Here is a 57,671-nt window from a genome sequence, read left to right as displayed (position 1 = left end):
GTTCGCCGCCGAGCCGCAGCCCTCGCTTGCCGAAGAACTGGGCAATGGCCGCTTTCTGCTGTTTCGCGTAGGCGACTGCATTTCGATGCACAACATCCACGGCGCGATTTACGACGCGCTGCGGCTCGCGAAGGACTTCTGATCCATGAATCCGACCTGGCTGATTACCGCGCTGCTGTGGCTGTCGATGGCGGGGCTGGCGTTCGCGGTCGCCAAGCGCGCCTCATACTGGCGGGTGGGACGCGCAGCGGCGTCTTCGTCCACTGGCATCGACAAGCTGTTCAGCATTCCGAAGCGATATTTTGTCGACTTGCATCACGTGGTTGCGCGCGATCCGTATATCGCCAAAACGCACGTCGCGACGGCGGGCGGCGCGATTGCGGCGCTTGCGCTCGTGTTCATCAACTATGGGCTGGCCATCTACTCGCCGTGGCTCGACAAGCTGATCTTTCTCGCGGCGTTGGCGATGCTGATCGGCGTGGTGTTCGTGTGGCGTCGCCGTCATGCGAAGCAGGTGCCCGCGCGGCTCTCGCGCGGTCCGTGGAATGCGCTGCCGTGGCTGCTCGGTTCGTTCGCGCTGGGCGTGGCGTTGTTCACACTGATCCCTGCCAGCGCGATGTCGGGCGGCTTCGCAGTGTTGTGCGCCGCGCTGATCGCCGTGGGTGCCTTCGCGATGACGTTCGGCGCGGCGAAAGGCGGCCCGATGAAGCACGCGGTGGCGGGCTTGCTGCACCTCGCGTTTCATCCGCGTCAGGAGCGCTTTGCCGCGACGCGTGAAAGCTGGACGGGCAATGGCACCGCCACGCCGCCCACCGCGCTGAAACTCGCCGATGTCGAGCAGCAGCAGGAATATGGCGTTGCGAAAGCGGTGGAGTTTCGCTGGAATCAATTGCTGAGTTTCGACGCCTGCGTGCAGTGCGGTAAATGCGAGGCCGCGTGTCCCGCGTTCGCAGCCGGTCAGCCGCTTAATCCGAAGAAGCTGATTCAGGATCTCGTGGTCGGCATGGCGGGCGGAACGGATGCCGCGTATGCGGGCAGCCCGACGCCTGGCATTCCTGTGGGACAACATCGTGGCACGCCGGAGGGGCCGATTGTTTCCGGCTTGATCGAGGCGCAGACGCTGTGGTCGTGCACCACGTGCCGCGCCTGCGTGCAGGAGTGCCCGATGCTGATCGAGCACGTCGATGCGATCGTCGATATGCGCCGCAATCAGACGCTCGTGCATGGCACGGTGCCAGGCAAAGGCCCGGAAGTGCTCGCGAATCTGCGCGAAACGGGGACGGCGGGCGGCTACGACAAGGCGGCGCGTTATGACTGGTCGGTGGATCTGAATGCACCGATTGCGCAGCCGGGCAAGCGTGTCGACGTGCTGCTCGTTGCGGGCGAAGGCGCGTTCGATATGCGTTATCAACGCACGCTGCGCGCGCTCGTCAAAGTGCTGAACAAGGCGGGTTTGAATTACGCCGTGCTCGGCGCGCAGGAAGCGGATACCGGCGACGTCGCGCGCCGTCTCGGTGACGAAGCCACGTTCCAGCACATGGCGCAGCAGATGATGCGCACGCTCGCGACGTTGAGTTTCGCGCGCATCGTCACTGCCGATCCGCATGTGATGCACAGCCTGCGCAATGAGTATCGCGCATTGGGCGCGCGCTACGAGGTGCTGCATCACACGACCTTGCTCGCGGAACTGGCGGCGAGCGGACGCATCGCGCCGAAGGCCGCCGAAGCGCTGCGCGACAAGCGCACCACCTATCACGATCCCTGCTACTTGGGCCGCTACAACGGCGAGATCGACGCGCCGCGCAAGCTGCTCAAGACCATCGGCATTCAGGTCGTGGAAATGGAGCGCAACGGCATGCGTGGACGGTGTTGCGGCGGTGGCGGCGGCGCGCCGCTGACCGATATTCCGGGCAAGCAGCGCATTCCCGATATCCGCATGGCCGACGCGCGCGCCGTGGGCGCGGAAGTGGTCGCCGTGGCGTGCCCGAACTGCACGGCGATGCTCGAAGGCGTCGTGGGGCCGCGCGCCGAAGTGCTCGACGTGGCCGAGCTTGTGGCTGCTTCGCTGGAGTGAATCGATGAATGCAATGACGAATGCAATCAAGCGGATCGATCCGCGCCGCCCTTTTATCGTGACGGCAGCGGGGCTGCGTCGGATCACGCTCGGCGAGACCGGCGGTGCGAATACCGATGATGTGCAATGGAGCGCGCATCGCGCTCACGGCAGCGCAACGAAACCGCGCAGGACGATCAGTGATCCGAAGCAAATGATGTTGGTCGTGGCGCATACGGAACGCGGCGCGCTCGACGATCACGCATGCCAGGCCATCGCCGCCGCAGCGCTGCTCGCAGACGGGCAGACCGAGGTCGCGTTGCTGGTGTTCGGTGAACTCAAGGACGACGCGGCCGCACTGGGCGTGGACAAGCTGATCGAATTGCCCGATTACGATCGCCGAACCTTTGCGCCGGAAAGCGAATTGCGCGCGTTGCAGGCGTGCGCGGCGGCGCTCGCGCCGCGCCACGTGCTGCTGCCCGACAACGCAAGCGGCGACGGCGATCTCGGCCGCCGTTATGCCGCCTCGACGGGCGCGAGCGTCGCCACGCACGTGGTGGAGATCGACGCAAAACAGGTTGGCGTCTACGAGCAGGCGAGGCGTGCATTTGCCACGCGCGCTTTGCCCGACGTGATCCTGCTCGCGCCGAACGCGGTGGAGGCCAAGCTGCCTTTCATCGGCGCGGGCGAGCGCCTGGCCGGTGATTTCATTCGCCCGGCGAGCGAACTCGCGCAACCGTATCGCGACCTCGGCATCGAGGAAATCGACGCGGCGCAGGTCGCGCTGGAGGAGGCCGACTTTATCGTCTCGGCGGGCAATGGCGTGAGCGACGTCGCGTCGTTCGAGCGGCTCGCGAGCGTGTTCGGCGCGGCGATCGGCGCGAGCCGCGTGGCCGTCGACAACGGCCATTTCACGCGCGACAAACAGGTGGGCGCGACCGGCAAGACCGTGGAAGCGAGCGTGTATATCGCGTTCGGTATTTCGGGCGCCGTGCAGCATTTGCAGGGCATCAAGGATTGCCGCCATGTGATCGCCGTGAATCTCGACGGCAGCGCGCCCATTGCCAAACGCGCGAATCTCACTGTGGTCGGCGACGCGCAAGCGACGATCGCCGCCCTGATCGAACAGGTGCAAACGGCGCGCGGCGCATCACGCGCGACGTCGAACGAAACACGCGCCGACGCGCGCGAACGTCTTCCCGCAGGAGTGGCCGCATGAACGCACAACGGCGAATCGAACGCATTGCGGTGCTCGTTTCCAAGGGACGCCATCCCGTGAGCGGCACGCCGCGCTACAGCCGCAACGATGCGCTCGCGCTGGAACTCGGCCGCAAGCTCGCGGAACAGCACCGCGCGAAGCTCGACGTGATCCATGCGGGCGATCCGCATGATCCCGCCTTGAACGACTATCTCGCGCTCGGTGCGCGCGAGGTGGAAGTGCTCGCGTGCGGCGAGCACGACGACGCGGCGCGCGCACTGGCCGAACGCGTGCGCGGCTACGACCTCGTGCTGACCGGCACGCGCGCGGAAGGCGCGCACGACTCCGGCATGTTGCCGTATGGCGTGGCAGCGGCGCTCGCGTTGCCGATTGTCGGCGGCGCGGTCGATATCGATATCGATATCGATGCCGCGAGCGGCAGCGCAATCGTGCGCCAGTTCTTGCCGAAGGGCCTGCGCCGCCGCGTGCAAACGACGCTGCCCGCAGTGATCGCCGTGCATCCGCTCGCCAACGCGCAGCCGCGCTATGCGTATGCACGTCTGCGCGCGGGCGCGATCCGGCCTGCGGTCTTCGGGCGCTTCAAGTCTGACGAATCCGGCGCGTGGCGCGTGGGACCGGTGGAGCGCAAACCGGTGAAATTCGCCGCCGCTGAAAAGCGCTCGGGACACGCGCGCATGCTCTCCGCCACCACGACCGAAAGCCGCGGCGGCAACGTCGTAATTGAAGGGAGTTCGGTCGAAAAAGCACAAGTGATACTCGCGTATTTGCGCGAGCATCAACTCATCGATTATTGAATTTGCCGGTCTGTCGGCAAGAACCCGGATGCAAAATACGGAGCACACGATGAACGTATCGGCAGACATTCGCGCACTGCTGGCGCGCCGCGAAGAAGGTTACAGCCTCGAAGCGCCGTTTTACCGTAACGAAGAAATTTTCGCCCTCGACATGGAGGCGATTTTCCGTCAACACTGGATTCAGGTGGCCGTGGAGCCGGAAGTGCCGGAGCCCGGCGACTATGTGACCGTGGAACTGGGCGGCGACTCGATCCTGATCGTGCGCGACGACGACATGCAGGTACGCGCGTTCCATAACGTCTGCCGCCATCGCGGCGCGCGCCTGTGCAACGAGCAGAAGGGCACGGTGGGCAATATCGTCTGCCCGTATCACAGCTGGACCTATAACCTCACGGGCGAGCTGATGTTCGCCGAGCACATGGGCGAGCAGTTCGACCGCTGCAAGCACAGCCTGAAGCCGGTCCACGTGCAAAACCTGGCAGGCCTGATCTTCGTGTGTCTCGCCGACGAACCGCCGGCCGATTTCGCCATGATGCGCGCGGCGATGGAGCCGTATCTGCTGCCGCACGATCTGCCGTCGTGCAAGGTGGCCGCGCAGATCGACATCATCGAAAAAGGCAATTGGAAGCTCGTGATGGAAAACAATCGCGAGTGCTATCACTGCGTCGCGAACCATCCCGAACTCACCATTTCGCTTTACGAATATGGTTTCGGCTATCAGCGCACGGAGGCGAATGCCGACGGCATGGATGCGTTCGAACGCACCTGCACCGAACGCGCGCAGCAGTGGGAAAAGATGAATCTGCCTTCGGTGGAAATCGAAAAACTGCTCGACGTCACGGGCTTTCGCACGCAGCGTCTGCCGCTCGACCGCAGTGGCGAATCGCAGACGCTCGACGCAAAAGTGGCGTCGAAAAAACTGCTCGGCGAATTCCGCAATGCCGATCTGGGCGGCCTGTCGTTCTGGACGCAGCCGAATTCCTGGCATCACTTCATGAGCGATCACATCGTGTCGTTCTCGGTGATTCCGTTGTCGGCCGGCGAGACGCTCGTGCGCACGCGCTGGCTCGTGCATCAGGATGCGCGCGAAGGCGTCGACTACGACGTGGCGAATCTCACGGCGGTCTGGAACGCGACCAACGACCAGGACCGCACGCTCGTCGAGTATTCGCAGCGCGGCGTGGCGAGCAGCGCGTATGAACCGGGTCCGTATTCGCCGTACACCGAAGGTCTGGTGGAGAAGTTCACGGCCTGGTATCTGAGCCGTCTTGCCGAGAATATCGGCGCATAACGTAGAACGCGTGTGACGCGGAGAGTCTGACATGATGCGAGATGCGGCCCAATTCGATCCCACCGACAGCCGGGTGACGCGCCCGGCGTTCTGGGGCGCGCTGCCCGAACGCTGGACGAGCGACGTCGAGGAAACCCTCGTGTGCTGCCATGTGCGTCAGGAAACGCACGACGTGAAGAGTTTTTTTCTGCGCTCGCCGCAAGGGCGCACGTTCTCGTTCGAGCCTGGCCAGTTCGTGACGCTCGAACTCGAGATCGACGGCGAGGCCGTGAATCGCTGCTATACGATTTCGTCGTCGCCCGCGCGGCCGCATACGATTTCCATTACCGTGAAGCGCGTGCCGGGCGGCAAGGTGTCGAACTGGCTGCACGACAATCTGCAACCCGGCGCCACGCTGCGCGTGCTCGGGCCCGCAGGCGAATTCACGTGCGCGCGGCATCCCGCGAATAAGTTTCTGTTTCTCTCGGCCGGCTCGGGCGTAACGCCGCTGATGTCGATGAGCCGCGCGCATCACGATCTCGCCGAGGATCGCGATATCGTCTTCGCCCATAGCGCCCGCACGCCCGACGATATTATCTTCGCGCGCGAACTCGAATTGATTGCATCGAGTCACGCGCATTTCCGCACGGCATTTATTTGCGAACGCGTGGGCGCGCGCACCGATTGGCATGGCGTGACGGGTTTTCTCTCGCTGCCGCTGCTTAAATTGATTGCGCCTGATTTCATGGAGCGCGAGATATTCTGTTGCGGACCGGCGCCGTATATGCAGGCCGTTCGCAATCTGCTGGATGAAGCGGGCTTCTCGCGCGAGCGCTATCACGAAGAGAGTTTCTCGTTCGAGACGCTCACGGCGAGCGAGCCGGAAACCGGCACGCACGAACTCGCGCAAGCGGCCACGCAAACCTTTGCCGACGCCACCACGTACACGATCACCTTCGCCAAAAGCCGGCGCGAGATTGCCTGCAACTCGCAGCAAACCGTGCTCGAAGCGGCGCGCCAGGCCGGCGTGCGGCTCGCGTCGTCGTGCGCGCAAGGCATGTGCGGAACCTGCAAGGTCAAGCTCGTTTCCGGGCAGGTGGAAATGAAACATAGCGGCGGGATTCGTCAGCGTGAAATCGATCAGGGCATGGCGCTGCTGTGCTGTTCGAAGCCGCTTTCGGATCTCGTCGTCGATAAGTAAAAGCAGGGGGAAAAGCGCACGTCGCTGCACGACAAGATCGCGTCGGAAATCGACGATATCGGCAAATTGTGGCGGGGGAATCTGGAGGTGCACGGGGCGCGTTGCCCGGTTACAGGAGATCGACCTTGAAGCTGCCAGGAAAATATGTGTGGGCCGGCGTGCTGTCGGCGATGGTGGGCCTTAGCGCCCCTGCGTGGGCCGACGGCAAGCCGACGCTGAAAATCGGCTACGTCGAAGGCTGGGACGATAGCGTGGCGACATCGAACGTCGCGGCGCGCATTATCGAAAAGCGCTTCGGTTATCAGGTGCAACTCGTGCCCGTCGCGGCCGGCATCATGTGGCAAGGCGTGGCGCGCGGCGACCTCGACGCGACGCTTTCCGCGTGGCTGCCGGTCACGCAGGGCGCGTATTGGGCGCAGTTCAAGGACAAGGTCGTGGATCTCGGCACGAACTTTCCCGGCGCGAAAATCGGTCTCGTCGTGCCCGATTATGTCGGCGCAAAGAGTATCGACGATCTCAATGCGCAAAAGAGCGCGTTCGGCGGCCGCATCGTGGGTATCGATGCGGGCGCTGGCGTGATGACCAAGACCGATCAGGCGGTCAAGCAATACGATCTGAGCTATACGGTCATGCCGAGTTCGGGCAGCGGGATGACCGCGGAACTCGCGCGTTCGGTGAATGCGAAAAAGCCGGTGATCGTCACGGGCTGGACGCCGCACTGGATGTTTGCGAAATACAAGCTGCGTTTCCTCGACGATCCGAAGAATGTGTACGGCGCGGCGGAGCATGTCGATAACGTCGCGAATCCCGAACTGGAAACCAAGGCGCCGCAAGTCGTATCGTTCCTGAAGAAGTTTCAGTGGAAGCCGGGCGAAATCGACAGCGTGATGCTCGCAATTCAAGGCGGCGAGAAACCCGACGCCGCCGCCGATACGTGGATCGCCGCGCACGGCGACCGTGTGAATACCTGGGTGGCGGCGCAGTAATGGCCGGCGCGCCGGGCGTCGCACACTACGTGCGCCCGGCGCTACACATTCCATCGTTCGTCTTTCGATTAGCTCAGTTTTTCCGGCGGGTTTTCGCCCACACAGCGCCCCTTTCCGGTGCGCGCGCGGTGCCGATTGCAGCGTGCGTTGAATGGCCGTGTCGCTTTTGAATAAGCGTCTGTCGCAAATCGCCATCCCGGCAGGGTTTTTTCTGGCAACCATGTAGATACCGTGTGCGGCGCGTGCGGCACGAGGAGACGGAATCGATGAAATCCCCCAAGATCGTAGTCGAAGGACTCAGTAAGGTCTTCGGACCCAATCCGAAGGTCGCGCGCGATTTGCTCATGAGCGGCGCGACCAAGGACGACATGTTCGCCAAAACCGGTTATGTGCTCGGCGTGAACAAGGCGTCGTTCTCGGTGCAGGAAGGCGAGATCTTCGTGCTGATGGGCCTGTCCGGTTCCGGCAAGTCGACGCTGATTCGCCTGATCAACCGCCTGGTGGAACCGACGGCGGGCAAGGTCGTGATCGACGGCCGCGATATTGCCGCGGTGAAGCGCGGCGAGCTGGTTTCGCTGCGCCGCACCGACATGAGCATGGTGTTCCAGTCGTTCGCGCTGATGCCGCAACGCACGGTGCTGTCGAATGCCGCGTTCGGTCTCGAAGTGGCCGGCGTGGGACGCAAGGAGCGCGAGCAACGCGCGCTCGCGGTGCTGGAGCAGGTGGGGCTGGCCGCCTTCGCGCAGAAGCTGCCCGCCGAACTGTCGGGCGGCATGCAGCAGCGCGTGGGCCTCGCGCGCGCGCTGGCCGTGAACCCCTCGCTGATGATCATGGACGAGGCGTTCTCCGCGCTCGATCCGCTCAAACGCAAGGAAATGCAGAACGTGCTGCTGCAATTGCAGAAGGAGCAGCAGCGCACCATCATGTTCGTCTCGCACGATCTGGAGGAGGCGCTGCGCATCGGCACCCGCATCGCGATCATGGAAGGCGGACGCATCGTGCAGATCGGCACGCCTCAGGAAATCATCAGTAATCCTGCCGATGAATATGTGCGCGCATTTTTCGACGGCGTGGATACGAGCCGCTATCTGACTGCTGGCGATCTCATGCAGCGCGAAGCCGTCCCGCTCATCCGCACGCTCGATCAGCAGAGTGTGGCGGCCTCGTTGAACGGCAGCGCCGACTATGCGTTCGTGCTCGACGCGCAGCGCCGTATCAGCGGCTTCGTCACGCGCGACGCCATCGGCGTGGCCCAGCCGTCGCTGCGCAAGGTCGAATGTATTTCGCGCGCGGCGCCGCTCGAACAGGTCGTCTCGCGCGTGTGCGCGAACACCACCGCGCTGCCCGTGGTCGACGACGACGGCCGCTACTGCGGCTCCATCGATCAGGCCGCCGTCCTGAAGGTCATCACGCGTAACAGGAGTGCTCATGTCTGAGATGATTCCCCTTGGCCGCTGGGTCGATCAGTCGGTTCACTATCTGCTCGATCACGACGCGAACAGTTTCGATGCTGTAGGCAAGGCGATCGAGAGCTTCGCCGCGTTCATCGAGCACGGCTTGCAGGCCATTCCGATGTGGGCGCTGATGGCGTTTTTCATCGCTGTCGGGTTGTGGCGCGTGGGCTGGCGTTTCGCGATCTTCGCCACGGCTTCGCTATTGCTGATCTACGCGACCGGCTTCTGGGATCAGACCGTCGTCACGCTCGGGCTGACCTTGTCGTCCACGCTGATCAGTCTCGTGGTTGGGATTCCGCTCGGTATCTGGACCGCGAAGAACAAGCTCGTGCAAACCATCGTGCGGCCGATTCTCGACCTCATGCAGACGATGCCCGCTTTCGTTTATCTGATTCCCGCCGCGATGCTGTTCGGTCTGGGCCGCGTGCCGGGCATTCTTTCCACGGTGATTTTCGCCATGCCGCCCGCCGTGCGGCTCACGAGTCTCGGCATCAAGCACGTGAATCGCGAGATCGTGGAGGCGGGACAGGCGTTCGGCTGCACGCCGTGGCAATTGCTTTATAAGGTGCAGTTTCCGAATGCGCTGCCGTCGATCATGCAGGGCGTGAACCAGACCATCATGATGGCGCTGTCGATGGTGATCATCGCCTCGATGGTGGGCGCGGGCGGGCTGGGCAATGACGTGCTCGCGAGCATTCAGCGCCTCGATATCGGCCTCGGTTTCGAAAGCGGATTGTCGGTCGTGCTGCTCGCGATCATTCTCGACCGCATTACCGAAAGCTTTGGCCGCGCGCCCGGCGCCGCAAAAGCCCCGCTGTTTTCCGGCATCAAGCAACTGTTTCGGCCTCGGCCGATGATCGTCGAGGCTTGAACGGCGGCCCGCGCCCGGCATGTGCCGCGCGCGGGCCGCTTGCCCGGCTCGCCGGAATGCCGCGCGAAGCCGGCTTTTCCTTTCCCGTCGCGGGCGCGGAGTACCGACGCAAGCGCGCCCTGCAGGAGCGCAATGTCATGTCCGGCCTCGCCGCGACCGCCATGCCCACCGTGTCACTGGCGGCTGAATCGACGCTTGAGCATTTCGGTTTCCTGACCTTATCGAACTTTTCGATGATCGCGTTTTCGAGCGCGGTCGAAGTCTTGCGCATGGCCAATTACGTTGGCGGCGGCGATTACTATCGATGGTCCGTCTATACGCTTGACGGCGAGCCCGCGCGGGCGAGCAACGGCATCGCGGTGCGGCCCGCGCAGCGTCTCGATCTGGATAATCTGCCCGACGTTCTGATCGTCTGCGGCGGCGTTCGCATTCAGGAAGCCGTGGACGAGCGCGTGCGCGCCGTGCTTGCCGCTGTCGCTGCGCGTGGTATTCCGCTCGGCGGCATCTGCACGGGCGCGTATGCGCTGATCACGAGCGGCTTGCTCGACGGTTATCGCTGCGCCGTGCATTGGGAAAATCTCTCGACGTTTTACGAGTCGTTTCCCGATGTCCAATTCGCCGACGAACTCTTCGTGGTCGATCGCGACCGGCTGACGTGCACCGGCGGCACCGCGCCGCTCGATCTCATGCTCGACCTGGTGGGCGCGCGTCTCGGGCGTCAAACGGCGGCCAAGGTATCCGAGCAATTCATCCTCGAACGCATTCGCGGCTCGACCGACCTGCAGCCGATTCCTGTCGATGCGCGCGTGGGATTTTCGCGCGCGGAACTCGTGGAAGTGGTGCGGCTCATGGAAGCGAATATCAAGGAGCCGCTATCGCTCGAAGAACTCGCGCGACTCGTGCGGCTATCGCAGCGGCATTTGCAACGCATGTTCAAGGCCTATTTGAACGTGTCGCCGACGCACTATTATTTGAATCTGCGATTGAAGCGCGCGAGAGAATTACTGCGCACGACCGACACGTCGATTGCGCGCGTGACGGCGATTTGCGGTTTCAATTCGCCGTGCCATTTCAGCAAGGCGTATCGCGTGCAATTCGGTCACGCGCCGAGCCACGAACGGCGTGCAGTGGAATGACGATAGGGCCTTCCTGGTAGGGGCCTTGCTAGCGGGCGTTAGTGCAGCGAGGCGCCCGGTTGCGCCTCGTTTGTCAGCGGGGATTCGGTGCGAAAGAACGCATCGAGATCGGGGAATTGCGTCGGTTCCTGACCGCTGCGCTGCTCGCGGAACATATTTGGCGGCACGCCGAATTGCTTGCGGAATTCGCGCCCGAGATGCGAGGCGTCCGAGAAGCCGCAACTCGAAGCAATATCGGCCACGGTGCGGTCCGAACTCGTGAGCAGCCACGCAGCGGTGCGCAGACGCAGTGCATTCGCGAACGTGCGCGGGCTCTTGCCCGTTTCCGATTTGAAAAGGCGTTCGAGTTGCCGCGCGGAGAGATTGAGCTTGCAGGCCAGTTCTTCGAGCGGCACGTTGCGTCCCACCTGTTGTTCCATCAGCAGGATCGCGCGCTTGACCTTCGGATGCGTGGCGGGTTCGAGCCCAGGCGGATGCGGTTGCGGCGCGTTACCCTTTTGCATTTCGCCGACCAGCAGAATGCGCAAGGCTTTTTGCACGGTGGCGTGATCGAAATGGCGCAACAAAATCGCAGCGGCTACGTCGATTGACGCACGGCCGCCCGAGCAGGTAATGCGCCGACGGTCGATCACGAAAAGCCGGTCGGCAACAATCGCGTCCGCATTGACCGAAGGAAAGCGCTCAATAAAGTCCCAGTAGTGAAACCAGCTCACGCAAATGCGATGCGCGTCGAGCACGCCCGCGCGCATCAGCGTGAATACGCCTGTGCAGATACCCACGACCGTGGTGGTGCCCGACGCCGCGCGGCGAATATATTGCAGCGTGGCTTCGCTTGCCTGCGGACCCGAATGCAGCAGGCCGCCGACGATCACGAGGTAATCGACGGGCTCCGCATTATCGAAGGTTTCCCAGGGTGTAATTTGAATGCCGCAACTCGCGCGCACGGGCGCGAGCGTTTCGCCGAGCACGCGCCACGAGCAGCGCACGGGTTTGCTGAAATCGCCGTCGTCGGCGGAGAGGCGCAGCATATCCACGAAACCGGAAAACGCGGTCAGCGTGAAATTGGGCAGCAGCACGATGCCGAAACGGATGCGCGCCTTGCCGGCGGCATCGGACGAGGGAACGATCGGTAGCGTGTCGGACATGGCGGCGCGTGAAAGTGAGGAGGCGCGAAGCGGCTTTCGCAAGCGTCGCCGATCGAAAGCGCGCGCGCTTGTGTTTTTCCGCCATCGACCTTCGCAAAAGCGCACATCACGGGCGTCTGGCGGTGGCGTTCCGCAGCACTGGCGTTTTCATTCTATGCGCTCGCGGCGCGGTTTGGTGAACTGCGATGACCCGCCGGAGCAGCGTTTATTCGCCTTGAAAGGAGCCATTCGTGCCGCGTGCCCACACCGTCGAGCTCAACGACCGCGCCTGCCGGGGCGACGCCGCTGCGGCGCTCGCGCTGCTCGAACACAGCATGACGCGCGGCCACGGCCGCATCGGGCTGTTGCGCTATTGGCAGGCGCGCCAGCTGGGTGCCGCGCTGGAAGGGCGGCATCACGATTATGCGCAGCGTGTTGCCGGAAAAATGAGTGACCGAGCGCTGGCGGGACTCGCGGCGCAGGCGCAGCAGCGCCATCGCGGCGAGTCCGCCAATCGCGTGTTAGAGCACGACCGTGCGGCCGTCGTTGATGAACACGCGCCGTTCGAGAAATGCCTTCACGGCGCGCGCGAGCACCACGCATTCGACATCGCGTCCCACGGCCAGTAGCCGCTCGGGATCGAAGCTGTGATCGACGCGCTGCACTTCCTGTTCGATGATCGGACCTTCGTCGAGATCGTCGGTGACGAAATGCGCGGTCGCGCCAATCAGTTTCACGCCGCGCACGTGCGCCTGATGATAAGGCCGCGCGCCCTTGAAGCCGGGCAGAAACGAATGGTGGATATTGATCGCGCGACCCGCGAGTCGGCGGCTCGTTTCGTCGGAAAGAATCTGCATATAGCGCGCGAGCACGAGCAATTCTGAGCCGGTCGAATGAAACAGGTCGAGAATCGCGGCTTCCTGTTCGCGTTTGGTTTCCGGCGTGATCGGCAAATAATGAAACGGCAGATCGTGTTGCTGCGCGAGCGCTTCGAAATCGCGGTGATTCGATGCAATGCCGGCAATTTCCATCGGCAATTCGCCCATGCGCCAGCGGAACAGCAGATCGGCCAGACAATGTTCGAGCCGCGAAACCATGATGAGCACTTTCGGGCGCGCCTGCAGATCGTGGATCGCCCACGTCATGGTGTGTTCGCGTGCGGTGGGCGCGAATTCGTCGCGCAGGCTCGCGAGATTGCAGCGCGCGGTCGCGTCGCGCACGACTTCGTGAAAGACGCAGCGTAGAAAGAAACGCTCGCTGATGTCGTCGTCGAAGACGGTGAGTTCGTCGATATAGCAGCGGTGCCGGTCCAGGAAACTCGCGACGGCGGCCACCTGGCCAGCGGCGCTCGGACAGGACAGCGTGAGGACGTATTGATGCGGGCGAACGTCGTCGGACATGCGGTTTCTCCGGTTATCGTGATGCGCCTTTCACATCGCGCGCGTAGGCGCGAATGGCGTGCGAAGGGCGATGTCGCGAGTAAGCCATTGTTTGGTGCATGACAGATAGAACGCTTGCGCTCTTTAGCACGTATGGAAACGCCAGGGTTTGTGTTTGAGTTGGGCAGCGTCGCTTTTTCTCGCGTTGCGGGTTTTTTATCCGGCGACGATAAAAGCGAAGCGGGGCGCTTCGATCGAGAGTGAGGTATGGAAACGTTTGTCGGTTTGCGCGCGGATGCGGCGCGGCTCGCGCGCCATGCGGGTAGCGCGGCGCGCGAGTGGTGGCGAGTGGCGGTGCTTATTCCGTGAGCGCTGTGCGCGGCCACCAGAATTCCATCAAGCCGCCTTCCCTTCCCGCTGCAACGCCTGCACGCTCTGCAACTGCGCGAGATGCCGCAACAGCTTCGACACCATCAACACCACCGTGAGTGCGAGCACCACGAAAAACACCGCGAGCGGCGTGAGAATCTGCACGGACACGAAGCCCGCGAGCCCCATCATCGCCGACGAAACCAGCAGCAGCGCGCAGCCGAGAATCGCGCTCGTGAGTCCGGCGACTTCGGGGAACAGCGAATTGCCCTTGGCCATCAGCGTCGGGTACATCGCGCCGGCGCAGAAGCCCATGAACAGCACCGGCGTGGCGAGCGTCCACACGCGCAGGCCCACGGTGAGCGCGAGCACGAGCATGAGAATGGCCGATGCCGCCATCGCGAAGGAGCCGGCGCGCAAACGCACTTCGGGCGTCGGCAGACGCGGGCCATGCAGACGGTTCGAGAGTCCGCCGAGGAAATACATCAGGCCGATGCCGAGCGCGAGGTAACCGAAGAACGTCGGCGGCTTGTGCAGCGTGCTTTGCACCATGAACGGCCCGACGATATTGAAGACGAGCAGGATGCTATAGCAGAGGCCTTGCGCGAGAAAACAGCTCTGAAATACGGGGCTCGCGAGCACCTTGCGCGCGTTGGCGACGAGCGTGCGCGTTTCGAGTTTCACTGGCTGTCGCAGCGTATCGTGATAGCGCCACAGCACGCCCCACATCACCACGGCCCACACGAGCAGAAACACGAGGCACGAGCGCCAGCCGAACCACGTCTGCAAATGCGCGCCGATCACGGGCGCGATGATCGGCGCGAGTCCCCACGCAATCGACATATAGGTGAAGGCGTGCAACAGCGCCGTGCCGGAAAACGAATCGGTGATGATGGCTTTCGCGAGCAGATTGGTGGTCGCAATGCCGAAGCCCTGCAAACAGCGCGCGAGCACGAACGTTTCCAGATTCGGTGCGGCGAGCGACAGCAGACAGCCAATCGTAAAGATCGCGATGCCGAACGCGAGCACACGCTTGCGTCCGTAAGCGTCGGCGATGGGGCCGAATATCAATTGGCCGAGCGCGTACGCGGCCATATAGCCGGAAACGCTCGATTGAATCGCTTGCGGCGAGGTCGTGAAGAAATGCGCCATCGCGGGCAGCGCGGGCACGTAAATATCGATTGCGAGTTGTCCGGCTGAGGAAAACAGGCAGATCATGAACAGCAAAAAGCCCGGCGTATTCGAGGCGCGCCGGGCGATGGCGGGCGGGTTGGCGTTATCGTGGTTCATCACAGCGTCGAAAAAGCGGAGTGCGGCGGCGCGGCGGGGTGGGGCCGGATGCGAGGGCGCGGCGCGCGCGAGATCCGCGTGCGCCGCGTAGTGTTACCGCGTGAATAACCGATATTGTGCCTGTGCTCGCGACAGTCTGCTCGACTCGCTCTCGCGCGGTGGCGCGCATTGTGCCGCCGCCTTTCAGTGCGAAAGGTGAATGCGCAATCAATTCGCTCTTTCGCGCCGCAAAAGTGATGCAAAAAACGTCATCGTGTGCGCTTTGTCGCGATTGGGCCGGCGAGCGAGCATTGCGGACCGCATAGGCAGGTTCGCTGATATTCGCGTATTGAGAATCCGTTCGCGCAATGCGCACGATATACAACAGCGCCGCCGCTTTTACGCTTGCAGTGATACGCGCGTGCCGAATACAATCCGCCGCGTCACATCGAAAGGAGTCCCTCGTGGACACATGCTCTAGCAGTGGAAGTTCGATGCCGGCCCGCGCCGGTGTCACAGCCGCGAGTTAGTCGCCACAGGACACGTCCTTCGCCGCTAACTCGCCTTGTCGGGTTAGCGCGCTTCATTGTCGCGCCGGTCATCGAGCGGGATGCTCAACCGGCGTCGCCATCAGCACGCTCCCAGAATGAAATTGCCGTTGTGCGCGCGCGCTTTGCGTGGCGCCGACGCGTCGTCGTTCGTCGACCAGGTTTGCCTGGTCGGACGGAGGTGGGCTTATGGTCGTCAAAACAATTCAGGTATCGCGACGTCGCGTGATCGAACGCGTATTGCAAAGAAACGCGTGGTTTTCCAGGTTCCATTCGCTGCGCTTTCACGCGGCTTTAAAAAAGAAATCGCTTAATGACCTCGCAATCGTTCAGACCATTGCGCCGGATAAGCTCGCGCTCGACGCACCCGTTTCGTCATTGATGAAAAAGCCCTGCAAACGCGCGCTGATGTTGGCCGCAACGCCCGTGCGCCTCGGCGCGCTGATCGCGCTCGGGGTTGCGCACAGCGCATTCGCGCAAAGCGCGCCCGCATCCACGAGTTTGTGGGACCGCGCGACCTTGTTCGGCGACATGGGCGGCGTGCGCCCGTGGCTCGATAACCATGGCGTGACGTTCGGCTTGCAGGAAACCAGCGAATATCTGAACAATCTTTCGGGCGGCGTGCATCGCGGCGGCGCTTACGACGGACTGACGGAAATGAGCGTCGGTGTCGATACGCAAAAGGCGTTCGGTTTGCCTGGCGGTATCTTCAACGTATCGGCGCTGCAAATCCACGGCACCAGCATCACGCAACGCAATCTCCAGGCGTTGCAGGCGGTCTCGGGCGTGGAAGCCGAAGCCGGCACGCGCCTCTGGGAACTCTGGTATCAGCAGTCGTTCGCGAATGGCAAGGCAGACATCAAGATCGGGCAGCAAAGCGTCGATCAGGAATTCATGGTCAGCGAGTATGCGGGCGCGTTCATGAACGCCACGTTTGGCTGGCCCGTGCTGCCGTCGATGGATATGCCTGCGGGTGGCCCTGCGTATCCGCTTTCGTCGCTCGGCGCGCGGCTGCGCTTGACCCCGACGAATGCGTGGACCGTGCTCGCGGGCGTGTTCGACGGCAGTCCGGCGGGCAGCGGCAGCGGCGACGTGCAGCGGCTCAACGCGCACGGCACGAATTTCAATCTGCACGATGGCGCGCTGTTCATCGGCGAAGTGCAATATGCGCTGAATGCACCCGACAGTAACGCGCCCGACGCGAAACAATCAGGATTGCCAGGCACCTATAAACTGGGGTTCTGGTACAACACGCAGCATTTCGCCGATCAACGCTACGACAGCAACGGCCTGTCGCTTGCCGATCCGGCGAGCACGGGCGTGGCGCAATCGCATCGCGGCGATTATGGCTTCTACGCCGGGGCCGATCAGATGATCTGGCGTCCCTCGGCGGATAGTCCGCAGGCGCTCGGCGTGTTCGCGCGCGTGATGGGCGCGCCCGGCGACCGCAATCTCGTCGATCTGGCCGTGAATGCGGGTGTCACGCTCAAGGCGCCGTTCAAGGGACGCGACAACGACGTAGCCGGTCTCGCGGTGGGTTATGCGAAGATCGGCTCGCACGCGCAAGGTTTCGCGAGCGATACGGCCACGTTCACGCCCGGTTATCCGGCGCGCAGCGCGGAGACCGTGCTGGAAGCGACGTATCAGGTGCAGATCGCGCCCTGGTGGCAGGTGCAGGCCGACTTTCAGTATGTATTCCGACCGGGCGGCGGTGTGCCCGATCCGCAGAATAGTGCGCGGCGCGTGGGCGATGAGGCGGTGGTCGGCGTGAGAACCGTCGTCGCGTTCTGATCGAATTGCATGAAAAGGGAGCGCGCTAAGTGGCGCTCTTTTTCGGCTGATCGATTTAATTCGTTATCCGTGATAATCAGTGAGCCGTGAGGCTACACGAGCACAAGCGCCTGCGTTCAGCGGCACGCGGGCCAATTCGCGTAGATCAAGGCGCGAGCAGCGCCGGAGCACAGGCAGCGATCGCATCGCGCACGCGCACGATGGCGGCGTCGCGCATCGTGCTGGCGCGCCAGCCGAGTTCGATCGGATAGCCTGGCAGCGCGAGCGGGCAAGCGACCATGCGCAGGCCGGTGAGCGCCGCGATCGCGCGCGCGGCATGGCGCGGAATCGTGGCGACGGCGTCGGTGCCCGCGAGCAGATGCGGCAGCGCCGCGAAGTGCGTGGTGGACGCGATCACGTTGCGCTTCAGGCCGTGCGCCGCGAGCGCTTCGTCGACGATACCGACCACGCCGCCCGACGACACGAGAATATGGCCGCGCGCGACGAAGGCATCGAGCGTCAAGGCGGCGTCTCCATTACCGTCTTCGGGCGGGCAGGTGGCGGCGTCCAGCAGGCACGCGTAATCGCCCTGGCCGAGCGCCTGATGGCTGAGCCCGCGCGCCGAAAAACCGCCTGCCGCGATCGCCAGATCGATTTCCTGATTCGCGAGGCTGTCACTCACGATCTGGCTGTAGGTCTGCCGAAAGATCACGCGCAGGCCCGGCGCGTGTCGCGCGAGATGCCGCATGATGGGCTGGCCGAGCGCGAGTTCGAAGTCGTCGGAGAGACCGATGGCGACGGCGCGGCCGTGAAAGTGCGTGGCGTCGGGCGCGGCGATCGCGAGCGACTGGCGGCATTTGTCGAGCGCCTCGCTGATCAGCGGCTTGAGTTCGCGGGCGCGTGAGGTGGGCGCGAGGCCGCGTCCGGTCGGCGTGAACAGCCGGTCGGCGTAGAGTTCACGCAGACGCTTGAGCGCCGCGCTCACCGCGGGCTGGGTCATGTCGAGGCGAATCGCCGCGCGGCTCGCGCCGCCTTCCTCGAACAGCGCTTCGAAGATCTTCAGGAGATTCAGGTCGACGTCGGAGATATCACTCGCAGGCATAGCTGAAATGGAGAGCGCCGGTGGGCGCGCGGTGGCGTTCCCGCCATGATACGGGCACGCACACAGACGGAGAACATCATGTCGAAATCGAAGGTTGCTGCATTGCAGATCGGCTCGCTGGCGCAGGGCAAGGCCGCGACGCTCGAACACATCCTGTCGTTCGAGGCGGCGATCCGCGACTCGGGCGCACAACTCGTGGTCATGCCCGAGGCGCTGCTCGGCGGCTATCCGAAGGGCGAGATCTTCGGCACGCGCCTCGGCTACCGTCTGCCCGAGGGGCGCGAGGCCTTCGCGGCGTACTACGAGAACGCCATCGACGTGCCGGGCGCCGAAACGGCCGCGCTCGCCGACCTGTCCGCGCGCTGCGAGGCGTCGATCGTGATCGGCGTGATCGAGCGCGCGGGCAGCACGCTCTATTGCACGGCGCTCTTTTTCGATCCGCAGGCGGGGCTCGTCGCGAAGCACCGCAAGCTCATGCCGACCGGCACCGAACGCCTGATCTGGGGGCAGGGCGACGGCTCGACGCTGCCGGTGGTGAACACGGCGGCGGGCGTGGCGGGCACGGCGATCTGCTGGGAAAACCACATGCCGCTGCTGCGCACGGCGATGTACGCGAAGGGCGTGCAGATCTGGTGCGCGCCGACCGTCGACGAACGCGAGATCTGGCAATGCTCGATGCGCCATATCGCGCACGAAGGACGTTGTTTCGTGATCAGCGCGTGTCAGGTGCAGCCGTCGCCGCAGGCGCTCGGCGTCGAGGTGCCGGGCTGGGATCCGGCGCGTCCGCTCATCAACGGCGGCAGCGTGATCGTCGGGCCGCTCGGCGAGATTCTCGCGGGCCCGCTGCACGGCGAGACCGGCCTCGTGGTCGCGGAGATCGACACCGACGAATTGATCCGCGCGCGTTACGACTTCGACGTGGTGGGCCATTACTCGCGTCCCGACGTGTTCGCGCTGAGCGTGGACGAACGCGCGAAGCGCAGCGTGCAGTTCACGGGCGGCGAGTCGCAGCGCGTGTGAAGGGGCTGCGCCATTGATTCGTTTCCCTAAGTAAATGGACGATGGAGCGTGCGCCGCGCGAAGCGACTCGCGCGGCGCATTGTTGCCGCCCGCGCCATAAATTGATGCGCGCGGTGACATTGATCGACGTGCCGCGGGCCGTTAGGCTCCCGGGTGGCCCGCCCGGCGCCGCCTTTCACTACACGCACGCTCCATGTCTGCACCGCAATCCCCCGCGCCGCTCAGCGGCGGCAAGCTCGCGCTCGGCACCGTCGCCGTATCGCTGGCGATGTTCATGAACGTGCTCGATTCGTCGATCGCGAACGTCGCCATCCCGACCATTTCCGGCGATCTCGGCGTCTCCGTCGACGAAGGCACGTGGGTCATCACGATCTTCGCGGCCGCCAACGCCGTTTCCATTCCGCTCACCGGCTGGCTCACGCAGCGCTTCGGCCAGGTGAAGCTGTTCATCACCTCGATCCTGCTGTTCGTGCTGGCCTCATGGCTTTGCGGCATCGCGCCGAACCTGCCGACGCTGCTCGCCGCGCGCATCTTGCAGGGCGTGGTGGCCGGGCCGCTCGCGCCGCTTTCGCAGGCGCTGCTGCTCGGTTCGTGGCCGAAGCACAAGTCGTCGACGGCGCTCGCGCTCTGGTCGATGACGGCGCTGATCGGCCCGATCGCGGGACCGTCGCTCGGCGGCTGGATCACTTACGACTACAACTGGTCGTGGATCTTCTATATCAACGTGCCGGTGGGTTTGTTCGCCGCCGCCATCACGTGGGCGATCTATCGCGACCGCGAGTCGACCACGCGGCGCATGCCGATCGACGGCGTGGGGCTGATGCTGCTCGTGGTGTGGGTGGCGTCGCTGCAGATCATGCTCGACAAGGGCAAGGATCTCGCGTGGTTCGATTCGCCGCTGATCGTGACGCTCGCCATCGTGGCGCTGGTGGGCTTCGCGTTCTTCGTGGTGTGGGAACTCACCGAAAAAAATCCCGTGGTCGATATCCGCCTGTTTTCGCAGCGCAATTTCGCGGGCGGCACGATTTCGATCTCGGTGGCCTATGGTATGTTCTTCGGCACGCTCGTGCTGCTGCCGCAATGGATGCAGGGCTATCTCGGCTACCGCGCCGTGGATTCGGGCCTGACGACCGCGCCGCTCGGCATCTTCGCCGTGGTGCTCACGCCGATCATCGGCCGTATTCTGCCGCGTAGCGATCCACGCTACATCGCCACGCTCGCGTTCATCGGCTTCGCCGTGGTGTTCTTGATGCGCACGCAGTTCTATACCGATGTCTCGCACTGGGATCTCGTGCTGCCCACGCTGCTGCAAGGCATTCCGATGGCGATGTTCTTCGTGCCGCTCACCTCGATCATTCTCTCGGGACTGCCGCCCGAGAAGATTCCCGCGGCCGCCGGGCTCTCGAATTTCGCGCGCACGTTCTGTGGCGCGGTGGGCACTTCGCTGATCGGCAACGCCTGGAACGACCGCACGATCCTGCATCACGTGCGGCTCACGGAGCAGGCCAGCGTGAACAACCCGGCCTTCATGCAAAGCGTGGACACGGCGCGCCAGTCGCTGCACGTGGGCACCGACGCGGCCTATGGACTATTCAACTTCTCGGTGGACGCGCAGGCGGCGGTGATGGGACTGAACGACATTTTCTATATCTCGGCGTTCATATTTATTGCCATCATTCCGCTCATCTGGATTACTCGTCCTTCAAAAAGTTCCGCAGATTCTTCAAATACTGCTGGCGCGCATTGATTGCGGGAACTTTTCGCGATTAATTGAATGCGGCCCGATATTCGGGCCGTTATTTTTTAATCGGGGATTGAAACGCGAGCGAAAGCCGTGCGTAATTAATCAGGTGTGATCGGGGTGAAATCGCGACCTTGTGTCGCAGAGGCCGCAAATAGAAATGGGGCGGCCCGCAGCAACGGACCACCCCATATGTCCGTTGTAACTGTTCCGGAGTTTCTTCAGACCGGGAAATATTAACATGGCCCCGACCCTTGAATTGACTCACTTTTGACAATAATCAAGTTCACGATCTTGACAGTGGCGTCGCGTGATTGCCACAGCCATGTGACAGTCAGATGACGCTCACAACGTGATTTTTCCCTTTGCGCACAAGGTTTTAAGCGCCGATTTTTGGATATTTCCATATTTCGCAAATATCTGTTCCAGCGCTTGCGTACTGCGATTTCCTCACTTTGGCACTTAAACTTCGCTGCGAGATTGCCGGGATGGCTCCAATACCCGGATCCATTCAGCGCGGTCTGAATGTCAATTTAAGGAAAGTCATGAAGAACACTCTGATTATCGCTGGCGTCCTGAGCGCCTTTGCCGTTTCGGCTCACGCACAAAGCAGCGTCACGCTGTACGGTTCGCTGGATGCGGGTATCGTCTACGCGAACAACGTCGGTGGCCACCAGCAGTGGAACCAGGGCAGCGGCTCGCTGTCGGACACGTACTTCGGCCTGAAGGGTAGCGAAGACCTCGGCGGCGGTCTGCATGCGATCTTCACGTTGGAAAACGGCTTCAACCTGGGCAACGGCAAGAACACGGAAAGCAACACCATGTTCAACCGCCAGGCTTACGTTGGTCTGCAAAGCGACCGCTACGGCACGCTGACGCTGGGCCGCCAGTACGACTCGATGGTTGACTACCTGTCGCCGCTGTCGGAAGCAGGCGCTGGCTACGGCAACAACATGGCCGGCCACCCGTTCGACAACGACAACCTCGACCACTCGTTCTCGATCAAGAACGCAGTCAAGTACACGAGCGCGAACTACGCTGGCTTCAAGTTCGGCGGCCTGTACGGCTTCAGCAACGACGCTGGCCAGTTCTCGAACAACCGCGCATGGAGCGTTGGCGCTTCGTACAGCAACGGCCCGTTGAACGCCGCGGCTTCGTACCTGCAGATGAACAACTCGCTGACGAGCACCAACTCGAACGGTGCGAACTCGGCTGGTGCAGGCAACAACTTCAACCTGTCGGCTGAAACGCAACGCACGTTCGGTGCAGGCGCGAACTACACGTACGGCCCGGCAACGGTCGGCTTCGTGTGGACGCACACGCAGTACCAAAACCTGATCGCTGGCGCGCAGAACGGCGTGACGCCGTCGAACTTCACGATCCCGACGGGCACGGACCTGCGCCTCGACAACTTCGAACTGAACGGCCGTTACGCGCTGACCCCGGCTCTGAGCCTGGACGCTGCTTACACGTTCACCGATGGCCGTATCAAGAACGCAACGGGTTCGGGCGATCCGAAGTGGCAGACGGTTTCGCTGCAAGCTGACTACTCGCTCTCGAAGCGTACCGACGTGTACGTCGAAGGCGTGTACCAGCACGCTTCGGGCTCGCTGGGCAACGGCGTCTCGAACTTCGCGATGATCAACACGCTGTCGGCATCGAGCACGTCGAACCAGGTCGCTGCTACGGTTGGTCTGCGTCACCGCTTCTAATCGAAGCCTGATGTAAGCCTTCATCGCAAGACGAAAAGCGCGCGGACCGGATCGGCCGGTCCGGTCCCGCGCCGCTCGACAAGCGATCGAACTGGCCCGTCATGCGGATCGCGCTCACAAGGCGCGATGCGCTGGCGGGCCAGTTTGTTTTGGTGCCGCTAGATCGTGTGCTCGAATGCACGGCGATAGCGCGCCGCCAAATCCGCCGCCGTGCGCTGCCTGAGCGCGGCATCGCTGCGTAGCGCCTGATCGACGGCTTGCGCGAGACCTTCAACAGTGGTGGTGGCAGGCATGTCGTGGGTTTCCCACGTCGCTGCATAAGCCGCTTGTTTAGGCGTCGGTTCGTTTTCATCGGCGTGCACGAGATTGACGCGCGGCCGCGCGAACGCCATCGCCACAATGCGCCCATGCAGGCTGCTGCCGCAATACGCGCGGCACCGCGCGATCAGCGCGCAAATGTCCCAGATATCGAGCGACGAAAAGAGCGCCAGCGGCGCGCGAGGCACGCGCGCGGCAAGTCGTCGATAAACGTCGATGTCGTCGTGCCACGGCGCCGCGCCCGCGCGAAACAGCACGATGCCGAATCCGCTTTGCGCCACGATCTTTTCGATTTCGCGCGCGATGAGATCGAGCGTGGCGTCGTCGCCATAGGTCGCGTCGAATTGCAGCGCGATATAGCCCGCGCCGAACGCGTTGAGCACCGCATTCACGCTGTCCTCGCTGACGCGCGCGCGAATCTTCTCGCCGAACAATTCGGCCACCATCACAACGGGATCGGGAACGAGTGGCGCATCGATGCCTTGCGCGTGCAATTGCGCCTGCGTTTGCCGATCGCGCACGCTGACAACGTCGGCGTGTTTCAGCGCATTGAAGACTTCCGCGCGAAACGCTTCGTCGCGCCGATGCAGACCCACGCCGCCCACTGCATGAAACGCGATGCGTCCAAACTCGACGTGCGGATAAACGGCTTTCGACATCACGTAAGGCGCGCGCGACGCCACGCCGAGTTGCGTGCGCGCCCATGCGAGCGGATCGCGACGCCACGCGTTTTCGCACGCAATAACCGCTTGCACGCGCTCGGGCGGCGCGAGCATGACCGTGGCTTCCCACGCATCGCAGGTCAGCAATTCGCCGCCCACGTGAATGACATCGAGCGGCGCGTCGCGCGATAGCGCTGCCGATTCTCCGAACGCGTGCACGGCTTCGCCGCCCCACGCGCGCATATCGCGCGCGGCGAGTCCCGCGTAAAGACAATCGCGCGGCGCGAGCAGGCGCGCGACGATCAGCGCAAATAGCAGATCGCCGACATTGTGCCGGTCGAACGCGCCGAACAACACGGTGCGCGAAGATGGATGCGTGGCGTTGGACATAAACGTGGCGGAGCGCCGAATCAGCGATGACCCGCTTTCATACTAGTGCAATGCGCAGCGCGCCGCGAACGTCGAGCAGGCGTTGCGGCGCGCGCGGAACCGCTTTACCCTGTCAATCGACATCCCCCTGGAGAGCGCCGATGCAAGCGTTGCCCTTACGTCTGTCCCCCGGAGACGATCTGCGCGAGACCCTCGCCGCCGCGCTCGCCCAGCACGGCGCGCAGGCGGCGTTCGTGGTGCAGGGCATCGGTAGCCTGAGCGCGGTCGAGTTGCGCTATGCGGGCGTCGATACCCCGGCGTCGCTGCGTGGCGATTTCGAAATTCTCACGCTGGCCGGTTCGCTGTCGCTCGACGGCGCGCATCTGCATGCGAGCGTCTCCGACGCACAAGGCCGCGTGCTGGGCGGCCACATCGCGCGCGGCTGCATCGTGCGCACGACCGCCGAAGTGCTGCTCATGCTGCTGCCCGATCATCGCTTTACGCGCGAGCACGACGCGCAAACCGGATTTCCCGAACTCGTGGTGCGCGCGATCTAGTTTAAAAACGCAGCAATAAAAAAACGGCGGCCGGTCGATGACCGTGCCGCCGTTTCCTTTACCGCTGTGCGCGATTTAGAACTTCAGACGCATGCCTGCGGCCACCACGGCTTGCGTGTTGCTCGACGAAGCGGCGAGGTTATAGATCGACGCATTGCCCAGCACGGCGATGCCTTCCGCGCCCGAGACGCGCTGATACGTGCCTTCCAGATAGACGTCCGTACGCTTCGACAGCGCGTAGTCGGCCTGCAGCATGAACTGGTTCCAGTGCGGCGAAGCATTGCCTTCCGAGCGGCTCAGCGAACCGTCCGTGTAGGTGTACGAGCCGCCGAGGCTGAGTTGCGGCGTGAGCTGATAGCGGCCGTTGATTTCGTAGTTGTTGAACGTGAGGTAATCGGCGCTGAACGCATTGAGCGAGCCGCCTTGCGCGATTTCCGTCGGCGACGCGATCATCGTGCGCGTGAACACGAGGCCGACCTTCGCCGCGCCGATCGTGTAGCTGCCGCCCGCGCCCAGCGTGCGCGTGCGCTCGCTGACGAACATCGGGTCGTTGTCGGTGCTGGTGCCTGCGGAGAGCGCGCCGCCCGTGGTCGAACCGGGGTTGTTGCCCTGGAAGTACGCGACCGCGAGATTGATCGGGCCGCCGTTCCACGACGCGCCGAAGGTGTACGCGTTGTTCGTCGAGAAGCCGCCGGCCAGGTTGCTGAACGCGTAGGCGCCTTCGACCTGGAAGCCCGCGTAGATCGGGCTGCGGTACTTGACGGCGTTGTTCATGCGCACGTCGTTGTTGAGGTTGTCGTTGTCGAACGGGTGATCGGCGATATTGCCGCCGAAGCCCGAACCCGTCGCCGACATCGGCGCGATCATGTCGACGAGCGCGTCGTACTGGCGGCCCAGCGTGATCGAGCCGTACTGGTCGCTCGAGAGACCCACCCAGGCTTGCCGACCGAACAGATAGCCGCCGTTCGAGCCCTTGCCGTTGACGACCGAGAAGCCGTTTTCGAGCTGGAAGATCGCCTTGAGGCCGTTGCCCAGATCTTCCGAGCCGCGCAGACCCCAGCGGCTCGTGCTCAGGTTGCCCGACTGCACGGCCCACGCCGACGCGCCGTGGCCGGTCGACGTCTTCTGGTTGCTGATGTAGTCGATCCCTGCGTCGACGGTGCCGTACAGCGTGACGCTGCTTTGCGCGTGCGCCATCGACGACGCTGCCACAGTGGCGAGGGCGAGAGTATTCAACAACGCTTTTTTCATGTCGATTCCGTAGAAGAAAGAATATCGCCGCGCGGACGGACGAGCGTGTGATTAGTAGTCCGATTCGGAACTATGAGCCCGTGCGGCGGGAACCGAGAATTTAAGGAAATGCAATTACAGGTCCGTGTCGAAAACGGCCTGCAAAATGAAACTTGGTTTAAGTTTTTGACACCGAAAATTTAGAATCGCGCGCGATGGCGGTTCAAGTCGCGCGGAAAAGAGCGCATGGGCGTGCGCCGGGAGGCCATCAAAACGCTAAAAAGCGGCCCGCGCGCGATGCAAACGGGCCGCTTCGATATTGCCGGACGTCGCAGCTAATCGACGATTTTCTTGGCCACGAAAACGCCGAGCACCAGAAAAGCGATGCAGAGCACGAGGAAAATGAAGAACAGGATTTTGGCGATCGCGGCCGCGCCGGCCGCGACTCCCGTAAAGCCGAACAAGGCCGCGACGACGGCCACAATAGCAAAAAATAATGCCAGCTTGAGCATGATCGGTTTTCTCCTGACGTGCGTGGGCGAGCCGGCACGCTCGACGCGCCCGGACAAGGCCAATTCGACCCTGGCTGCACTCAGCAAACGGTGTTCCCGGCGCGGCGTCGCCGCCTTCAGCGCCCCGTACGCTCGCGCATCGCTTGTGCGACGGCTTCGCGCACGCACGTTGAAAGCAATTCGGAAGCGTGCGTGTGGGCCGCGCGCGCGGGGCGTGCGATCACGAGCGGCTGCACGATGGTCGATTCGCGGATCGGGCGTTCGGCGATCAACGGCGTCTGCGCGACGCCGGGGCTTTGCGTGATGAGCAGCGAAACGCCCAGCCCGCTCGCCACCATCGAGCGCACGAGTTCGATCGACGTGGCGCGATAGCGCACGTTGGGAGACAGCCCGCATTGCCAGAACGGCGCCATCAGAAAGTCGCGGCTCTGCGGCAGATCGATTTGAATAAACGGTTCTTTCGCGAGGTCGTGCAGCGACACCGCGCGCTTGCGTTTCGCCAGCGCGGAATCGGCGGGCACCAGCGCGTACGGTTTCAGTTCCGCAAGACATTCACGTTCGATGTCGTCGGGCAGGCCCACGTCGTACATCAGCGCGAAATCGATCTGACGTTTATGCAGCCAGGCGTCCAGTTGTGCGAGATCGCCTTCCACAAAGCGGATCGACAGGCGCGGAAAACGCGCCTGCGCGATCTTGAGCACACGCGGCAGATACACGGGTGCAATCGTGCGGAACACGCCGATCTGCACATGGCCGCCGTCTTCGTCGCCGGTGTCGTCGGTTTCGAATGCCGATGCAGAAGCGAGCAGCGCGCGCGCCTCCGCGAGTTTGCGCTCGCCGAACTGCGTGAGCGTCATGCCCGTGCCCGCGCCGCGCGAGAACAGCGGCGCACTGAAGTGCGCCTCCAGTTCGCGAATGGCCACCGAGATCGACGGCTGCGAAACGTTCAGATGTCTGGCGGCGGCCGTCGTGCTGCCGGTTTCGGCGGCGGTGACGAAGTAGCGCAATAGTCGCAGGGAAAGGCTCATTCGGCTCACTCGGGTCGGCGCGCGCAGGGCTATATAAAAAACGTATAGGCATTAATTTATTCCAGTATTTTATCTTATGCCCCGCGCGGCGCATGATCGGTTCACCGGTCGAACCGACCGGCTGTTCAGGAGACTCCCGCCGTGACTGATTCCGTGCTGCCACTGCAAGGTATTCGTGTGATCGATTTTTCCCGCGTGCTGGCGGGACCGCTGTGCTCGGCGCTGCTTGGCGATCTGGGCGCGGAGATCATCAAGATCGAGCCGCCGGGCGGCGACGACTATCGCGCGATCGGCCCCTTCGCGGAAGGCGAAAGCGGCCTCTTCAGCGCGATGAACCGCAACAAGCAAAGCGTCGTGATCGACCTGAAAACCGACGCGGGGCGCGCGCTCGCGCAGTCGCTCTGCGCGCAGGCCGACGTGGTGGTGGAAAACTTCCGGCCCGGCGTCGCCGCGCGGCTCGGTATCGGCTACGAGGCGCTGGCGGCGCGCCATCCGGCGCTCGTTTATGCGAGCGTGTCGGGCTTCGGACAGAGCGGGCCCGAGTCGCATCGTCCGGCCTACGACATTATTCTGCAAGCGATGTGCGGCCTCATGGACGCCACCGGCGCGCCCGATGGCGAACCCACCGTGATCGGCGAATCGGTGTCCGATGTGGTGAGCGGCATCTTCGCTTCGTGGGGCGTGCTGGCCGCGCTGCTCGCCCGCGAGCGCACGGGAAAGGGCACGCACGTCGATGTCGCGATGTTCGACGCCACGCTGAGCCTGACCGCGACACTCGTGTCGCGTTACGCAACGACAGGGGCTTCGCAGCGGCGCGTGGGCAACCGGCATCCGTCCTCGGCGCCATTCGGCGCGTTCCGCGCGCGCGACGGCCATTACGTCGTCGCGGTGCTGAACAATCGGTTATTCGCGCGTCTGGCTCAGGCGATCGGCGCGCCGGATCTACCCGATGATGCGCGGTTCGCGAGCGACAGCTTGCGTTGCGAACACGAAGCCGCGCTGCGCGAGCACATCGAATCGTGGTCGCGCGAACTGACCGTGGCGCAGGTGAACGCCGCATTGAGCGAGGCGGGCATTCCCGTCGCGCCGATTCAAAGCGTGCGCGCGGCGCTCGAAAGCGAACAGGCGCGCGAGCGCGGCTTGCTGGCCGAGGCTTCGTCGGGCGACGGCAAGACCGTGCGCCTGCCGCGCCAGCCCGTGAAATTCTCCGCGTATCCGCAGACGCGCTCGACGCGCGCGCCGCGTCTCGGCGAGCATACGCTGGCGGTGCTATCGCAAAAGCTCGGACTCGACGACGAACAGATGGCCGCGCTGTGCGAAGCCGGTGCAATCGGCGCAATGAATCACGGTTTGAAAAAAGATTCGTATAACGAAATGAAAGAGGAGGACACCCATGCTTAAGCGACTGGGCGTGAGCGAAGCCGATCTGGAGATCGCCGACGCCATCCGCCGTTACGCGCAAACCGAACTCGCGCCACGCGCGGCGCAGGTCGATCACGAGGAAATCGCCACGACGCGCTACGTGAGCGCGCTCGCCGAACTCGGCGTGATGGGCATGAATTTGCCAGAGCGCTGGGGCGGCATTGGCGCGACGCCCGCTGCAATCATCCTCGCGCTTTCGGAGATCGCGAGCGCGTGCGCGGCCACTTCGTCGATGATCGGCGCGCATTATCTCGCGACCGATTCGCTACTGATTGGCGCCGACGACGCGTTGCGCGAGCGCTATCTGCCCGACGCGGCGGCCGGCGCGAAGCTCGGTGCGTTCGCGCTGACCGAGCCGCAGGCCGGCTCGAATCCCGCTGGCATGAAAACCGTCGCGGTGCGCGAAGGTGACGGCTATCGGCTGCGCGGCACCAAGCACTTCATTTCGAACGCTGGCGCGGCGCATTTCATCGTCGTCTATGCGAAAACGTCGCCCGATCAGGGCACGCGCGGCATCAGCGCCTTCGTGGTCGATACGGATACGCCGGGCGTGACCGTATCGGGCGCGGAAAAGCTCATGGGCATTCGCGGCGCACCCGCGCACGAGATCGCGCTCGATTGCTTCGTGCCCGCGGCGAATCGTTTGGGCGAAGAGGGCACGGGTTTCCGCACGGCGATGAAGGTGCTCGACAACAGCCGCCTCGACGTGGCGGCGACGAGCCTCGGCATTGCGGAAGCCGCGCTGTCCGATGCGGTGGAATGGGCGAAGCAGCGCGAAGTCGGCGGCGAACCGCTCGCGCGCAAGCAAGGTCTGCAATGGGTGTTCGCCGATATGAAAACGCGTCTGGAGGCGGCCTGGCTGCTCACCTTGCAGGCGGCGGCGCGGCGTGGCGCGGGCGAGCCGTTCACCGACGCCGCGTCGATGGCGAAACTCTACGCCTCGGAAATGGTGGGTTTCGTCACGGACGCCGCGTTGCAGATGCACGGCGGATACGGATTCACGCGCGAACTCCGTGTGGAGCGTCTCGTGCGCGATGCGCGAATTCTGCGCATCTACGAAGGCTCGTCGGAGATTCAACGCACGGTGATCGCGCGCTCCGTACTCGCCTGAGCATCACGGCGATCGTGCCTGACATGCAGCGACGTTCGCGCGTCAGGCACATGCGGTTTTTTGTTCATATAAATTATTCAAGCCTGTCTTTCACGCCGTTTTTTCCGCACCTTATCTTTCAGCAGTTCCGCCAACAAGGAGCGAAGCATGGCTCGCACCGCAACACGTACTGCAAAAGCATCGTTGGTCGAGCGGCGCTCGATCGACTATATTCCCGACGCCGAACGCCACGGCAGTCTGCGCAGCCAGTTCACGCTGTGGTTCGGCGCGAATCTGCAAATTACCGCGGTCGTGGTCGGCGCGCTCGCGGTGGTGCTGGGCGGCGACGTTTTCTGGTCGGTCGTCGGCTTGCTCATCGGGCAATTGCTGGGCGGCGTGGTGATGGCGCTGCACGGCGCGCAGGGGCCGCAACTCGGTTTGCCGCAGATGATTTCGAGCCGCGTGCAATTCGGCGTTTATGGCGCGATCATTCCACTCGTGCTGGTGTGCGTAATGTATGTGGGGTTCTCGGCGGGCGGCACGGTGCTGGCCGGGCAGGCGATTGCCCAATTGCTCGATGTCGGCAATACGTCAGCAATCCTGATCTTCGCGGCCATCGTGATCTTGCTGGCCGGGCTCGGCTACCGCACGATACATGCAATGGGCCGTGTGGCGAGCGTGGTCGGCACGCTGGCGTTCCTGTATCTGTTCGCGAGCCTGCTGCACGGTCCCGCATGGGAAACGCTCGCGGCCAACCGGCATTTCACGCCTGCCTCGTTTCTGCTGGCTGTGTCGTTGTCGGCGTCGTGGCAAATCGCCTATGGTCCTTATGTGGCCGATTATTCGCGCTATCTGCCGAAATCGACTTCGCCGCTGAAGACGTTCTTCGCGGTGTTCTGCGGGACCGTGCTCGGCGCGCAAGTGGCGATGACCTTTGGCGTGTTCGCCGCCGCGCTCGCGGGCGACCGCTTCGCCGGTCACGAGGTGGCCTTCGTCGTGGGGCTCGGCGCAACGGGCGCGATTGCGTGGATTCTTTATCTGACGATTGCACTGGGCAAACTCACGATCACCACGCTCAACGCATACGGCAGCGTGATGTCGGTGGCGGCGATCCTCACCGGCATTGGTCAGCGCCGCGAGATTTCGGGCCGCACTCGCATCGCGTTCGTGATACTCACGGTGGGCGTGTCGAGCGCCATTGCGCTCGCGGGGCAGCATGCGTTTCTCAAGGCGTTTTCATCGTTCCTGCTGTTTCTGCTGATTTTCTTCACGCCGTGGAGCGCGATCAATCTCGTCGACTACTACTGCGTGACGCGCGAGCGTTACGATGTGCCCGCGCTGTTCGATGCGAACGGACGCTATGGGCGCTGGAATAGCGTGGGCATCGCGGTCTATGTGGTGGGCGTGCTGGTGCAGCTGCCGTTTGTCGCGACGGGCTTTTATACGGGGCCGTGGGTCGATCGGCTGGGCGGCGTGGATATTTCGTGGATCGTCGGCATCGTGGTGCCGGGCGCGCTGTATTACTTCGCGACGCGTTTCGCGCGTTCGAACGCGCCTGAGCAAATGATTCTGCCGGAAGCGGCGGGCGGTGTCGAAGCGCAGTACAAGGTGCAATAAAAAACGGCCCGTGCGTGCTGGAGGGTGCGCGCCGGGCCAAACGCGGCGCCGTACAGGAACGGCGCCGTCCGAGGGTTAATGCTTCAAATCCGTGGCGGGCTTAGAGATAGCAGGTGCCGTCCACATAGGCCTTACGCCAGCGCACGATGCTCACGCGCTCGAACAACTCCACTTTCCAGAACGGGTCCTGGGCGATGAACTGTTCGGCTTCCTCGCGCGTTTCTACATCGACGATATAAATGCCGCCGCCCGCGCTGCTGCCGTCGTCGTTGAGCTTTGCGCCGCAGGCGAGCAGCAGCGCCTTGTTGTCTTCGAGAAACGCGAGATGCACATCGCGCTCGCGCGCGCGCACGTGCGCGTGGCCGGGCTTGTCGAAGGTTTCGATCAGAAAGGGCATGGCAGTCGTGCTCCGTTCAGTTGGGCGCAATGGCCGAAGGATGCTGCGCGAGCGGCGTGACGCTGATCTTCATGAACGGAAACAGCGGCAGCGCGGACAGCATCGTGTGCAGTTCGTCGTTCGATTCCACATCGAATACGCTGTAGTTCGCGTACTCGCCCACCACGCGCCACAGATGGCGCCATTTGCCTTCCTGCTGAAGCTTTTGCGAGAACGCTTTTTCCTCGGCCTTCAGCGCGTCGGCGAAAGCCTTGTCGGTGTCGGCCGGAATCTGGACCTGCATGTGAACGAGAAACAGCATCGTGAACTCCTGTTGATTCGAATGGTGCGAGCGAAGAAGCGTCTTAGCCCCAGATGAGAATCGCCGCCGAATAAACGATGCCGATCCAGATCATCATGATGACCGTGTAGCCCATGATGTCCTTGAGCTTGAGTTTCGACAGCGCGAGCGCGGGCAGAATCCAGAACGGCTGCACCAGATCGTTCCAGGCGTTGCCGAGCATCACGGCGGTGGACGTATGGCCGACCGACGCGCCGATGGTCTTCGCCGCCTCGATCATGAACGGGCCTTGAATGACCCAGTGGCCGCCGCCCGAGGGCGCGAAGAAGTTGATGACGAACGAGCTGATCAAACCCCAGAACGGCAGCGTGGCCGGCGTGGCGACTTTCACGAACGCTTCGGAAAGCGTGTTGACGAGCCCCGACGACGCCATGATCGCCATGATGCCCGCGTAAAACGGATATTGCAGAATGATGCCGCTGATCGTGCGGATGCCTTCGTTGAGCTTCTCCACATAGCGGATCGGCGTGCCGAGCAGCAGGATGCCGAGGAACAGAATAAAGAAGTTGATCAGATTCAGGTCGATGCTGCCGCCCTGCACGAAATGCAGCGCCACATAGCCCATGCCGATCAGGCCGATCACGTAGCTCAGCACGCGGCTGTTGTTCAGGCGGTTGGCGAGCGTGTTGCCTTCGTCCACGTCGATGGCGGGTGCTTCCGCTTTCGACTGCGCTTCGAGCGTGCGGTCGATTTCCTTCACGGGCTGGCCCGCCTTCGGGTGCAGCCACGCGTTCAGCAGCGGCAGCGTGATGATGGTCACGAGGCTCGTGATCAGCATCGTCGGCGAGAAAATCGTTTCGGACAACGGAATGACGCCCATCTGCGCTTCGAGCGGATGGCCCTTCGTCGAGATCAGCACGGGAATGCTGGCCGAGAGCCCGAGACCATAGAGCGTGAAGCCGCTATACGCCGAGGCGATGATGAGCGGATAGTGCACGCCGTTCACGCGCATCGCGAGCTTGCGCGCGACGATGCCGCCCACCACGAGACCGAAGCCCCAGTTCAGATAGCTGCCGATGCCGCCCACGAGCGTCGCGACGATGATCGCCATGCGCGGCGAATTCACGTGCGAGACGAGGCGGTTGAGAAATCGGTCGGTGAGCGGCGCGGTCGCGAGCACGTAGCCCATCGCGAGAATCACGGCCATCTGGGTGGTGAACGCGAGCAGCGCCCAGAAGCCCTTGCCCCAGCTCGTCGTGAGCGCGGTGACGGCCTGGCCCTGGACGATCACGGCAAGCGCCATCGTGAGCAACGTGAGGCCGATCGCGAACACGAAGGGATCGGGCAGGTACCGGCGCATCAGCTCGGTGAAGAAGGCGGTGACTCTTTGCATGGCTGTGTCTCTGTCAATTCGTAGTAATTCTGGGTCTCTCTCGCGGTGCGTGCCGCGGGCTTGGGATTCAGTCGTCGCGCTGGGTCGGGGTGTCGGCGTCCTTGTTCGAAGCGGTTTTGCGCTGGCGCGCGAGTTGCATCAGCTGGCGATCGCGCCAGGCCACGCGTGCGTCCCATTGATCGAGCGGCAGTGCGGCGCGGCGCGCGGCTTCCACCTGCGCGACGAGTTCGGGCGTCCACGGATCGTGCTGGCCGCGCTCGGCGCCCATGCGTTCGTACGACGGCCCCATCTTCTGCGCGTGCGAAGCAATGCCGCCGCGCGTATTCAGATCGACGGTTTCGAACGGGCCGATCACCGACCAGCGCGGCGCGAGTCCTTCGCGCATCACGGTGTCGATGTCGTCGACGGACGCCACGCCGTCGCGCACGAGGCAATACGCTTCGCGCAGCACCGCGCCTTGCAGGCGGTTGAAGATGAAGCCCGCGACTTCCTGCTTCACGCGCACGGGCATGAGGCCCGCTTCGCCATACAGCGCGATGGCGCGCGTGGTGGCCGCCGCCGAGGTGAAGGGCGCGGGCACGATCTCGACCACGGGCACGAGATAGGGCGGATTGCCCGGATGCGCGACGAGGCAGCGCGCGTGACCCGGCAAACTTTCGTCGACGAATTTCGATGCTGCGAGAAACGACGAGGCGCTCGCGATGATCGCCTGCGCGGGCGCGGCGCGGTCGAGTTGCGCAAACAACTCGCGCTTGAGTTCGGTGCGCTCGGGCGCGCATTCCTGCACGAGATCGGCGTCGGCGGCCGCGGCTTCGAGCGTATCGACGATCTCCACGCGCGCGGCGATCTGCGCGGCGCTTTCGTCGATGAGCGCGAAGCGCGTGAGGTCGTCGAGACGCAGCGCGATTTCGGCGGGCGCGGCGGCGCGGCGCTGCGCGTCGGGATCGAACAGGCGCACGCGCCAGCCCGCGCGTGCGAACACGACGGCGAAGGCCACGCCGATGCTGCCCGCGCCGACGATGCCCGCGCGGCGCGTGGCGTCCGTGGAAGACACGGCGTGGGCCAAGGTCGATGACATCATCAGACTCCCGCGACGCCGACGGTCATGCCGCCGCACACGTAGAGCACCTGGCCGGTCACGAAACCGCTGCGCGCGTCGAGCAGATACGAGACCGCGTGCGCGACGTCGTCGGGCGTGCCGACGCGCTTGACGGGCACGGCGTCGATGATCGCCTGCGTGCGCGGCGCGCCCGGCGGATTGGCGCGGTCGAAGAGTTCCGTGCGGATCGGGCCGGGGCCGATGGCGTTCGCGGTCACGCCAAACGCGCCCAGTTCGAGCGCCCACACGCGCGTCATGCCGATCAGCGCCGCCTTGGTGGCCGAGTACGCGGTGCGCAATTCCTTGCCCAGCGCCGCACGCGACGACATGTTGACGATGCGCCCGAAGCCCGCCGCCTTCATGCCCGGCAGCAGCGCCTGCATGCATTGCTGCGAGCAGCGCACGTTGAGCGCCCACGCGCGTTCGAGTTCGTCGAGCGTTTGATGTTCGGCGTCGGCGGGCAGCACCACGCCCACGTTGTTGATGAGGCGCGTGATCGGGCCGCCTTCCAGCGCGCGTTCGAGCGCGGCGGCAGTGGCTTGCGTATCGGAGAGGTCGGCGATGATGCCGTCGCCCATGCGGTCGATGACGACTGCTTCGTAGCCGTCGGCTTCGCAGCGCGCGGCGCATGCCGCGCCGATGCCGGCGGCGCCGCCGGTAATCAGAACTCGTTCTTTAGCCATGTCGGTCAATCTCGGTCAATCGAAAATAGCAGGAATGCTAACTAAAAGGGATCGAATCGAAATTCGAATCAAACCGTGGCGACCGGCGTGACGGGCGAACCCATCGCGCCCGGCAGGCGCAGCGGCGGCGCGGTGAGCATGAAACGCGTGCGTCCGTGCTCGCGCAGCCACAGCGCGAGATCGCGCAAATACCAGAGTTCGCCGAGCGGCAGGCCCAGCTTGAACAGACAGTGATGATGCAGCGGCATGAGCGGATGCTCGCCCGGCGTGGCGGGCGTGCGCGCCGGATAGCGTTCGACGGCGTAGTTGTCGGCGGCCAGCGCGGCGATGCCCGAATCGGTGATCCATTGCAGCAGTTTCTCGTCGCGGCCGTCGAGCGCGCTGCAATGGCTCGCGAGCGCGGCTTCGTCGGGCTGGCGATTCATTTCCAGCACCATTTCGGCGAAACCCGTGCGCAGCACCAGCATGTCGCCGCGTTCGACTTCGATCTTGTCCGCTTCGATCACGCGCATCAGATCGTCGTAACCGACGGTGCGGAATTCGCGGCCGAAATGCGCGGCGAAATCGATCAGCACGCCACGGCCCTGCATGCCTTTCACTGCGAGATTTTCGATGCCGAGCACGTCGGCGTGGCTGTGATCGCCGCCGCAGGCGTGCGGCGCGAAGTTGTTTTCCGCGCGATAGTCCACCGGGCCGACGATGTGATCGTTCGCGCGATAGCCGTTGTAATAGACGCTTTCGGCCACGCCGTCGCCATTGGCGTCGAAGCGCGCGCCCACGTGCGCAAGCGCGTCCCATTGCGTCGAATATTGCAGCGAGAGCAGCACCTGGTCGTCGCTGACCACGTCGGTCGCGCCCGCTTCGTTGCGCGCGAACGGGAAGTTCACATAGGGCAGGCCGTCGCGGAACGTGGGGCGCAGCACCGGCGGATGGCGGCGCACATTCAGCTTGCTGTCGCCCGGAAAATCGAGCGGCAGCGAGAGCGTGAAGCTCAGGCCCGCGCGAATCTCGCGCGCGCCCTTGAGCACCTGTTCCGTGCCGATGAGGTTGGGACGCCCCAACTGATCGTCGGGACCGAAGTCGCCCCAGTTCGAGCCTTCCGGCCGGTTCTTCCAACGCATGCTGTCTTCCTCCATTCCCGCACTTTTCCCGCTTCCGTGCGCGGCGAAGGCCGCGGCGGCGCGCTCAGATCGCGAGCAGCGACGGCGGGATTTGTGCGTACACCTCGAGCAGCGCCTGCACGGCGTGCTGCTCGTTTTTTAAGAGCCGCGCCTTGGGCGCGCCGATGACGAGCGCGAACGCTTCGCCATGAATCAGGAAACCGCGCGCGAGGCCGGCCACGTCTTCCACGCTTTCGCCCGTCGAGCGATGCCAGCCGTCGATCACGCCTTGCTCGACTTCGCGCTCGAACACGGTGCGGTCGATTTCGCGTCCGTCCGTCGCAAGCAGCGGCGGCGAGCAAGTGTCGAGCAGCTTGCGGCGCGCGGCGGGCGCGAGCGCGCCGAGCAGCGCCTTGCCCGCGGCGCTCGCGATCGACATGAAGCCGCCGGGCTCGTCGCTGTAGCGGATCTTCTGGCGCGACTCCATCACGTCGAGATAGACGACGCGATTGCCCGCGAGCGTGGCGAGCGCGGCGGTTTCGCCGGTTGCGTCGCGCAGCGCCGAGAGCAGCGGCTGGAACATCAGCGTCAACGGGTCCTCGCTGCAAATGTCGCGCGCGACATGCAGCAGGCGTTGAGTGGGGTAATAGCCCGCCTTCACGCCCGGCGCGTAGAGGTAGCCCTTGGCCACCATCGTCTGCAACAGGGCATGACAGCTCGAAAGCGGGATCTCGGTTCGACGCGCAATTTCGCTGTAGATCATCGGTTGCCGGACTTCGGCAAAGAGGTTGATCACATCGAAGACGCGGACTGCAGTTTTCACATCCATGAGAGCATTATCGACATACCGATAGCGGTCTGACAATACGCTTACGGGTAAACACCTAAAACGCGCGGGCCGCCGTCCAGATTGAGCGCGGCGGCGCCTCGGGTTATCCCTTGGTTGACGCTATGAAGCGGCCGCTCCATAGTCCGCAGCTTCCGTTAGCTGTTCGTAAAACGCATAAGACGTTCGATATACGAACATGTGCAGCGACACATCGGCCGATCGCGGATCGACACCACGACGCCCTGTTTCCAATCGGAAAGAAGACGGAAATCCGCGTGTTTCGCATCGGAAACGCGCGGACAGCAATCGAAAAATGGAGACGTACCTTGGCAGCCACCCCTCTCGACACCCAGCATCGCCAGGCCCGCAAGGCCGGCATCGCCTCGTTCGTCGGCACGACGATCGAGTGGTACGACTTCTACGCGTACAGCACGGCCGCAGCGCTCGTGCTCGGCAAGCTGTTTTTCCCCTCGACCTCGCCGATGGTGGGCACGCTCGCCGCGTTCGCTTCGTTCTGGGTGGGTTTTCTCGCACGCCCGATTGGCGGCATTGTGTTCGGCCATCTCGGCGACCGCGTCGGCCGCAAGAAAACGCTGATCATCACGCTGATGCTGATGGGCGGCTGCACGACCTTGATGGGCGTGCTGCCCACGTATCAACAGGTGGGCGTGCTCGCGCCCGTGCTGCTGATTTTCCTGCGCCTGCTGCAAGGCATCGCGATGGGCGGCGAGTGGGGCGGCGCGGTCGTGCTTTCGTCGGAGCATGCGCCCAAGGGCAAGGAGATTTTCTATTCGGCGTTCGCGCAGCAGGGCTCGCCCGCCGGTAATCTGCTGGCGACGGTCGCGTTTCTCGTGATCTCGACGTTGCCCGACCACCAGTTCATGACCTGGGGCTGGCGCGTGCCGTTCCTGATGTCGGCGGTGCTCGTCGGCGTGGGTTTGTTTATCCGCATGAGCGTGGACGAATCGCCCGCGATGAAGGAGTTGCAGGCGAAGAACAAGGTCGCGAAGCTGCCGATCGGCGAAGTGCTGCGCCATCACAAGGCGCTCGTGGCGATGGGCGTGGGCGCTTGCGTGATCGCGCTGTCGGCGACTTACTTCAAGACCACGTTCGCGCTCTCGTGGGCGGTGACCTCGATCGGTTTCGACCGCACGCAGTTCCTGAGCGTGATTACGTTCGCTATCGTCGTGCAATTGATCGTGCAGCCGTTCGGCGCGGTGCTGGCCACGAAGCTCGATCTGAAGAAGGCGATCGTCTATATGCTCGTGCCGGAAATCGTCGCGTTGCCGATCATGTTCTCGCTGATCGCCACCGGCTCGACGAAGCTCGCGATGATCGGCATGGCGCTCGCCTCGATTCCGCATTCGCTCTATTACGCGGCGATGGCCGGCATGCTCGCGAAGGCGTTCCCGGCGCAAGTGCGTTATACGGGCATTTCGCTCGCGTATCAGATCTGCGGGATGCTGTTCGCGGGCACCACGCCGATTCTCGGCCAGTTCCTGCTGAGCGCCACGGGCAGCATTCTTTCGGTGGTCGCGCTGGGCATCGTGCACGTGATCATCACGCTCGTCTGCGCGCTGATGCTGGTGACGCGCATGCAGGGCGAAGGCACGCCGAGCACGCAGCGCGTGGTGACGGCGCGGACCTGATCGCGTGTGACTGATTAATAGAAGCGGATAGAAGCAAACAGGGCGCGGTGAGAACCGCGCCCTGTTTGTATTGAGCGAGCAGAATTCAGCGCGGAATTCAGCGCCGCGCCCGCTCCACTTCCAGATAGCGCTCGTGCAGCGCCTGCCCGAACACGGTGTCGACCTCGCGCGCCACGCCCGCGCGCGTGAACAGCGCGATGGGCGGCAGCGTCCAGTCGAAGGTGTAGGGCACGATCGCCACGCCCGCGATATGCACGAGTTCCTCGGCGATATCGGCGGGCACGATCGAGACGGCGTCGTCGTTGGCGACGATCATTTCACCGATCAGCCGCGACGTATAACTCTCGACGATCGGCACGGGCGGCGAGACGCCCGCATGCAGGAACAGATCGTCGATCTGCTCGCGGATGGGTGTATTGGGCGCGCCCAGAATCCAGTCAAGTTCGGCGAGCTTCTGCCAGTTCGCCTTGCTGCGCCCGAGCCGCGCCGCGAGACGGCGGCTTGCGATCAGCCGCGGCGTCTGCTGATGCAGCACCTCGAAGCGCAGTTGCGCGACGTCGACGGTCGCCGATGCGCGGCCGATCACGATATCGAGCGTATGGTCGCGCAGTTGCGGCAGCAGCGCGTCGCTGGTGCCTTCGTGAATCGTCATGGTCACGCGCTGCGGCAGGCGCGACTGCGCGAGCCGGATCGCCGCGGCGAGCGTGCGCCCCGAAATAAACGGGATCACGCCCACGTGCAGGCGCGCGGCGTGGCCCGACTGCACGGCCTCGATGTCGCGCGCGAGGTGGTCGAGATCGTGCAGCATGGCCTGGGCGCGCGCGAGCACCACGTTGCCGAGCGCCGTGGGCGTCATGCCGCGCGGCGAGCGGTCGAACAGCGGCGCGCCGAACATGCTCTCCATTTCGGCGAGCGCATTGGTGACGGCGGGCTGGCTCGTGGCCATGTGCTCGGCCACGCGCGTGAGCGACCCGTGCTGGCGGATCTGCAGCAGCAGCACGAGGTGACGCATTTTCAGGCGCGTATTGAGGCGCCGGGTGACTTCTTCGGTACTGAAAGACACGTTCCGCTTGTCCACGGGCTACCGGGGCGGTATCCGGGGAGGCATCAGGAAAAAATAATGGCCCCATACTAAATCAAAATGGGGAGCTTATGACGGCTCACTAGAATCGCCTCATTCGAACATGACCGCCGCGCCGTCCGCGCGCCCGGCACACTATCAGAGTGAGGAACATGAACAAGACCGATCGTCAGGCCGCCCTCGAATATCACGAGTTCCCCACGCCGGGCAAGATTTCCGTGACGGCCAGCAAGCCGCTCGTCACGCAGCGCGACCTCGCACTGGCCTACACGCCGGGCGTGGCCGTGGCCTGCGAGGAAATCGTCACCGATCCGCAGAACTCGTTCCGTTACACCGCGCGCGGCAATCTGGTGGGCGTGATCACGAACGGCACGGCCGTGCTCGGTCTGGGCAATATCGGCGCGCTCGCGTCGAAGCCGGTCATGGAAGGCAAGGCGGTGCTGTTCAAGAAGTTCGCCGGCATCGACGTGTTCGACATCGAAGTCACCGAAAGCGACCCGGACAAGCTCGTCGACATCATCGCGAGCCTCGAAGCCACGTTCGGCGGCATCAATCTGGAAGACATCAAGGCGCCGGACTGCTTCACGGTCGAGCGCAAGCTGCGCGAGCGCATGAAGATTCCGGTCTTCCACGACGATCAGCACGGCACGGCCATTACCGTTTCGGCGGCGTTCCTCAATGGTCTGAAGGTTGTCGGCAAGGATATTTCGAAGGTCAAGGTCGTGACCTCGGGCGCGGGCGCGGCGGCGCTGGCCTGTCTGGACCTGATGGTCGATCTGGGCCTGCCGCTCCAGAACATCTGGGTGACGGACATCGACGGCGTGGTCTATCAAGGCCGCACGACGCTGATGGACCCGGACAAGGAGCGCTTCGCGCAGGACACCTCCGCGCGTTCGCTGAGCGAAGTGATCGACGGCGCAGACGTGTTCCTCGGCCTTTCGGCGGGCGGCGTGCTCAAGGCCGAGATGGTCAAGAAGATGGCCGACAAGCCGCTGATTCTCGCGCTCGCCAACCCGACGCCGGAAATCTTCCCGGAAATCGCGCTCGAAGCGCGCCCCGACGCAGTGCTGGCCACGGGCCGTTCGGACTTCCCGAACCAGGTCAACAACGTGCTGTGCTTCCCGTACATCTTCCGCGGCGCGCTCGACGTGGGCGCGACGACCATCACGCGCAAGATGGAAATCGCGGCCGTGCACGCGATCGCGCAGCTGGCCGAAGAAGAACTGAACGACTCGGTCGCGGCAGCCTATGGCGCGTACGATCTGCGTTTTGGTCCGAAGTACCTGATTCCGAAGCCTTTCGATTCGCGCCTGATCGTGCGTATCGCGCCGGCCGTGGCGAAGGCCGCGATGGAAGACGGCGTGGCCACGCGCCCGATCGACGACTTCGCCGCCTACACGAACGAGCTGCAACAGTTCGTGTACCACTCGGGCGCGTTCATGAAGCCGATCTTCGCGGCCGCCAAGCAGTTCGTCCGTGACGGCGCGAAGTCGCGCATCGTGTTCGCGGAAGGCGAGGAAGAGCGTGTGCTGCGCGCGGTGCAGGTGATCGTCGACGAGAAACTCGCGCGTCCGATCCTGATCGGCCGTCCCGAAGTGCTGCTCGCGCGCATCGAGAAATTTGGTCTGCGTCTGAAGCTCGGCGAGGACGTCGAAGTCACCAACCCGGAATACGACGAGCGCTTCAATCAATACTGGAACACGTATTGGGAACTGCGCTGCCGCGACGGCATTTCGAAGGAAATGGCGCGCGTGGAAATGCGCCGCCGTCTCACGCTGATCGGCGCGATGATGGTGCGTCTCGGCGACGCCGACGGCATGGTGTGCGGCACGGTGGGCGCGTATCACGACCACCTGCGTTTCGTCGACGAAGCGATCGGCATGCATCGCAACGCGAAGACGTATGCGGCGATGAATATCCTGCTGCTCGACAAGCGCACGGTCGCGATCGTCGATACGCACATCAACGACAATCCGAACGCCGAACAGATCGCCGAATTCACGCTGGCCGCCGCGCGCCAGATGGAATGGCTCAATCTGCAACCGAAGGTCGCGCTGCTGTCGCGCTCGAATTTCGGCTCGGGCAGCTCGGCTTCGGGCACGAAGATGCGCGAAGTGCTCAAGCTGGTCACGGCGCAGAATCCCGATCTGGAAATCGACGGCGAAATGCACGGCGATTGCGCGCTCGACGAAGCCCTGCGCCTGCGCATCCTGCCGCATTCGAAGCTCAAGGGCGCGGCGAATCTGCTGGTGTGCCCGAACGTGGATTCGGGGAATATCGCCTATAACCTGCTGAAAACGGGTGCGGGCAGCAACGTGGCCGTGGGTCCGTTCCTGCTCGGCGTGAATGCGCCGGTGAACATTCTCACGTCCAGCTCGACGGTGCGACGCATCATCAATATGGCGGCGTTGACGGTGCTGCAAGCGAACCGCGACTAAGCGTTTAATTCCGCGCATTCACGAATTCACGAATTCACGAATTCACGAATTCACGGATTCACGAGTTCGCGGATTCGAACAACGGCGACCCTGGTGCTTTCACCAGGGTCGCCGTTTTTTATTTGGGCGATCCGCTTTCTGTGCCGGTGATTATTCAACTCGCATCGGGCCGATACGCTTTTGTTATTGCCCCATGCTTCATTCGGATTGTTCCGCTATCGCGGACTGCCTATATTGCTTGAGCAATGCTCAAGTCCAATATCAGGAGACACCGCATGAAGCTGGTCCGATGGGGCAGTAAGGGTATTGAAAAGCCGGGCGCGCTCGACCGCGATGGGCGCATCCGCGATCTCTCAGGCGTGCTGCCCGATCTCGCGGGCGCCGCGCTCTCGTCGGCCTCCCTCGCCCGACTCGACGCGCTCGATCTGTCCAGCTTGCCGCTCGCGCCCGCCGATGCGCGCCTCGGTCCCTGCGTGGGCCGGGTCGGCAAGATCGTCTGCGTGGGCCTCAATTATTCCGATCACGCCGCTGAATCCAATATGCCGGTGCCGAGCGAACCCGTGCTGTTTCTCAAGGCGACGAGTTCGATTTGCGGCCCGAACGACGACGTGGTGATTCCGCCCGGCGCGCAGAAAGTCGATTGGGAAGTCGAATTGGGCGTGGTGATCGGCGAAACGGCGCAATATGTGTCGCGCGAAAATGCGCTCGATTATGTCGCCGGTTATTGCGTCGTGAACGACGTCTCGGAGCGCGCGTGGCAAATCGAACGCGGCGGCCAATGGGACAAAGGCAAGGGCGCGGATACGTTCGCGCCGCTCGGCCCGTGGCTCGTCACGCGCGATGAAATTCCCGACCCGCAGGCGCTCGACATGTGGCTCGACGTCGACGGCAAGCGCTATCAGCAAGGCAATACGCGCACGATGATTTTCGACGTGGCGACTGTCGTGTCCTATATCAGCCAATTCATGAGCCTGCAGCCCGGCGACGTGATTTCGACCGGCACGCCGCCCGGCGTCGGCATGGGCCAGAAGCCCGCGCCGGTTTATCTGCGCGCGGGCCAGACCATGCGTCTGGGCGTGGCGGGACTCGGCGAGCAGCAGCAGCGCACCGTGGCGAGCACGGCGCAGGCTTCGGCATTCACTCGATAAAGGACGGCGCCATGAACCAACTGGATCTGAAGAATCGCGTCATGGTGGTGACGGGCGGCGCGCGCGGCATTGGCTATGCGGTGGCGCAGCGCGCCTTGCGTTCGGGCGCGGCCGTCGCGCTCTGGGATATCGACGCCGAGCGGCTCGAACGTTCGCGCAAGGAGTTGTCGGAACTGGGCAGCGTCTCGGTGGTAAAGGTCGAACTCACGGACGAGCACTCCGTGGAAGCCGCCGCGCAGCAGACCGTGAAAGACCACGGCGGCATTCATGCGCTCGTGAATAGCGCGGGCATTACGGGCGGCAACGGCCTGCTGTGGGAATTGCCGGTCGAGGTCTGGCGCCGCGTGATCGACGTGAATCTGATCGGCAGCTATCTGACCTGCCGCGCCGTGGTGCCGCGCATGCTCGAACAGGGTTATGGGCGCATCGTCAATATCGCTTCGGTGGCGGGCAAGGAAGGCAATCCGAATGCTTCGCACTACAGTGCATCGAAAGCGGGGCTGATCGGTTTGACGAAGTCGCTCGGCAAGGAACTCGCGACGAAGAATATTCTCGTGAATGCGGTCACGCCGGCCGCAGCGAAAACCGAAATCTTCGATTCGATGAAGCAGGAGCATATCGACTATATGCTCGCGAAGATTCCGATGAATCGCTTCCTGATGCCCGATGAAGCCGCCGCGATGATCGTCTGGCTGTGCTCGGAAGATTGCGCGTTCAGCACGGGTTCGGTGTTCGATTTGTCGGGCGGCCGCGCGACGTATTAAAGCGCTTGCTTCGTCAGTCGATGTGCCCGGCCAGCCGGGCGCATCACAACCCACTGCGCACCCCGGCGGTTCCGCCGCCGGATCAGGAGAGTTCGATGTCGAGCGAAGCATCGCAGGCGTCCTTGCACGCGCAGTCCGCGGTCCGCAAGGCCATGCGCAGGCTGTTGCCGTTCCTGCTCTTGATGTATGTGCTCGCCTTTCTCGATCGCGCGAATATCGGCTTCGCGCAGAAGGCCTTGCAGCACGACACCGGTTTGTCGGACGCGGCGTTTGCCTTCGGCGCGGGCGTGTTTTTCGCGGGCTATGCGCTGTTCGAGGTGCCGAGCAATCTGCTGTTGCATCGCATGGGCGCGCGCATCTGGATGTGCCGCATCATGGTCACGTGGGGCCTCGTTTCCGCCGCGATGGCGTGGGTGCAATCGCCCACCTCATTTTATGTGCTGCGTTTTTTGCTGGGCGTGGCCGAAGCGGGATTTTTCCCCGGCATCATTTATTACCTCACGCAATGGTTTCCGCAATCGTCGCGGGCGCGCGCAATCGGCGTGTTTTATTTCGGCGCACCGCTGGCGTTTATCTTCGGCGGACCTTTGTCTGGATTCCTGATCGATCTGCACGGCGTGGGTGGATTGACGGGGTGGAAGTGGCTGTTTCTCGTCGAAGGCGGACTCGCGTCGGCCGTGGGCGTCTGGGCGTTCTGGTATCTGACCGACCGCCCCGACGACGCACGCTGGCTCGATATCGACGAACGGCGCGCATTGATGGCGGCGTTGCGCGTCGATGCGAGCGAGGCGATGGCGCACGGCCCGCGCGATGCGCTCGCGGCGCTCGTGGACAAACGCGTGCTCGCCTATGCCGCGATTTACGCGCTGATCCAGATGAGCGTCTACGGCGTGGTGTTTTTCCTGCCGCAACAGGTTGCCTCGCTGGCGGGCGCGAAAGTCGGCTTGAAGGTAGGGCTGCTGGCGGCGGTGCCGTGGCTGTGCGCCGTGGCGCTCACCTGGATCGTGCCGCGCCGCGCCGATCGATTCGGCAGCCATCGCGCATGGACCGTGCGTCTGCTCGTGTTGTCCGGGCTCGGCATCGCGGTGTCGGGCGCGGCGGGCGGCGCGGGGTCCACGGGCAGCGCGATTGTCGCGATGGCGGCGCTCTGTTGTGCGGCGAGCGGCTTTATCGCGGCGCAGCCGCTGTTCTGGACCTTTCCCGCGCGTGAACTCGCGGGCACCGCGTCCGCGAGCGGCATTGCGCTGATCAACTCGCTCGGCGGATTAGGCGGCTTCATCGCGCCGCTGATGCGCGCTGCCGCGGACCAACGGTTCGGCTCGCACGCAGCCGGCCTCGAATTGCTGGGACTCGCGAGCCTCGCCGCGGCGGCGCTCGTACTCATCGTCGTACCACGCGCGGGCGCACGCACCGCGGGCGCTTTCGAGCGGCCCGCCGGGCGCGTGCGCTGAACGCACGGACATCCACTTTCAGGAGCAACGTCACATGGCCATGCCAACCATCAAGCAGGTGCGCGCGTTCACGGTTCGCGGCGGCGGCGCCGACTATCACGATCAGGCCGACGGCCACTGGATCGACGACCATATTTCCACGCCGATGGCGCGCTATCCCGAGTATCGGCAAAGCCGCCGCTCGTTCGGCATCGACGTGCTCGGCACGCTCGTGGTCGAAGTGGAAGCGAGCGACGGCACCGTGGGTTTCGCGGTGACGACGGGCGGCGAGATCGGCGCCTTTATCGTCGAGAAACATCTCGCGCGCTTTCTCGAAGGCCAGCGCGTGACCGACATCGAAAAGATGTGGGATCAGATGTATTACGCGACGCTCTATTACGGCCGCAAGGGCGTCGTGCTCAATACGATTTCGGGCGTCGATCTCGCGCTGTGGGATCTGCTCGGCAAACTGCGCCAGGAACCGGTTTATCAATTGCTCGGCGGCCCGGTGCGCGACGAACTCGTGTTCTATGCGACCGGCGCGCGTCCCGATCTCGCGAAGGAAATGGGCTTTATCGGCGGCAAGCTGCCTTTGCAGCACGGACCGGCCGAAGGTGAGGAAGGCCTCAGAAAGAATATCGAAACGCTGGCGACGATGCGCGAGCGAGTCGGCGACGATTTTTGGCTTATGTACGATTGCTGGATGAGTCTGGACGTGCGTTATGCCACGCGTCTCGCGCAGGCCGCGCAGGAATACAAGCTCAAGTGGCTCGAAGAATGCCTGCCGCCCGACGATTACTGGGGCTACGCCGAACTGCGCAAGAACGTGCCGCGCGGCATGCTCGTGACCACGGGCGAGCACGAAGCCACGCGCTGGGGTTTCCGCATGCTGCTCGAAATGGGCTGTTGCGACATCATTCAGCCCGACGTGAACTGGTGCGGCGGCATGACGGAACTCATCAAGATTTCCGCGCTCGCCGATGCGCATAACGTGATGGTCGTGCCGCATGGTTCGTCCGTCTACAGCTATCACTTCGTGGTGACGCGTCACAACTCGCCGTTCGCCGAATTCCTGATGATGGCGCCGAAGGCCGACGAAGTGGTGCCGATGTTCACGCCGCTGCTGCTCGACGAACCGGTGCCCGAGCGCGGCCGCCTGAAAGTGCCGGAAACGCCGGGTTTCGGCGTGCGTCTGAATCCCGATTGCAAGCTCACGCGGCCGTACTCGCATTAATAAACGCATTCAAGCGTCATTCAAGCGCGCTCGCTCGACACAACGAAAGGAGATTGCATCGTGCTGCTCAAGGACAAGGTGGTGATCGTCACCGGCGGTTCGCGCGGCATCGGACGCGCCATTGCGCTCGCCAGCGCGCGCGAGGGCGCCGACGTCGCGATCAATTACTGGGGCGATAACGACGCCACATATGGACGGCGCTCGGCGATTTCGGAAGTGCTCGACGAGATCGAGCGTCTGGGACGCCGCGCAATCGCCGTGGAAGGCAACGTGGCCGCGCCGCAAACGGGCGTCGATCTCGTGCGTCAGACGGTGGAGCATTTCGGCAAGGTCGACGTGCTTGCGAGCAACGCGGGCGTCTGTCCGTTTCATTCGTTTCTGGACATGCCGCCCGCCGTGCTCGAACGCACCATCGGCGTGAATCTGAACGGCGCGTTCTATGTCACGCAGGCCGTGGCGCGGCAAATGAAGGAACAGGGCACGGGCGGCGCGATCGTGGCGACGAGTTCGATCAGCGCGCTCGTCGGCGGCGGTATGCAGACGCACTACACGCCCACGAAAGCGGGCGTGCATTCGCTGATGCAGTCGTGCGCGATTGCGCTCGGACCGTACGGTATCCGCTGCAACTCGGTGATGCCGGGCACCATCGCCACCGACCTGAACGCGGAAGATCTCGCCGACGAATCGAAGCGTGCGTACTTCGAAAAACGCATTCCGCTGGGCCGCCTGGGCGCGCCCGACGATGTAGCCGAATGCGTGGTGTTTCTGGCTTCGGATCGCGCGCGCTATGTGACCGGCGCGTCGCTGCTGGTGGACGGCGGCCTGTTCGTGAATCTTCAGTAATCCAGATGAATCACTGGAATCACGATTGGCCGTTGACGATGGTGGATTTAGCGGCCTTCGCGGATCGGGCCGGTTGCTGGGCTTTCGTATCGTGAACCTGATCGTCGACCTTGAACGGCTGCGAGAAACGGCGCAGCAGCCCGACGAAATGCTCGGCCGGTTCCGCGAGCGCTTCGTTCTTGCGCGTGAGCACGCCGTAGCCGGGCAGGCTCTTGCCGATTTCGAGCGGCAGCACCACGAGCAGCTTGCCGCGCACGTGATCGCGCACGACCGACTCGGGCAGCATGGCCACGGCGTCGAAACTTTCGAGCAGTTGCAGCGTGGCGAAAATCGAAGCCGATTCGGTGAGATTCATCGGCGTGGCGAGCCCGGCGCGCGCGAGTTCGCCTTCGAACAATTCGCGCGCGGGACTCGTGATAGGTTGCGCGACCCACGGCCAGTCCATCAGTTCGGCGAGCGTGATCTGTTCGTGCCGCGCGAGCGGATGACGCGCACGCACGACGAGCACGAGTGTTTCGCGCGCCAGCGGCTCGAAGCTGAAATCGTTGTGCTGCAACGGCGTGGTGAGACGGCCGAGCGCGAGATCGACGTCGCGGCGATGCAGCAGTTGCACGACCTGGTCGCTGGTTTCGCCGAGGATGCGCACGTGCAGCAGCGGCCGCTCGGTCTTGAGCATGGCAACAGCGTGCGCGAGCAGATCGGGCGCGGCGCCCATGATGGCGCCCACGGTCAACTGGCCGTGTCCGCCGCGCCGCTTGACGTCGAGATCTTCGGCGAAACGCGTGAGGTCGGACAGCGCGCGGCGCGCATAGGCGAGCGTGACGACGCCGAGCGCCGTGGGCTGCATGCCGCGTGCATTGCGCTCGAACAGGCGGAAACCAAAGGCCTCTTCGATGTCGCTGAGCATGCGGCTCGCGCTAGGCTGCGCCACGTTGATGACGTCGGCGGCCTGATGCACGTTGCGTGCGTCGTCGAGCGCGACGAGCAAGGCGAGGTGCTTGAACTTGAGACGATTGACGAGCGAGACGACGGCGGTCTGATGGTTCATGGGTCCTGCGATCCGGTTTATGTATCGCCCGATCCCAACATCGGATTGGTTGGCTATCGATGGGCGAATTATAGTCGTTCGACTCGCTGCAAAAGCACGCAATCGATGCGGGCCAGGGCAAACGCCAGGACGCACCCAAAATAAGCAGCGCCGCCGCCAAAACAGTCATTGAATAGCGGCGCAATAGCGGATCAGCGCAATGAAGCTGGACGGAGACACGATCATGGAAACACTGGCGTTTCGCATGCAGCTCGATCCCGGCAAGCGGGACGAATACGAGCGGCGTCACCGCGAAATCTGGCCGGAACTCGCGCAGGCGCTGCGCGATGCGGGTGTAAGCGATTACTGGATTTTTCTCGACGAAAGCACGCATGCGCTGTTTGCCGTGCTCAAACGGCCCGCCGATCACGGCATGGACCGTTTGCCCGAAACCGAAGTGATGCGCAAATGGTGGGATTACATGGCCGACATCATGCAGACGGGCGAGGGCAATGTGCCGGTAACCCAGCCGCTCGTGCCGGTGTTTCATCTGCCTTGAAATGGCGCGAAGCGGTGGACTGTCTTACGCCGCCTTACCCGTTGAACCGGTTTTCACGCTGCCGTCATGATTCGCCCTGAGGAGCATGCCATGCAGGTCGTCGATCCGCACGTCCACTTCTGGGACCTCGACACGCATCATTATCCGTGGCTCGCGAAGCCCGCCACGTCGTTCGTCTGCGATGCGCGCGAACTCAAGCATAACTATTTGCCCGCCGATCTCGTGCGCGAGGCCGGCGATATCCATGTGCTCAAGGTCGTGCACGTGGAAGCGAATCACGATCCCGCCGATCCGGTGGAGGAAACGCGCTGGCTCGAATCGCTCGCGGAGGCCGATGGCAATCCCGCGCACGGTTTGCCGAATGCCATCGTGGCCGCCTGCGATCTGAGCGCGGCCAACGCGCCGGACATTCTCGCGCGGCACGCGGCGTTCAAACGCGTGCGCGGCATTCGCCAGATTCTCAACGTGCACACGAATTCGCTGTATGACTACGTGGGCCGCCACTATATGCGCGAAACGCTGTGGCGCGAGCACTTTGCTTTACTTGAGAAGCACGACTTCTCATTCGATTTGCAACTGTATCCCGCGCAAATGGAAGAGGCCGCCGCGCTCGCGCGCGCGCATCCGGGCATCGCGCTCGTCGTCAATCATTGCGGCATGTTCGTCGATCGCAGCAGCGTGGCGGGCTGGCGCGCGTGGCGCGAAGGGCTGCGGCTGCTCGCGGCCTGCCCGAACGTGTCGGTGAAGATCAGCGGGCTGGCGATGTTCGATCACACGTGGAGCGTGGAAAGTCTGCGGCCGTATGTGCTCGAAGCCATCGACGCATTCGGCGTGGAGCGCGCGATGTTCGCGTCGAATTTCCCGGTCGATCGTCTGTTCGGCAGTTACGCCGATTTGTGGCACGCCTATGCCGCGATCGTGAGCGACGCCAGCGAGCGCGACAGGCACGCGCTTTTTTGCGGCAACGCCGAACGCATTTATCGCATCTAGAGAATCCGCGCTCGCGCACGAAAACAAGCACGAGCCGCTAATCAGGAGACATGCGTGGAATCGAAAACCCAGGCCGCAGACGTACCGCGTCTCGAACTGCGCGGCGCGAGCAAGTCGTTTGGGCGCGTGCGCGCGCTCGTGGACGGCTCGCTCGTGCTCAAGGCGGGCGAGGTGCATGCGCTGCTCGGCGAAAACGGCGCGGGCAAGTCGACGCTCGTGAAGATACTCGCGGGCGTGCATCGTCCCGATAGCGGCGAATTGTTCGTCGATGGCGAGGCGCGCGAGTTCACCTCGCCCGCTCAGGCACGCGACATGGGTATCGCGGTGATTTATCAGGAGCCCACACTGTTTTTCGATCTATCGATCGCCGAAAACATTTACATGGGGCGTCAGCCCGTGGACAAGGTGGGGCGTATCGACTACGACACCATGCATCGCGAAGTGGCGGCGCTGCTTGCGTCGCTCGGTGTCGACCTCAAGGCCGAGCGCCTCGTGCGCGGCTTGTCGATTGCGGATCAGCAGGTGATCGAGATCGCGAAAGCGCTGTCGCTCAATGCGAACGTGCTGATCATGGACGAGCCCACGGCCGCGCTGTCGCTGCCCGAAGTGGAGCGGCTCTTTACCATCGCGCGCAAGCTGCGCGAGCGCGGCGTGGCGATTCTGTTCATCACGCACCGGCTCGAAGAGGTGTTCGTGCTCACGCAGCACGTGACCATCATGCGCGACGGCGCCAAGGTGTTCGACGCGCCCACGGCCACGCTGAACACGCAGGACATCGTCGCGAAGATGGTGGGCCGCGATCTCGCGACCTTCTATCCGAAGGCCGACGTGAAGCCCGGCGAAGTGATGCTGCGCGTGCGCGGCCTCACGCGGCGCGGCGTTTTCAAGGACATCGCGTTCGACGTGCGCGCGGGCGAGATCGTCGCGCTAGCGGGACTCGTGGGCGCGGGCCGCAGCGAAGTGGCGCGCGCGATCTTCGGCATCGATCCGAGCGATGCGGGGCAGGTGCAGATCGCGGGCAAGCCGCTGAAGATGGGCAAGCCGGCGGCGGCCGTGCGGGCCGGGCTCGCGCTCGTGCCCGAGGACCGGCGGCAGCAGGGGCTCGCGCTCGAACTGAGCATTGCGCGCAATGCGTCGCTGACCGTACTCGGGCGTCTGGTGCGATTCGGCCTGATTTCCGCGGGACGCGAAGTGCAGCTGGCGGGGCAATGGGGCACGCGGCTGCGTCTCAAGGCGAGCGATCTGAATGCGCCCGTGGGGACGCTGTCCGGCGGCAACCAGCAGAAGGTGGTGCTCGGCAAGTGGCTCGCCACGGGGCCGAAAGTACTGATCATCGACGAACCGACGCGCGGCATCGACGTGGGCGCGAAAGCCGAAGTCTATGGCGCGCTCGCCGAACTCGTGCGTGAAGGCATGGCCGTGCTGATGATTTCGAGCGAACTGCCGGAAGTGCTCGGCATGGCCGACCGCGTACTGGTCATGCACGAAGGCCGCATCACCGCCGATATCGCGCGCGCCGACGCCAACGAGGAACGCATCATGAGCGCGGCGCTCGGTCAGACCAACATTCATCTGGGGCATGCAGCATGATGGGTCATTCCACTTCTCCTCATCCCTTGCACGGCGGCGAACCGCGCGCGCCGCGCAACGGGCCGGCCGCACTGATGCAGGCGCTCGCGAAAAGCCGCGAGACCACGCTGTTCGTCGTGCTGCTGCTGATCATTGGCGGCACGTCGCTCGCGAAGCCGCAGTTCCTCAATCTGCAGAATCTGCGCGACGTGCTGCTCAACGTCGCCATCGTCAGCTTGCTCACGGCGGGCATGACGATCGTGATCCTGATGCGCCATATCGATCTCTCGGTGGGCTCGACGGTGGGCGTGAGCGCGTATGCGGTCGGCAGTCTGTATGTGGCTTTTCCGCATATGCCGGTAATCGTCGCCTTGCTCGCGGGGCTGGCGATCGGCGTGGTGGCGGGCTCGATCAACGCGCTGCTGGTGGCGGTGGGGCGCGTGCCGTCGCTGGTCGCCACGCTGTCGACGCTGTATATATTTCGGGGTGCAGATTATGCGTGGGTGCACGGCGGACAGATCAACGCCACGAGCCTGCCCGATGCGTTCTCGCGTCTCGCTACAGGATCGCTGCTTGGCGTGCCGGTGCTCGCGCTGATCGCGATCGTGCTGCTTATCGCGCTCTCCGTGTATCTGAAGCAGTTCCGGCCCGGCCGCGAATACTATGCGATCGGCTCGAACCCGGAAGCCGCGCGGCTCGCGGGCATCAACGTCGAACGGCGCGTGGCCGTGGGTTTCATGATCAGCGGCGCGATTGCGGGACTCGCAGGCGCGCTGTGGCTCGCGCGTTTCGGCACCGTCGACGCGAGCACCGCGAAAGGCGTCGAACTGCAAGTGGTGGCCGCCGCCGTGGTGGGCAGCGTGGCGATCACAGGCGGCGTGGGCACGATACTCGGCGCGACGCTCGGCGCGCTGGTGCTCGGCGTGATCAGTATCGCGCTCGTCGTGCTGCACGTCTCGCCATTCTGGGAGCAGGCCATTCAAGGCGCGCTGATCGTCGCGGCCATCGCCGCCGATACGCTGCTCGCCCGCTCCGTCGCCAAACGCATGATGAGGAAACGCGATCATGGCTAAGCCTGCTTCCAAACCGGATTCCGCATTGCTCACGCGCCGTCCGGGCCTGCCGCTCAGTTGGGAAACGCTGCTCGTGGTGATACTCGTGCTCTCGCTGCTCGCGGGGCGTTTGCTGTCGAACGTGTTTCTCACGGGTGCGAACCTGAGCAACGTGCTCGCGGATCTCACCGAAGTCGCACTCATGGCCTTGCCGATGACGCTCATCATCGTCGCGGCCGAAATCGATCTTTCGGTGGCGTCGGTGCTCGGTGCGTCGAGCGCGCTGCTCGGCGTGCTCTGGCACATGGGCATGCCGATGCCGCTCGCGATGGTGCTCGTGATCGTGGCCGGCGGCCTCGCCGGTCTTTTCAACGGCCTCGTGATCGTGAAGCTGAATCTGCCTTCGCTGGCCGTCACGATCGGCACGCTCGCGCTCTTTCGCGGTCTCGCCTATGTGCTGCTCGGCGATCAGGCGATTGCCGATTTTCCGCCCGCATACACGCTGTTCGGCATGAGCAACCTCGGCAGCACGTTCATTCCGCTGCCGTTCCTGATTGTCGTGGCGTGCGCGGTGATCTTCACCTTGCTGCTGCAAGCCACGGCGTTCGGACGCAGCCTCTACGCAATCGGCGCGAACAGCACGGCGGCTTCGTTTTCGGGCATCGACGTCGCGAAGGTCAAGATCCGCCTTTTCGTGTTGTCGGGCGTGATGAGCGCGCTCGCGGGCATCGTCTACACGCTGCGCTTCACGAGCGCGCGCGGCGACAACGGCGAGGGTTTCGAATTGTCGGTGATCGCGGCGGTGCTGTTCGGCGGCGTGAGTATTTTCGGCGGGCGCGGCTCGATGTATGGCGTGCTGCTTTCGCTGCTGATTGTCGGTGTCCTGAAGAATGCGCTGACGCTCGCCGACGTGTCCAGCGAAACGCTCACGATCGTGACGGGGGCGTTGCTGCTCGCCTCGGTGCTGATTCCGAATCTCGCGGCGCGCTGGCGCACGCTGCGCGACCGGCGCGCGCTCGCGCGGCAGGCTGCATGACGCGCCATTCACCAGGACCTCATTCGTAGTCGAAGTCGCAATCGAGTCATCAACGCAACACGAAGCCGCAATAACGAAGTCACAACGAAGTAGCATGCGCCCGAATCGCTTCGGGCATCCATCGAGGAGACACGTTCATGATGAAGCCAGTACGTCACCTGTGCACGGCCCTGCTGTGCGCGACGCTTTTGGGCGCGGGATTGACCGCGCACGCCGCGGGCATCAAGGAAGGCTTGAAGATCGCCTTCGTGCCGAAACAGATCAACAACCCGTACGAAGTGATCGCCGATAACGGCGGCATGGACGCCATCAAGGAGTTCAAGGGCGAAGGCAAGGTCGTCGGTCCTTCGGATGCGGGCGCGTCCTCGCAGGTCTCGTATATCAACACGCTGACCACGCAGCATCAGGACGCCATCGTGATCGCGGCCAACGACGCCAACGCGCTCGTGCCGTATCTGAAGCGTGCAATGGCGCAGGGCATCAAGGTCGTCACGTTCGATTCCGATACCGCGCCCGACGGCCGGCAGATCTTCGTGAATCAGGCCAACGCGGAAAGCATTGGCCGCGGCCAGATTCAACTCGTCGCCAAGCTGATGAACAACGAAGGCGAATTCGCGATTCTTTCGGCCACGCCGAATGCCACGAATCAGAATACGTGGATCAAGTGGATGCAGGAAGAATTGAAGAAGCCCGAATACGCGAAGATGAAGCTCGTGAAAATCGCTTACGGCAATGACGACGACCAGAAGTCGTTCGTCGAAACGCAAGGCCTGCTGCAAGCGTATCCGAACCTGAAGGCGATCGTCGCGCCGACGTCGGTGGGCATTGCGGCGGCCGCGCGTTATATCTCGTCGTCGTCGAGCAAAGGCAAGGTGGCGGTGACGGGTCTCGGCACGCCGAACCAGATGCGCGCGTTCGTGAAGAACGGCACCGTGAAGGCGTTCCAGCTTTGGGATCCGGGTGCGCTCGGCTATCTCGCGGCCTATGCGGCGGCGAATCTCGCGTCGGGCACGATCACCGGCAAGGAAGGCGATACGTTCGAAGCGGGCAAGCTCGGCAAGCGTACCGTCGGCAAGAGCGGCGAAGTGATTCTCGGGCCGCCGACCACGTTCGACGCGTCGAATATCGACAATTTCAATTTCTGAAATATCGATAGCATCGTGGCATTTCGGCATTTCGGCATTTCGGCATTGCGCGATTCAATGCGATTCGATGCAAGGCAACACGACCCGGCGATGCCGGGTCTTTTTTTGGCCCCTGAATTTAGCCCTGAATTTAGCCCCGAATCATGGCCCCGTTTATTGTTGTCATCGAGGCGTGGCATCGCGCTTTTGTCTGATTAAATCAAATCGAGGAAGAGTCTTTTTTCGTGCCTTCCCGTCCCTTCAGTTTGCGAATTCCTTGCCGATAGCATGACGTGGCGCTGGCCGCCGGGCGATTGACGCCCGGCGCGGCGCGCATGGCAACCGCAAGGAATAGACGATGAAGCTGACCCTGAAGATTCCGCTCGCGTTCGCGGCGGCGCTCCTGTTGATGTTCGCGGGGGCGTTCTACGGAATCTACTCGCTGAACCAGTCGCTGACCGTGTACGGCACGACGGTGCAGAGCAGCGTGGCGAACGAGCGCGCCGTGATGAACACGCTGCTCGCGTTCAAGGTGCAGGTTCAGGAATGGAAAGACACGCTGCTGCGCGGTAAGGATCCGGCGATGCTCGACAAGCATTGGTCCGCGTTTCAGGCGCGCGAGCGCGAAGTCGATACGCTCGCCGCGCAACTCAAGGCGAGTTTGCCCGCAGGCGAAAGCCGCGATCTGATCGATCAATTCGCGAGTGCGCACACGAAAATGGGCGAGGGCTATCGCAACGGTCTCGCGGCATTCAAGGCGGCGGGTTTCGATCCGACGGCCGGCGATCACGCGGTGGCCGGCGTGGACCGCGCGCCCGCCGCGCTGCTCGATCAGGCCGCGCGCAAGATCGCGGCGGACAGTGCGCAGATTTCCGCCGATGCAGCGGAAGAAGCGCGCCACGCGACGGCGATCAGCGCGGTGCTGATGGTGGCCGCGCTCATCATCTCGATGACAGGCAGCTGGTTGTTCAGCCGCACCGTGACGAAGCCGCTTTCGCGCGCGCTCGATTGCGCGAGCGCGGTAGCGGAAGGCAATCTCGCGTTCGAAGTGCAGGCGAGCGGACGCGATGAAACGGCGCTCCTGCTGCGCGCGCTCAAGGGCATGCAGCGCAGCCTCGTGGGCGTGGTGAGCCAGGTGCGTGGACACGCGGAAGGCGTGGCGTCGGCGAGCGGGCAGATCGCGGCGGGCAATCAGGGTCTGTCGTCGCGTACCGAAGAACAGGCCGCCTCGCTCGAAGAAACGGCCGCGAGCATGGAGCAGATCACGGCCACCGTGCGCCAGAACGCGGCGAACGCGAAACAGGCGGCGCTGCTGGCCAGCGACGCGGCGGGCACGGCGGTGCGCGGCAAGGATCTGATGGCCGAAGTGGTCGAGACCATGCGCGGCATTTCGACGAGTTCCGGTGAGATCGTCGACATCATCGCGGTCATCGACGGCATTGCGTTTCAAACCAATATTCTCGCGTTGAATGCGGCAGTCGAGGCCGCGCGCGCGGGCGAGGAGGGCCGCGGCTTCGCGGTGGTCGCTTCGGAAGTGCGCACGCTCGCGCAGCGCAGCGGCGCGGCGGCGAAGGAAATCAAAAAGCTGATCGAGGCTTCGGCGCAGCGCATCGACGCGGGATCGTCGCTCGTGAACGACGCGGGCAGCGTGATTCAGGACATGGTGGCGGCCGTGCAGCGCGTGACGACCATCATCGACGAAATCGCGACCGCTTCGCAGGAGCAGAGCACCGGCATCGAGCAGGTGAATGTGGCGGTTACGCAAATGGACGAAGTCACGCAGCAGAATGCGGCGCTCGTGGAAGAGGCGTCGGCGGCCGCGCATGCCTTGGCCGAGCAGGCGGTGGAATTGCGCGAAGCGGTGGGCGTGTTCCGGCTCGCTTGATAGTCGATTCGCGATTCACGCGCGAGGCGAATAAAAAACGGCACGGCGATTCGATTCGCCGTGCCGTTTTTCTTTAAAGCGTGCTCGCGGAGGAGCGGGCGCTTCAATCCCAATGGCGATGCTTGTTGCCGTGGTGACGCTTGCCGTGATAGCCGCGCGAGTAGTCGTCTGCGTATGAATTCGAACGCGAGATGTTGCCGCCGAGCGCCGAACCCGCGCCGCCGCCGAGCGCCGCGCC

49 protein-coding genes and 1 pseudogene (1 of these 50 running past the window's edge) are annotated in these 57,671 nt (G+C 63.7%); 32 read left to right on the top strand and 18 right to left on the bottom strand.

Annotated elements, in window-relative coordinates; genetic code table 11:
* The 10 genes and pseudogenes from LDO54_RS15915 to LDO54_RS15870 form a co-directional block, all read left to right on the top strand.
* Positions 1 to 142, top strand: the end of a protein-coding gene (locus LDO54_RS15915; RefSeq protein ID WP_224011650.1) for an NADH:flavin oxidoreductase. 1,922 nt of this gene lie to the left of the window's left edge; only the last 142 of its 2,064 coding nucleotides appear in the window; its start codon lies beyond the left edge, outside the window; its stop codon occupies positions 140 to 142.
* 3 nt (positions 143 to 145) lie between these two features.
* Positions 146 to 2,074, top strand: a complete 1,929-nt coding sequence (locus tag LDO54_RS15910; protein WP_224011649.1) for a (Fe-S)-binding protein — start codon at positions 146 to 148, stop codon at positions 2,072 to 2,074.
* Between the two features lie 13 nt (positions 2,075 to 2,087).
* Complete coding sequence (locus LDO54_RS15905) at positions 2,088 to 3,272, top strand: electron transfer flavoprotein subunit alpha/FixB family protein (RefSeq protein ID WP_224011699.1); 1,185 nt, start codon at positions 2,088 to 2,090, stop codon at positions 3,270 to 3,272.
* Positions 3,269 to 4,066, top strand: a complete 798-nt coding sequence (locus tag LDO54_RS15900; RefSeq protein ID WP_224011648.1) for an electron transfer flavoprotein subunit beta/FixA family protein — start codon at positions 3,269 to 3,271, stop codon at positions 4,064 to 4,066. The genes LDO54_RS15905 and LDO54_RS15900 overlap by 4 nt, the downstream gene beginning before the upstream one ends.
* Before the next feature lie 49 nt (positions 4,067 to 4,115).
* A complete protein-coding gene (locus tag LDO54_RS15895) occupies positions 4,116 to 5,357 on the top strand; it encodes an aromatic ring-hydroxylating oxygenase subunit alpha (protein WP_224011647.1) in 1,242 nt (413 codons plus the stop codon).
* Between the two features lie 31 nt (positions 5,358 to 5,388).
* Entirely contained in the window at positions 5,389 to 6,537 is a 1,149-nt protein-coding gene (locus tag LDO54_RS15890) for a hybrid-cluster NAD(P)-dependent oxidoreductase (protein WP_224011646.1), read from the top strand.
* 125 nt (positions 6,538 to 6,662) lie between these two features.
* Positions 6,663 to 7,523, top strand: coding sequence for a glycine betaine ABC transporter substrate-binding protein (locus LDO54_RS15885; RefSeq protein WP_224011645.1), 861 nt, complete (start codon positions 6,663 to 6,665; stop codon positions 7,521 to 7,523).
* Positions 7,524 to 7,696: 173 nt separating this feature from the next.
* Positions 7,697 to 8,959: pseudogene (locus tag LDO54_RS15880) on the top strand (quaternary amine ABC transporter ATP-binding protein); the annotation flags it as partial.
* Entirely contained in the window at positions 8,952 to 9,848 is an 897-nt protein-coding gene (choW, locus tag LDO54_RS15875; RefSeq protein ID WP_224011644.1) for a choline ABC transporter permease subunit, read from the top strand. The pseudogene LDO54_RS15880 and the gene choW, both read left to right, overlap by 8 nt.
* A 137-nt stretch (positions 9,849 to 9,985) precedes the next feature.
* The gene (locus tag LDO54_RS15870) at positions 9,986 to 10,984 is read left to right on the top strand and encodes a GlxA family transcriptional regulator (protein ID WP_224011643.1); all 999 of its coding nucleotides are present in this window, start codon (positions 9,986 to 9,988) and stop codon (positions 10,982 to 10,984) included.
* A 38-nt stretch (positions 10,985 to 11,022) separates the two neighbouring features.
* On the opposite strand, the gene LDO54_RS15865 is transcribed toward LDO54_RS15870, so the two are convergent.
* From LDO54_RS15865 to LDO54_RS15850, 4 genes are all read right to left on the bottom strand, one after another.
* The gene (locus LDO54_RS15865) at positions 11,023 to 12,129 is read right to left on the bottom strand and encodes a GlxA family transcriptional regulator (protein WP_224011642.1); all 1,107 of its coding nucleotides are present in this window, start codon (positions 12,127 to 12,129) and stop codon (positions 11,023 to 11,025) included.
* Positions 12,130 to 12,281: 152 nt separating this feature from the next.
* The gene (locus LDO54_RS39035) at positions 12,282 to 12,605 is read right to left on the bottom strand and encodes a hypothetical protein (RefSeq protein ID WP_356790138.1); all 324 of its coding nucleotides are present in this window, start codon (positions 12,603 to 12,605) and stop codon (positions 12,282 to 12,284) included.
* Between the two features lie 24 nt (positions 12,606 to 12,629).
* On the bottom strand, positions 12,630 to 13,508 hold the full coding sequence (gene purU / locus LDO54_RS15855; RefSeq protein ID WP_224011641.1) for a formyltetrahydrofolate deformylase: 879 nt from the start codon (positions 13,506 to 13,508) through the stop codon (positions 12,630 to 12,632).
* A gap of 375 nt (positions 13,509 to 13,883) precedes the next feature.
* The gene (locus LDO54_RS15850) at positions 13,884 to 15,146 is read right to left on the bottom strand and encodes a multidrug effflux MFS transporter (protein WP_224011640.1); all 1,263 of its coding nucleotides are present in this window, start codon (positions 15,144 to 15,146) and stop codon (positions 13,884 to 13,886) included.
* Positions 15,147 to 16,054: 908 nt separating this feature from the next.
* Here LDO54_RS15850 and LDO54_RS15845 point away from each other — a divergent pair.
* Positions 16,055 to 17,464 (top strand): carbohydrate porin, encoded by a 1,410-nt coding sequence (locus LDO54_RS15845; RefSeq protein WP_436975600.1) that lies wholly within the window; start codon positions 16,055 to 16,057, stop codon positions 17,462 to 17,464.
* A 145-nt stretch (positions 17,465 to 17,609) separates the two neighbouring features.
* Here the strand turns inward: LDO54_RS15845 and LDO54_RS15840 are convergent, their stop codons facing one another.
* Positions 17,610 to 18,545: a LysR family transcriptional regulator gene (locus tag LDO54_RS15840; RefSeq protein WP_224011638.1), complete on the bottom strand. Its 936-nt coding sequence runs from the start codon at positions 18,543 to 18,545 to the stop codon at positions 17,610 to 17,612.
* A gap of 78 nt (positions 18,546 to 18,623) precedes the next feature.
* On the opposite strand from LDO54_RS15840, the gene LDO54_RS15835 reads away from it, so the two are divergent.
* From LDO54_RS15835 to LDO54_RS15825, 3 genes are all read left to right on the top strand, one after another.
* Complete coding sequence (locus LDO54_RS15835; protein WP_224011637.1) at positions 18,624 to 19,565, top strand: carbon-nitrogen hydrolase family protein; 942 nt, start codon at positions 18,624 to 18,626, stop codon at positions 19,563 to 19,565.
* Positions 19,566 to 19,758: 193 nt separating this feature from the next.
* Positions 19,759 to 21,312 (top strand): DHA2 family efflux MFS transporter permease subunit, encoded by a 1,554-nt coding sequence (locus LDO54_RS15830; RefSeq protein WP_224011636.1) that lies wholly within the window; start codon positions 19,759 to 19,761, stop codon positions 21,310 to 21,312.
* Between the two features lie 539 nt (positions 21,313 to 21,851).
* Complete coding sequence (locus LDO54_RS15825; protein WP_224011635.1) at positions 21,852 to 23,018, top strand: porin; 1,167 nt, start codon at positions 21,852 to 21,854, stop codon at positions 23,016 to 23,018.
* A gap of 158 nt (positions 23,019 to 23,176) precedes the next feature.
* On the opposite strand, the gene LDO54_RS15820 is transcribed toward LDO54_RS15825, so the two are convergent.
* Complete coding sequence (locus LDO54_RS15820) at positions 23,177 to 24,388, bottom strand: polysaccharide pyruvyl transferase family protein (protein WP_224011634.1); 1,212 nt, start codon at positions 24,386 to 24,388, stop codon at positions 23,177 to 23,179.
* Between the two features lie 140 nt (positions 24,389 to 24,528).
* On the opposite strand from LDO54_RS15820, the gene LDO54_RS15815 reads away from it, so the two are divergent.
* Positions 24,529 to 24,924 (top strand): PPC domain-containing DNA-binding protein, encoded by a 396-nt coding sequence (locus LDO54_RS15815; RefSeq protein ID WP_224011633.1) that lies wholly within the window; start codon positions 24,529 to 24,531, stop codon positions 24,922 to 24,924.
* Between the two features lie 75 nt (positions 24,925 to 24,999).
* Here LDO54_RS15815 and LDO54_RS15810 read toward each other — a convergent pair whose 3' ends face one another.
* The 3 genes from LDO54_RS15810 to LDO54_RS15800 all read right to left on the bottom strand — a co-directional run bounded on the left by LDO54_RS15810 (position 25,000) and on the right by LDO54_RS15800 (position 27,694).
* Positions 25,000 to 26,175 carry a porin gene (locus LDO54_RS15810; protein ID WP_224011632.1) on the bottom strand — a complete coding sequence of 392 codons (1,176 nt, stop codon included), beginning with the start codon at positions 26,173 to 26,175 and terminating at the stop codon, positions 25,000 to 25,002.
* A 314-nt stretch (positions 26,176 to 26,489) separates the two neighbouring features.
* Entirely contained in the window at positions 26,490 to 26,666 is a 177-nt protein-coding gene (locus tag LDO54_RS15805; protein WP_224011631.1) for a DUF1328 domain-containing protein, read from the bottom strand.
* A gap of 116 nt (positions 26,667 to 26,782) precedes the next feature.
* Positions 26,783 to 27,694 carry a LysR family transcriptional regulator gene (locus LDO54_RS15800; protein ID WP_224011630.1) on the bottom strand — a complete coding sequence of 304 codons (912 nt, stop codon included), beginning with the start codon at positions 27,692 to 27,694 and terminating at the stop codon, positions 26,783 to 26,785.
* A 141-nt stretch (positions 27,695 to 27,835) separates the two neighbouring features.
* Between LDO54_RS15800 and LDO54_RS15795 the strand changes: the two genes are divergently transcribed.
* The 3 genes from LDO54_RS15795 to LDO54_RS15785 all read left to right on the top strand — a co-directional run bounded on the left by LDO54_RS15795 (position 27,836) and on the right by LDO54_RS15785 (position 31,823).
* Positions 27,836 to 29,095 (top strand): CaiB/BaiF CoA transferase family protein, encoded by a 1,260-nt coding sequence (locus tag LDO54_RS15795; protein WP_224011629.1) that lies wholly within the window; start codon positions 27,836 to 27,838, stop codon positions 29,093 to 29,095.
* On the top strand, positions 29,088 to 30,227 hold the full coding sequence (locus tag LDO54_RS15790; RefSeq protein WP_224011628.1) for an acyl-CoA dehydrogenase family protein: 1,140 nt from the start codon (positions 29,088 to 29,090) through the stop codon (positions 30,225 to 30,227). The genes LDO54_RS15795 and LDO54_RS15790 overlap by 8 nt, the downstream gene beginning before the upstream one ends.
* Before the next feature lie 147 nt (positions 30,228 to 30,374).
* Entirely contained in the window at positions 30,375 to 31,823 is a 1,449-nt protein-coding gene (locus LDO54_RS15785) for a purine-cytosine permease family protein (protein ID WP_224011627.1), read from the top strand.
* A 100-nt stretch (positions 31,824 to 31,923) separates the two neighbouring features.
* Here the strand turns inward: LDO54_RS15785 and LDO54_RS15780 are convergent, their stop codons facing one another.
* The 7 genes from LDO54_RS15780 to LDO54_RS15750 all read right to left on the bottom strand — a co-directional run bounded on the left by LDO54_RS15780 (position 31,924) and on the right by LDO54_RS15750 (position 37,604).
* Positions 31,924 to 32,220: a YciI family protein gene (locus tag LDO54_RS15780; protein ID WP_224011626.1), complete on the bottom strand. Its 297-nt coding sequence runs from the start codon at positions 32,218 to 32,220 to the stop codon at positions 31,924 to 31,926.
* A 16-nt stretch (positions 32,221 to 32,236) separates the two neighbouring features.
* Positions 32,237 to 32,521, bottom strand: coding sequence for a muconolactone Delta-isomerase (gene catC / locus LDO54_RS15775; protein ID WP_065057970.1), 285 nt, complete (start codon positions 32,519 to 32,521; stop codon positions 32,237 to 32,239).
* Positions 32,522 to 32,564: 43 nt separating this feature from the next.
* On the bottom strand, positions 32,565 to 33,893 hold the full coding sequence (locus LDO54_RS15770; protein ID WP_224011625.1) for a short-chain fatty acid transporter: 1,329 nt from the start codon (positions 33,891 to 33,893) through the stop codon (positions 32,565 to 32,567).
* 67 nt (positions 33,894 to 33,960) lie between these two features.
* Entirely contained in the window at positions 33,961 to 34,971 is a 1,011-nt protein-coding gene (locus LDO54_RS15765) for a 3-hydroxyacyl-CoA dehydrogenase (RefSeq protein ID WP_224011624.1), read from the bottom strand.
* 2 nt (positions 34,972 to 34,973) lie between these two features.
* Positions 34,974 to 35,675 carry an SDR family oxidoreductase gene (locus LDO54_RS15760; RefSeq protein WP_224011623.1) on the bottom strand — a complete coding sequence of 234 codons (702 nt, stop codon included), beginning with the start codon at positions 35,673 to 35,675 and terminating at the stop codon, positions 34,974 to 34,976.
* 68 nt (positions 35,676 to 35,743) lie between these two features.
* Positions 35,744 to 36,796 carry a cyclase family protein gene (locus LDO54_RS15755; RefSeq protein ID WP_224011622.1) on the bottom strand — a complete coding sequence of 351 codons (1,053 nt, stop codon included), beginning with the start codon at positions 36,794 to 36,796 and terminating at the stop codon, positions 35,744 to 35,746.
* Between the two features lie 64 nt (positions 36,797 to 36,860).
* Positions 36,861 to 37,604 (bottom strand): IclR family transcriptional regulator, encoded by a 744-nt coding sequence (locus LDO54_RS15750; protein WP_224011621.1) that lies wholly within the window; start codon positions 37,602 to 37,604, stop codon positions 36,861 to 36,863.
* 326 nt (positions 37,605 to 37,930) lie between these two features.
* Here LDO54_RS15750 and LDO54_RS15745 point away from each other — a divergent pair, with 326 nt between their 5' ends.
* On the top strand, positions 37,931 to 39,253 hold the full coding sequence (locus tag LDO54_RS15745) for an MFS transporter (RefSeq protein ID WP_224011620.1): 1,323 nt from the start codon (positions 37,931 to 37,933) through the stop codon (positions 39,251 to 39,253).
* A 97-nt stretch (positions 39,254 to 39,350) separates the two neighbouring features.
* On the opposite strand, the gene LDO54_RS15740 is transcribed toward LDO54_RS15745, so the two are convergent.
* Positions 39,351 to 40,316: a LysR family transcriptional regulator gene (locus LDO54_RS15740; RefSeq protein WP_224011619.1), complete on the bottom strand. Its 966-nt coding sequence runs from the start codon at positions 40,314 to 40,316 to the stop codon at positions 39,351 to 39,353.
* 170 nt (positions 40,317 to 40,486) lie between these two features.
* Here LDO54_RS15740 and LDO54_RS15735 point away from each other — a divergent pair, with 170 nt between their 5' ends.
* The 6 genes from LDO54_RS15735 (at position 40,487) to LDO54_RS15710 (ending at position 48,191) form a co-directional block, all read left to right on the top strand.
* Entirely contained in the window at positions 40,487 to 42,772 is a 2,286-nt protein-coding gene (locus LDO54_RS15735; RefSeq protein WP_224011618.1) for an NADP-dependent malic enzyme, read from the top strand.
* 275 nt (positions 42,773 to 43,047) lie between these two features.
* Entirely contained in the window at positions 43,048 to 43,920 is an 873-nt protein-coding gene (locus LDO54_RS15730; RefSeq protein WP_224011617.1) for a fumarylacetoacetate hydrolase family protein, read from the top strand.
* A gap of 11 nt (positions 43,921 to 43,931) precedes the next feature.
* Positions 43,932 to 44,684, top strand: coding sequence for an SDR family NAD(P)-dependent oxidoreductase (locus LDO54_RS15725; protein ID WP_224011616.1), 753 nt, complete (start codon positions 43,932 to 43,934; stop codon positions 44,682 to 44,684).
* 95 nt (positions 44,685 to 44,779) lie between these two features.
* Positions 44,780 to 46,135, top strand: a complete 1,356-nt coding sequence (locus LDO54_RS15720) for an MFS transporter (protein ID WP_224011615.1) — start codon at positions 44,780 to 44,782, stop codon at positions 46,133 to 46,135.
* 34 nt (positions 46,136 to 46,169) lie between these two features.
* Positions 46,170 to 47,348: an L-rhamnonate dehydratase gene (gene rhmD / locus LDO54_RS15715; RefSeq protein WP_065065452.1), complete on the top strand. Its 1,179-nt coding sequence runs from the start codon at positions 46,170 to 46,172 to the stop codon at positions 47,346 to 47,348.
* Positions 47,349 to 47,408: 60 nt separating this feature from the next.
* Positions 47,409 to 48,191 carry an SDR family NAD(P)-dependent oxidoreductase gene (locus LDO54_RS15710; protein ID WP_224011614.1) on the top strand — a complete coding sequence of 261 codons (783 nt, stop codon included), beginning with the start codon at positions 47,409 to 47,411 and terminating at the stop codon, positions 48,189 to 48,191.
* A 19-nt stretch (positions 48,192 to 48,210) separates the two neighbouring features.
* Here LDO54_RS15710 and LDO54_RS15705 read toward each other — a convergent pair whose 3' ends face one another.
* Positions 48,211 to 49,239 (bottom strand): LysR family transcriptional regulator, encoded by a 1,029-nt coding sequence (locus LDO54_RS15705; RefSeq protein ID WP_224011613.1) that lies wholly within the window; start codon positions 49,237 to 49,239, stop codon positions 48,211 to 48,213.
* 223 nt (positions 49,240 to 49,462) lie between these two features.
* On the opposite strand from LDO54_RS15705, the gene rhaM reads away from it, so the two are divergent.
* The 7 genes from rhaM to LDO54_RS15670 all read left to right on the top strand — a co-directional run bounded on the left by rhaM (position 49,463) and on the right by LDO54_RS15670 (position 57,433).
* A complete protein-coding gene (gene rhaM / locus LDO54_RS15700) occupies positions 49,463 to 49,777 on the top strand; it encodes an L-rhamnose mutarotase (protein WP_224011698.1) in 315 nt (104 codons plus the stop codon).
* A 90-nt stretch (positions 49,778 to 49,867) separates the two neighbouring features.
* Positions 49,868 to 50,767: an amidohydrolase family protein gene (locus LDO54_RS15695; RefSeq protein WP_224011612.1), complete on the top strand. Its 900-nt coding sequence runs from the start codon at positions 49,868 to 49,870 to the stop codon at positions 50,765 to 50,767.
* 54 nt (positions 50,768 to 50,821) lie between these two features.
* Positions 50,822 to 52,357: a sugar ABC transporter ATP-binding protein gene (locus tag LDO54_RS15690; protein ID WP_224011611.1), complete on the top strand. Its 1,536-nt coding sequence runs from the start codon at positions 50,822 to 50,824 to the stop codon at positions 52,355 to 52,357.
* Positions 52,354 to 53,409, top strand: a complete 1,056-nt coding sequence (locus tag LDO54_RS15685; protein ID WP_224011610.1) for an ABC transporter permease — start codon at positions 52,354 to 52,356, stop codon at positions 53,407 to 53,409. The genes LDO54_RS15690 and LDO54_RS15685 overlap by 4 nt, the downstream gene beginning before the upstream one ends.
* On the top strand, positions 53,402 to 54,424 hold the full coding sequence (locus LDO54_RS15680; protein WP_224011609.1) for an ABC transporter permease: 1,023 nt from the start codon (positions 53,402 to 53,404) through the stop codon (positions 54,422 to 54,424). The genes LDO54_RS15685 and LDO54_RS15680 overlap by 8 nt, the downstream gene beginning before the upstream one ends.
* A 137-nt stretch (positions 54,425 to 54,561) precedes the next feature.
* Complete coding sequence (rhaS, locus tag LDO54_RS15675; RefSeq protein WP_224011608.1) at positions 54,562 to 55,569, top strand: rhamnose ABC transporter substrate-binding protein; 1,008 nt, start codon at positions 54,562 to 54,564, stop codon at positions 55,567 to 55,569.
* 337 nt (positions 55,570 to 55,906) lie between these two features.
* Complete coding sequence (locus tag LDO54_RS15670) at positions 55,907 to 57,433, top strand: methyl-accepting chemotaxis protein (protein WP_224011607.1); 1,527 nt, start codon at positions 55,907 to 55,909, stop codon at positions 57,431 to 57,433.
* Positions 57,434 to 57,671 lie beyond the last annotated feature (238 nt).

The organism is Paraburkholderia tropica, from assembly GCF_914484835.1.
Classification (GTDB): Bacteria; Pseudomonadota; Gammaproteobacteria; order Burkholderiales; family Burkholderiaceae; genus Paraburkholderia; species Paraburkholderia tropica_A.
Note: the sequence above shows the minus strand (reverse complement) of the source record. Positions and strands in the feature narration are given on the sequence as shown.

Bases quoted from the DNA above. Each gene is read 5' to 3' on its own strand.
- LDO54_RS15910 (WP_224011649.1), top strand. From the start codon at position 146: ATGAATCCGACCTGGCTGATTACCGCGCTGCTGTGGCTGTCGATGGCG.
- LDO54_RS15905 (WP_224011699.1), top strand. From the start codon at position 2,088: ATGACGAATGCAATCAAGCGGATCGATCCGCGCCGCCCTTTTATCGTG.
- LDO54_RS15900 (WP_224011648.1), top strand. From the start codon at position 3,269: ATGAACGCACAACGGCGAATCGAACGCATTGCGGTGCTCGTTTCCAAG.
- LDO54_RS15895 (WP_224011647.1), top strand. From the start codon at position 4,116: ATGAACGTATCGGCAGACATTCGCGCACTGCTGGCGCGCCGCGAAGAA.
- LDO54_RS15890 (WP_224011646.1), top strand. From the start codon at position 5,389: ATGATGCGAGATGCGGCCCAATTCGATCCCACCGACAGCCGGGTGACG.
- choW (WP_224011644.1), top strand. From the start codon at position 8,952: ATGTCTGAGATGATTCCCCTTGGCCGCTGGGTCGATCAGTCGGTTCAC.
- LDO54_RS15870 (WP_224011643.1), top strand. From the start codon at position 9,986: ATGTCCGGCCTCGCCGCGACCGCCATGCCCACCGTGTCACTGGCGGCT.
- LDO54_RS15865 (WP_224011642.1), bottom strand. From the start codon at position 12,129: ATGTCCGACACGCTACCGATCGTTCCCTCGTCCGATGCCGCCGGCAAG.
- LDO54_RS39035 (WP_356790138.1), bottom strand. From the start codon at position 12,605: ATGGCGCTGCTGCGCCTGCGCCGCGAGTCCCGCCAGCGCTCGGTCACT.
- purU (WP_224011641.1), bottom strand. From the start codon at position 13,508: ATGTCCGACGACGTTCGCCCGCATCAATACGTCCTCACGCTGTCCTGT.
- LDO54_RS15850 (WP_224011640.1), bottom strand. From the start codon at position 15,146: ATGAACCACGATAACGCCAACCCGCCCGCCATCGCCCGGCGCGCCTCG.
- LDO54_RS15845 (WP_436975600.1), top strand. From the start codon at position 16,055: ATGAAAAAGCCCTGCAAACGCGCGCTGATGTTGGCCGCAACGCCCGTG.
- LDO54_RS15840 (WP_224011638.1), bottom strand. From the start codon at position 18,545: ATGCCTGCGAGTGATATCTCCGACGTCGACCTGAATCTCCTGAAGATC.
- LDO54_RS15835 (WP_224011637.1), top strand. From the start codon at position 18,624: ATGTCGAAATCGAAGGTTGCTGCATTGCAGATCGGCTCGCTGGCGCAG.
- LDO54_RS15830 (WP_224011636.1), top strand. From the start codon at position 19,759: ATGTCTGCACCGCAATCCCCCGCGCCGCTCAGCGGCGGCAAGCTCGCG.
- LDO54_RS15825 (WP_224011635.1), top strand. From the start codon at position 21,852: ATGAAGAACACTCTGATTATCGCTGGCGTCCTGAGCGCCTTTGCCGTT.
- LDO54_RS15820 (WP_224011634.1), bottom strand. From the start codon at position 24,388: ATGTCCAACGCCACGCATCCATCTTCGCGCACCGTGTTGTTCGGCGCG.
- LDO54_RS15815 (WP_224011633.1), top strand. From the start codon at position 24,529: ATGCAAGCGTTGCCCTTACGTCTGTCCCCCGGAGACGATCTGCGCGAG.
- LDO54_RS15810 (WP_224011632.1), bottom strand. From the start codon at position 26,175: ATGAAAAAAGCGTTGTTGAATACTCTCGCCCTCGCCACTGTGGCAGCG.
- LDO54_RS15805 (WP_224011631.1), bottom strand. From the start codon at position 26,666: ATGCTCAAGCTGGCATTATTTTTTGCTATTGTGGCCGTCGTCGCGGCC.
- LDO54_RS15800 (WP_224011630.1), bottom strand. From the start codon at position 27,694: ATGAGCCTTTCCCTGCGACTATTGCGCTACTTCGTCACCGCCGCCGAA.
- LDO54_RS15790 (WP_224011628.1), top strand. From the start codon at position 29,088: ATGCTTAAGCGACTGGGCGTGAGCGAAGCCGATCTGGAGATCGCCGAC.
- LDO54_RS15785 (WP_224011627.1), top strand. From the start codon at position 30,375: ATGGCTCGCACCGCAACACGTACTGCAAAAGCATCGTTGGTCGAGCGG.
- LDO54_RS15780 (WP_224011626.1), bottom strand. From the start codon at position 32,220: ATGCCCTTTCTGATCGAAACCTTCGACAAGCCCGGCCACGCGCACGTG.
- catC (WP_065057970.1), bottom strand. From the start codon at position 32,521: ATGCTGTTTCTCGTTCACATGCAGGTCCAGATTCCGGCCGACACCGAC.
- LDO54_RS15770 (WP_224011625.1), bottom strand. From the start codon at position 33,893: ATGCAAAGAGTCACCGCCTTCTTCACCGAGCTGATGCGCCGGTACCTG.
- LDO54_RS15765 (WP_224011624.1), bottom strand. From the start codon at position 34,971: ATGTCATCGACCTTGGCCCACGCCGTGTCTTCCACGGACGCCACGCGC.
- LDO54_RS15760 (WP_224011623.1), bottom strand. From the start codon at position 35,675: ATGGCTAAAGAACGAGTTCTGATTACCGGCGGCGCCGCCGGCATCGGC.
- LDO54_RS15755 (WP_224011622.1), bottom strand. From the start codon at position 36,796: ATGCGTTGGAAGAACCGGCCGGAAGGCTCGAACTGGGGCGACTTCGGT.
- LDO54_RS15750 (WP_224011621.1), bottom strand. From the start codon at position 37,604: ATGGATGTGAAAACTGCAGTCCGCGTCTTCGATGTGATCAACCTCTTT.
- LDO54_RS15735 (WP_224011618.1), top strand. From the start codon at position 40,487: ATGAACAAGACCGATCGTCAGGCCGCCCTCGAATATCACGAGTTCCCC.
- LDO54_RS15730 (WP_224011617.1), top strand. From the start codon at position 43,048: ATGAAGCTGGTCCGATGGGGCAGTAAGGGTATTGAAAAGCCGGGCGCG.
- LDO54_RS15725 (WP_224011616.1), top strand. From the start codon at position 43,932: ATGAACCAACTGGATCTGAAGAATCGCGTCATGGTGGTGACGGGCGGC.
- LDO54_RS15720 (WP_224011615.1), top strand. From the start codon at position 44,780: ATGTCGAGCGAAGCATCGCAGGCGTCCTTGCACGCGCAGTCCGCGGTC.
- rhmD (WP_065065452.1), top strand. From the start codon at position 46,170: ATGGCCATGCCAACCATCAAGCAGGTGCGCGCGTTCACGGTTCGCGGC.
- LDO54_RS15705 (WP_224011613.1), bottom strand. From the start codon at position 49,239: ATGAACCATCAGACCGCCGTCGTCTCGCTCGTCAATCGTCTCAAGTTC.
- rhaM (WP_224011698.1), top strand. From the start codon at position 49,463: ATGGAAACACTGGCGTTTCGCATGCAGCTCGATCCCGGCAAGCGGGAC.
- LDO54_RS15695 (WP_224011612.1), top strand. From the start codon at position 49,868: ATGCAGGTCGTCGATCCGCACGTCCACTTCTGGGACCTCGACACGCAT.
- LDO54_RS15685 (WP_224011610.1), top strand. From the start codon at position 52,354: ATGATGGGTCATTCCACTTCTCCTCATCCCTTGCACGGCGGCGAACCG.
- LDO54_RS15680 (WP_224011609.1), top strand. From the start codon at position 53,402: ATGGCTAAGCCTGCTTCCAAACCGGATTCCGCATTGCTCACGCGCCGT.
- rhaS (WP_224011608.1), top strand. From the start codon at position 54,562: ATGATGAAGCCAGTACGTCACCTGTGCACGGCCCTGCTGTGCGCGACG.
- LDO54_RS15670 (WP_224011607.1), top strand. From the start codon at position 55,907: ATGAAGCTGACCCTGAAGATTCCGCTCGCGTTCGCGGCGGCGCTCCTG.